This is a genomic window from Acinetobacter sp. RW6 (genome assembly GCF_041956835.1).
In the GTDB taxonomy this organism is placed as follows: domain Bacteria; phylum Pseudomonadota; class Gammaproteobacteria; order Pseudomonadales; family Moraxellaceae; genus Acinetobacter; species Acinetobacter calcoaceticus.
In genome coordinates, this window is the sequence record NZ_CP167121.1 from 865,071 (window position 1) to 922,741 (window position 57,671).

The following is a 57,671-nucleotide window of genomic DNA, read 5'->3' on the forward strand; positions in this document are numbered from 1 at the left end:
AAATCATTAATACTGCTAAAGCAGTTAATCTTGATGTATTTGAAGGTTTAATCAGTAAATTAGAACAAGAACTAGGTACGCCACCCACCACATTAGTTGGACAGACACATGCCGTGACTGATTCTGAGTCTTATAAAGCCCGTATTGATGCTGTTCATTTTGCGCTTGATAATGATGATGGAGCGCGTACTCGCCATTACGATAAAGCCGATTTAATCTTAATTGGAGTTTCTCGTTCGGGTAAAACGCCGACCTCTATTTACTTGTCTCTTCAATTCGGTATCCGTGTTGCAAACTATCCATTAACAGAAGAAGATTTGGATGATAACCGTTTACCAGCAGTACTAAGACCACATCGTAATAAATTGTTTGGTTTAATGATTGATGCTGAGCGATTAGTTGCGATTCGTAGTGAGCGTAAAGCTAATAGTCGTTATGCAAGTTTTAGTCAATGCCAAATGGAACTTAGAGCAATCGAAGGAATCTATATTTCAGAAGGGATTAAATATTTAAACGTGACTGAAATGTCGATTGAAGAAATTTCAACGCGTGTTTTGCAGATGACAGGATTAAAACGTCGTATTGGTTAATTTAATCAACTGCTTATTTTAACCATTCGATTTATGTATATTAATTTATAAATAAATTGAGTGGTTTTTAAAAATATAAATACAATAAAAATAAAAGTTTTAAATATAAAACTAAACATTATTAAATGTTTTTATTGGTTACAAACCTGTACTTCTTTTGCAACTCATTTGTAAATTTAAATAATACTATTGAAAAGAAGTGTATGTATTTTATTGTGCTGAAAAATAGTAATTATTTAATTTTACTAAATATTTTTAAAAAACAATCAAAAAAAATCCATAATTCAAAAATGTTAACTAAATCACACTATTTGGGTGTTGTGTGATTATTTATATATTTTTAATTATACTTCCCCACCTCGATATGGGACTATCCGATTATCAAAATGCTAAAAAAATGTGTTTTTTCATTGGTATACATCTTGCCTCTCAATTTATATGCTGCTCAAGTGGATGAATTGAGAGAGCAGGCTATTCACACTTATAAAACTGGACAAACTCACCAAGCAATATTTCAACTGGATCAATTGCTAAAAACCTATCCGCATGATCAAAAATTGCTAGCTGATTATTTAGTTGTAATGTCAAATGAAAAAAAAGATCTAGTAACTTTTTCTCAGCATTTAGCAAATATTAATCCGGTTATTTTTCCAGAATATGGACAGCTACCTTTAATACGTAATTTTCGTGATTTTAAACATTTTAAAAATGCGATTGATTGGTCGAATAAATTTAATATTCAAAAAACACTTGATGGGCAGATTTTGTTAGCGGTTTTATACGCTGAAGCTCAAGATGTTGTAAAAGCCAAAGCACAGTTAGCAAAAATTAATAGTAAAAATCTGAAGACTGATCAGCTTGTGCAAATAGCTTACGCCTATCGTCTTATCAATTTACCTGTAGATGCTTTATCTGCAATTGAACAAGCATATAAGCAGCAGCCCAAGTCTTTTACAGTTTTACAAGAATACAGTTATGACTTAGCGGCTGTGGGGGCTTATAACAAGGCTCAGCAGTTATTGCTTGCCAGCGATAAAAATGCTCAAACAGAATCGTTACAACACTGGCTACAAGTCAGTGAGTTTTCTCAACGTGTAAATAATGCAATTGCTCGTTATAAATATCTAAATCGAGAAGGCATGTCAGATAGCGAAGGCTTTGCTGAGCTTGATGCTGTGTTGAAGCAAGGCGAGCAAATGCAGCCTTTGATTCAACCGTCAGATCCTAATTATTTAAGATTCCATTATGACTATATATATGCGTTAGATTTCCGTGGGCGTACTCGTACAGTCCTGGATCAATTTACTAAATTAAATATACCTTTAGAAAAACTACCTGCCTATATTCGTCATGCAATAGCTGATAGTTATTTAGCTGAAAGACAGCCACAGCAAGCTGAATTTGCCTTTAAAACCTTGCTTACTGAAAAAAACTATCCAGATATGACGGTATATACTGGACTGTACTATTCATATATTGAACAAGAAAAATATAAACAAGCTGAACAATTTTTGAGTGAGGTTGATCGACTTGTTCCGATGTATAAATATAGTCAGGCAAAAGGGGTAGACAAAACAAGTCATCCCGACCGTGATGACTATATTACTTTACAGGGTATGCACTTAGCTTATGCAAACCATCTTAACCAAGCAGAAAAGCATTTTCAAAAACAAGTAGATCTTGCACCTGCCAATGAAGGTCTAATTAATAATCTGGCTCGTGTTGAGCGTTGGAGAGATAAACCTCTACAGTCCAAGCAAACTATTTCTCGTTTAAATGGTTTAACACCAATTTCCAAAGACACCCGAATTAACCAGATGCAAAATGCTCAGGCTTTAGGGGATATTCCGGAATGGGGTAAAAATACTGAAAGCCTTTTGGCATATTACCCTGAAGATGGTGGAGTAATTAAAAGTCGGAAAGAATTAGATGACCGCAATAGACCGACAATTTCTCACTCAACTACTTGGGGACAAAGTAAGGCAGATAGTAGTAGCGATTCTGTGAGTGGTCAGAATGGTTTAAAAGACCGTGAAATGGAAACTCGTCTTAATAGCCCATGGATCAAAGATAATTATCGCCTATTTGCGTGGCATCAAGATCGTTACGGAGAGTACCGTTTTGGTGATGTGCATGACCAACGTTATGGTGTCGGTGCTGAGTGGCAAGCAAACCGTAAGGCGTTGTCGGCGATTTTGTCGCAAAGTACAGATGGTGGGCAAGCAGGTGTTCGTCTTGATTGGTCGCAATGGTTAAATGACCACTGGCAGTATCAATTGCAATATGATAGCCAAGCTAATATTCCATTACAAGCAATTGATGCCGGTGAAGATGGTCAGGCTTACCGTGCTGCTTTGACATGGCAAAAAGATGAGTCACGTCAGATTGGGGCGAGTTATGGTCTAACTGATATTAGTGATGGTAATAAACAACAAGAATTTTCGACTTTTTGGCGCGAACGATTATTTGATGCGCCGCACCATATTACCTATGGGACCGTTCGTGGATTTTATGGCAGCAATAGCCAAGATCAGACTGCCTACTTTAGTCCCAGTAACCATTACAGTGCTGAGTTAAATTTAAGTCATGACTGGGTAACTTGGCGAGAATATGAGCGCTCATTTAAGCAGCATTTTGAAGCTGGAGTGGGACTCTATAAACAAGCAGATTACTCGGCTAGACCAACATACTCTCTGCAATATCAGCATCAATGGCAGCTCTCGCGGACTTGGCAACTTAATTATGGAATTGGTTGGCAATATCACCCATACGATGGTCATGATGAACAGCATACCTATGGTATTTTCGGATTTGAAGGGCGTTTTTAATGAATAATATGATGTCAAAAATGTTGAGCTGTGTGTTTGCTTCAACATTATTAACCGTACAATTTTCTCATGCGCGCATTGAAACTGAACTACCAAAAAATCATACGGTTTCTTTAACTTTTCATGATGTGCGAGATGATGTGTTAAAGGAAGGTGACAGAGATGTTTATGCAATTCAGACCAATAATCTGGCACAGTTTCTAGATTGGCTGAGTCAATCTGACTGGAAGCCGATTCGTTTAAAAGACATTGAGGAAGCTCGTAAGCAAGGTAAAGAATTACCCCATAACTCTATTCTACTTACTTTTGATGATGGAGCTTTGAGTAGTTATAGCCGAGTATTTCCATTACTTAAGCAATATCAGATTCCGGCAGTTTTTGCTCTTCCGACCAGTTGGATAAATGGCAATACACAGGCAGGTTATGAAGCTTATGGTCAGGGTAACTTGATGAACTGGGCTCAAGTGCGCGAAATGCAAGCGTCAGGTTTAGCTGAGTTTGCAAGTCATAGTGATGATTTACATCATGGCATATTGGCTAATCCTCAAGGCAATGAGCAACCTGCTGCGACTTCTTATGCATATTTAAAATCGCAGTCTCGTTATGAAACAGATGCAGAATATCAACAACGTATTTTGCAAGATTTGAAAAAATCCTACGCCGTTTTGAAAAAAGAAGTCGGTGTTAGTCCCAAAGCAATTATTTGGCCTTATGGTGCCGTGAATGAGCAATTGGAAAAACTAGCGCAGCAGGCAGGCTTTGAATTTTCTTTCAGTTTGGGGCGTGATGGTATGAATCGGGTGAGTGATTCAACGTTTAAACGAAGCTTGGTTATAAATAACCCTACAGCTGAGCAGCTCACTGAAGGCATGTTAAATATTCTGAACTTCGAAGAGTCAGATTTATTTAAACAGCCTCGTCACTTTGTGAGTATGGATTTAAAGCAGTTAGCAGCCCCACAAAACACCCAAACAGATGAAAAATTAGGGCAGCTATTATCAAAACTGTATAGCTTAAAAAACAATGCTTTAATCTTAAAACCTTTGCAAGACAAAGATGGAGATGGGCAATATGATGTTGCTTATTTCCCTACAGATAAAATGCCTGTTCAACAAGATATTTTAAACCGTAGTTTATGGCAGGCTCAAACTCGTGCGGGTCAAGCGGTAATATTAGAGTTACCTGCTTATCCTCAGAAAGATAAGCCATTTTTAGCAGTAGATTTGGCTAAAGATATTGCACGCTTAAATAGTAATTTAAGTGGTATTCAGCTTAATGCGGGCACATCTTTAAATTGCGAAATGCAAGCAGTAACCGCTCAAGAGAATAGCTGTATTGAACAATCAAAACATCTTGCTCAACTTAGCCAACTTACCAAAAAAGCTGTAAAGCCTTATTTAAATATGAGTAACCAAGGGCAGTTTATTTTATTGCTTACTCCTGATTTAGATCATGTAGAAAATCTACCAGCGCTTTTAAAAACACTTTTATCGCAACATGATTTAGTCAATTTAAAGTTCGATATGATTGGTAAGGAAAAGCAATTTAATCAGTTATTAGCACTTTTAAACACGCTTGATGAAAAAGATAAGCAAAGAATTATGCTGACTTTAGTGTTGCCAGAAAATGCTTCAAAGACGATTTGGGAAGAAGTACAGCAAGGGCTTTTTTCGATTCAGCGAACAGGGATTCAGAAATTCGGGATTGATGGCTATAGTTTTGAAAAATCAAAAGAAGTACATCAGTATTTATATAATCCACTTAGTTTGAATTATAGCCCTGTCATGTATCAGCCTTTTGCTGGATTAGTAGAGGGGAAAAAGTAATGAGAGTATTACTCGATATTCTATTTGCTTTTGCCTTTTTATACCCTTTACTCATGGCTTGGACATGGATGGTAGGAGGACTTTGGTTCTTTTTTAAAAGGGAATACCGCGAACAAACGCTTCCTGAACCAACCAGTGAAGGGTGCAGTATCATTATTCCGTGTTTTAACGAAGAAGCTCAGGTACGACAAACCATTCGTTATGCACTGCAAACTAAATATCCTAATTTTGAAGTGATTGCCGTCAATGATGGAAGTAGTGATAGAACAGCTGAAATCCTTGATGAATTGGCAGCACAAGATTCACGACTTCGTGTGGTGCACTTAGCAGAAAATCAGGGTAAAGCTGTAGCTTTAAGATCGGGAGTGCTGGTTAGTAAATACGAATATCTTGTTTGTATTGATGGCGATGCATTGTTACATCCGCATGCGGTACTTTGGTTAATGCAACCATTTATTAACTTTCCGAGAATTGGCGCTGTAACCGGTAATCCACGCATTTTAAACCGATCTAGTATTTTAGGAAAATTACAGGTTGGCGAGTTTTCTTCGATTATTGGTTTAATTAAACGTGCACAGCGTACATATGGTCGTATTTTTACAGTGTCTGGTGTGATTGCAGCATTCCGTAAAACAGCGCTCGTTCGCGTCGGGTTTTGGTCAGACGATAAAATTACTGAAGATATTGATATTTCATGGAAGTTACAGCTGGACCATTGGGATATTCAGTATATTCCACAAGCGCTTTGCTATATCTATATGCCTGAGACATTTAAAGGCCTATGGAAACAACGCCTTCGCTGGGCACAAGGTGGGGTAGAGGTTCTTTTAGAATATATTCCACAAATGTTCAAATTACGCGTACGTCGTATGTGGCCAGTGATGCTTGAAGCTCTTGTGAGTATTATCTGGTCTTATGTCATGATTCTGATATTCACTCTGTTTTTTGCGGGATTATTTATTGAATTACCTTTGCAATGGCAGATCAAAACACTGATGCCGCAGTGGTACGGTGTAATATTAGGCGGAACATGTCTGATACAGTTTTTGGTGAGTTTGTGGATTGATCAGCGTTATGATCGAGGTCGCTTCTTTAGAAACTATTTCTGGGTAATCTGGTACCCGTTGTTTTTCTGGCTACTTACTTTATTTACAAGTGTTGTTGCGGTACCAAAAACTTTATTTAACACTAAAAAACGTGCTCGCTGGGTGAGCCCAGACCGAGGCTTCCGTGGAGATAACCCATGAAACCTGAAGAAAACAAGGATATAGAGCCTTTAGATATCCCTGAATATATTGACCAGCCGGAATACGTCAAAAATAAAACAGCAAACTATACCTTACAAACCATTGGTTGGTTTTGTTTGATGTGGTTGCTATTTCCATTGGTTTCACTGTTCTTATGGGTTTTTGAAGGGCACCTAATTTATGATTATGTCTGGGTCGATCATTTATCAGAAGTTAAGACCTTACTTCATTTAGCATTACTCATCGGGATTAGCGCGCTCATTTTAATTTTGTGGGCGAGTTATAACTGGATTAGGTTCAGGGGTGAAGACCGACGCGCTAAAGCACCGAATAGTTCTGTTGAACTGCTAGCTGCCCAATTTTCGGTTAGTCCCGAGATCTTGAGTGAATTGCAAAAGAAACAACGCATTATTTTGCATTACGATGATCACGGCAATTTGCAAAAATATGAGTAAATGAGAAAAAGCATGGTTTAAAACCATGCTTTTTATTTTTATGCCGTTATTCTAATAATAATATCGACAGGTTGTTCTATACCATCCATGCTGTGAATTGATGTATTGGTAACTTTAACAATGGGCCAAGTTTGTAATTTACAGTTAGATTTTTGGAGTGCAGCATAATAACTATCAGATTTAAAAAATACTTTTTTAGTCGTTGCAGTATTGGGTGTTAAAAGGCGTTTAAGCCATGTTTCATTTACTTGAGTCTCAAGAAAACGTAAGGCCAAAAGACTTTTTACACGATTGTTAAATAATCTCCGGTTTTTAATAATGAGTGGATGCGTAATTAACTTGTGTGTGCCCATTTGACTATGGGGCAAAATAAAGTGAGGTGTAATTTGAAATACAGTCACAAATTTTGCTTGTTGGCAGATTTTTTCAAGATGGGTCACAGTATCTTGATTTGTACCAATAATCGCGACAGATGAATGTGAAAAATCAAACTCTTTAATTGAGGTTGACGGAATAACTTGACCAGCAAAGTCTTCAAAATCTTGAGCCGTATTTTGAAAAATTACTGATTTTGAAGTGTTATTTTTAATATTAATACTCATTTTCCAAAAGTCCTTTTGGTTTTTCAATCATGATGTTTTTATCGTTTTAATATAAATAACCAAGCAGGAAGTTGGGGTAAAGTCTTTTCAGATAGATGGTCATCCCATACTCGAAATCAATTCAAGTATGGGAAAACCAAGTCGAGTTTTAATGTTCTGTTTTTACATTCATGAGTTGCGTAAAACTATCTAGACGCTTCGTTGTGTCGTATATATCACATGTAAAAATAAACTCATCAACATCGTATGTCGTTAAAAGCTTTTGTAAACCAGTGCGAACATTCTCAACCGAGCCAATTTGTGCCATTGCATAGAAGTTTTCTACAGAAAGCTGTTCTGCTGTATTCCATAGTCCCTGCATTGATTCAACTGGTGGTTTCAGCTTTAAGCTTTCACCACGAATTAAGCCTAATACACGTTGGTATGCACTTGTTGCTAAAAACTGTGCTTCTTCATCAGTCTCTGCTACAACAACAGGTACACCCATTGAAACATACGGTTTATCTAAGTACTCAGAAGGCTCAAAGTTCTCACGATAGAGTTGGATGGCTTGGCCTAGCATACGTGGTGCAAAATGCGACGCAAATGAGTAGGGTAGACCAAGTTTTGCAGCCAATTGCGCACTAAAAAGGCTAGATCCAAGTAACCAAACAGGAACATGTGTATTTTGCCCTGGAGTTGCAATAATCTTTTGTCCTGCTTGAGGTACATCAAAATATCTTAGGATTTCGACAACATCTTTTGGAAATTGATCTTCTGTTTCTTGATGCCCACGACGTAAAGCTCGCATGGTGAGTTGATCTGTACCAGGAGCACGGCCTAAACCTAGTTCAATACGATTTGGATATAAAGTAGCAAGTGTTCCAAATTGTTCTGCGACAACTAAAGGAGCATGGTTAGGAAGCATAATCCCGCCTGAACCTAAGCGAATATGCTGTGTATGTGCTGCAATAAAACCGAGTAAGACAGCCGTAGCAGAGCTCGCGATTCCATCCATGTTGTGATGTTCTGCAAGCCAGAAACGTTCATAACCTAGTTTCTCTGCATGTTGTGCTAATTCTAATGCGTGACGTAACGAAAATTCGATGGTTTTATCATTACGAATAGGAGCAAGTTCCAAAATTGAAAACTTGGTATCTTGAAGTGATCGCATGCGATATTCTCGAATAAGGGTATATCGAAATACTACGATATATAGGGATTAATGTATATCGTTTTTTTTCGATATTAGGTTTTATCTCTCAATAAAAAAGCACCCGAAGGTGCTCTTTTGATTCATATATGAATTAGCGGTTTTTGTACCAGCCGCGATGTAAACCATTGTCATGACGGCGATGGCCACCTTTACTATAGTAACGACGGTCACCATCGTCATATCTACGATCATCTCGATCATAACGACTACCACGATCATAGCGATCATTGTAGTCACGATCTTCAGAAACTTTACGACCTAGCGCTGAACCACCCGCAGCACCTACCGCAGCACCGATGTAACCACCGTTGGTACCGCCCATGTTTTTACCGACTGTATAACCAGCGCCACCACCTAAAGCACCACCCAGGGCAGCTTCGGTACGATTGCGACGGTCACTCGCTGCGGCTGCACCACCAGCACCACCTAAAGCAGCACCAATTGTTGCGCCTGTTGTACCACCCATGCTTTTACCAATTGCAGTACCCACAACACTACCTAACGCAGAGGTTGCAGCAACACGGGTACCATTATCTGCATGTGCAACTGTCACCATAGACGATGTTGCAATTAATGCACTAGCTAACCAAATATTCATTTTCATCTTGCAGCTCCATGTCCTTTTTACTAAGAAGGACAGTATTTTTATCTTGAGATAAATGTAATCAAAAATTTCGTGATAATTATGGAGAACCCCAAAGGCGATACGCTAGTTTTGTGTCTGTTTGTATTGTTTCTATTAATTTGTGGATAAATCCTGAGCAAAAGAGAGGTGGTGAATATTTGTTGGTCCTAATAAAAAAGCACCCGAAGGTGCTTAGTGACGTTTCATCAAATTTGATTAGTGATGGCGACGGTGTTTTTTCTTCCAGTGTTTAGAAGATCGGTCATAATCGCGGTCTTTAGAAATTTTATTACCTAAAGCACCACCACCTGCCGCACCTAAAGCAGCACCGATGTATCCACCGTTTGTACCACCCATACTTTTACCAACAGTATAGCCAGCACCACCACCTAAACCACCACCAATTGCAGATTCTGTGCGGTGACGACGGTCACTTGCAACTGCTGCACCACCAGCACCACCTAAAGCAGCACCAATTGTTGCGCCAGATGTACCACCCATGCTTTTACCAATTGCAGTACCAGCGACACTACCTAAAGCAGAAGCGGCTGCTACATGTGTTGTATTGTCAGCATGAGCTACGGTAACCATAGAAGTTGCTAAAACAGCGCTACATAACCAAGCATTTAATTTCATTTTTTACTCCGTGTCCTTAGCAGCAGGACCCTAATCTTTTGTTACGGCAAATGTAACAAAACACGTTTCTTAAAATATGGAGAACCATCAATTCATTATTGTAGTTTAGTGTCAGGTTTGTATGTTTTCTATTAAAATAGAATGTTTAATACTCATATAGATAAACATGAGTCTCATTTAGTTTTAATGAGTTCATTACTCGTGATCTGAACATAGGAAATTGATCAAAGCTCTGGTGGCAGAAGACATATGTTTATGTTGTGCGTACAGTAAAGAGAACGGACGTGTGTGACCTGCATAATCCTCGAGTAAAGGTTGTAATTTTCGTTGTTGAATTTTTTCATTAACAATAAAGCTATAACTTTGGCATATCCCTAATCCACTTTCAGCAAGAGAAACTAAGCCTAAAATATCTTCTTTTACTAAAATCCGATTTGTTGGTGTCCACTGAATTTGGTGATCACCATTTTTAAAGAACCATGGGGTTATCTTGCCACTACTTGGTAATTCAAAGGCAATACATTGGTGATGATTTAAGTCTTCCAAAGTTTGGGGAATACCCATACGTTTTAAATAATTAGGTGAAGCAACAAGTTGAAGCGGGGCAAGTTCTAGCGGTCTTGCCACAAGAGAGCTATTAGGAAGATGGCCTTGGCGAATAGCTAAATCAAAACCTTCAGCAATTAAATCAACATTTCGGTTAGAGATGCTGATCTCAATTTGAATGTCTGGATATTGCAAAAGAAATTTTTCTAATAAGGGTGGTAAGCGATAGTGTCCATAAGTTGTAGGAACGCTTAATTTGATTTTTCCAGAAATTTGCAGTTGATCACCTTGAACCACACGTTCTGCATGGTCGATTAACTGAAAAGCATGCTGCATTTTTTCGTAATAAAGTTGGCCTGCTTCCGTCAAGCTCAAATGTCGAGTAGTTCTTCTAAAAAACTGGATACCCAACTTTTTCTCTAGCCGTGTAATTGTTCTACTAATGACTGAAGGCGTTGTGGACAACTAAATTGCAGCAGCACTAATAGAAAGCTTTTCAGCCACAATTAAAAACACTTCAACATCGGCAAGATGGTCAAATTGACGAGACATTTTGTCCTCAAACGCAAAAAAGATTTGTAAATGTGGTTATTTATCTACCTTATTGGCAAAAATAGAATATATCCATCCTAGTTATAAATCCAGCACAAGGCTGGAATGAAGGTTGAATGATGAAATCTCTAAATAAAATAATGCTTGCAGTAGTTACCGCTTCAGCAGCATTAAGTGCAAATGCCGCTCATGTATTAGTTGTATTGTCTGATGAAGGACAGCTAGAGCTAAAAAATGGTCATATTTTTAAAACTGGTTTTTATTTAAATGAGTTAATGCAACCTACAAAAATGCTTTTAGATGCGGGGCACACCGTAACTTTTGCTACGCCAAAAGGCAAAGCTCCAACACTAGATGAGTCATCAAATAGTGCGATGTACTTTAACCAAGATGAAAAAGCATTAAAGCAATATGCAGGTTTATTGCATGATCTAAAGTTAACATCGCCTCAAGCCTCTCCAGTTTTGAGTCTGTCTCGTATTGAGCAAATTGGGGTTGATCAATTCGATGCCATTTATATTCCAGGTGGGCATGCACCCATGCAAGATCTATTAAAAGATAAACAACTTGGGAAAGTTTTGACAGCTTTTCATAAAGCTAAAAAACCTACAGCTCTGGTTTGCCATGGCCCTATTGCGTTGATGTCAACGTTACCTAATGCTTCTGAAGTCGTTAAGCAACTTGAGCAAGGCAAAACTGTAAAAACTGGTGAGTGGATTTATAAAAATTATCGGATGACTGTGATTAGTAACCAAGAGGAAGAGCAAGCGAAGGCTTTATTAAAAGGTGGTGAAATGAAGTTCTATCCACAAACGGCATTACAGTTAATTGGGGGTGAATATCAAAGTAATACAAATGCTTGGACTCAAAATATTGTGGTGGATCGTGAACTTATTACAGGACAAAATCCGGCCTCGGCTGTTCTGGTGGGTAAAACATTATTAGAAAAATTAAAATAAATAGAGATGGTAAAGAGGTTTTATGAATAAAGCCTCTATTGCCTTATTGGGTAAAAAGGTGACGTATTAATTTCTATAAAAAAGCTAAATTATAGGCGAGTAAATAAATCTCATCTGAAATCATTATTTTTATAAGTTGCCACTTACTGTGAAAGTTGATGAATTGGCTGATTATATATGTCATTTGAGCGGCATAATCTGTAAACTATGCGCTATTTTTACGATTTTGCTTATCTTCTATATTTACATAGCGTTCGATAAGCTTTTTGGACTTTTGAGATATTTCCTCTTATGAAAGCGTCACTCCGTTTACGACTTGATCAACTCTGTGATCGACATGAAGAACTTACCGCGTTGCTTGCAGATGTGGAAGTGATTTCCGATAACAAACGTTTCCGTAAATTGTCTCGTGAACATAGTGATTTATCTGAAATTACCGAAGTTTGGGGCAAATACCGTCAAGCAGAAGAAGATATTGAAACTGCTGAATTGATGAAGTCTGACCCTGACTTTAAAGATATGGCAGAAGAAGAAATTCAAGCGAATAAAGCGTTGCTTGGAGAGTTAGAAAGCCAGCTCAATATTTTGATGATTCCAAAAGATCCAAATGATTCTAATGCAGCTTATTTAGAAATTCGCGCCGGAACGGGTGGCGATGAGGCTGCAATTTTCTCTGGTGACTTATTCCGCATGTATAGTAAATATGCCGAGACACAAAATTGGCGTATAGAAGTACTTTCTGAAAATGAAGGTGAGCATGGTGGCTTTAAAGAAGTCATTTGCCGTGTGGACGGTGATGGAGTATATGGTCGCTTAAAATTTGAAAGTGGTGCGCATCGTGTGCAACGTGTGCCTGCAACTGAGTCACAAGGTCGTGTACATACATCGGCTTGTACAGTTGCGATCTTGCCTGAAATTGATGTCGATACAAATGTCGAGATTAACCCAGCAGATTTGCGTATTGATACTTACCGTGCATCTGGTGCAGGTGGTCAGCACATTAACAAAACGGATTCGGCGGTACGTATTACCCACATTCCAACAGGTACAGTTGTTGAATGCCAAGAAGAACGTTCACAACATAAAAACAAAGCCAAAGCGATGGCATTATTAGTTTCACGTTTAGAAAATGCGAAACGTGCGGCGGCAGATGCAGCGACTTCTGAAATGCGTCGTGACTTAGTGGGTTCTGGTGACCGTTCTGAACGTATCCGTACTTATAACTACCCTCAAGGTCGTATGACTGATCACCGTATTAACCTAACTTTATATAAGTTAGATGCCATTATGGAAGGTGATTTAACTGAATTACTTGATAGCTTGCATCGTGAATATCAAGCAGATCAGCTTGCAATGCTTGCACAGGAAAATGGCGGCTAATGAACATTGCTCAAGCGCTTGCAATTCGTGGTGAGCCTGACAGTTATGAACGTCAGGAAAATGCTTGGTTACTTGAGCATTTTCTAAAAATCAATTCGCTTGAATTAAAGTTTAAACTTGAGCAAGAGTTAACAGTTCAACAAGAGCAAGACTACTTGGCTGGGCTTGAGCGTATTCAAAATGGTGAGCCTTTAGCTTATGTAACAGGTTCACAGCCATTTTGGACACTCGACTTAAAAGTGACTTCCGATACTTTAGTGCCACGACCTGATACTGAGGTTTTGGTTGAAACCGTTTTAAATCTAAATTTGCCAAAGAATGCGAATATTGTTGATTTGGGAACGGGCACAGGTGCGATTGCACTTGCATTAGCGAGTGAACGCCCAGATTGGCAAGTAACGGCAACTGATATTTATGCACCTACTTTAGACGTTGCAAAAGAAAATGCGCAAACCCATGGATTACAACAAGTGAAATTTGCTTGTGGTGCTTGGTTTGATGCTTTAGACAAACAGCAATTTGATTTAATTGTTTCTAATCCGCCATACATTGACCCTGAAGATGAACACATGCAGGCATTGGCAACAGAACCACGCCGTGCATTGGTCGCAGATCAGCAGGGTCTAGCTGATATTGAAATTATTATTGTCCAAGGAAAAAATTGGTTAAAACCACAAGGCTGGATTGTTCTTGAACATGGTTATGATCAGGGACAGGCTGTTCGAAATATATTTGCTGAGCATGGTTTTAGTGAAATTAAAACCATTCAAGATTACGGCCAAAATGATCGAGTCACTTTGGCATGCTGGATTTAAAGTTATTTTTGTAGCGTATCGCGCCAACGTAATAACCAGTTTTCTATAAGTTTCATTAAGCTATCGGTTACTTTACCCAATAGGGCCAATAAAATAATTGCAATAATGACAATATCAGGGCGGGATGTTTCTCGACCATCACTGAGTAAATAACCGATTCCTTGAGTGGCTGCAATCAGTTCAGCTGCAATCATAAACATCCACGATAAGCTTAAGCTGTTGCGTAAACCGGTTAAAATTCCTGGAGATGCTGCCGGCAAAATAATAGATACAATACGCTGAAAAGCATTAAGCCGATAAACTTTTCCAACTTCAATCAGTTTTTTATCGAGGTTATGAATCGCTGCAACTGTATTGGTATAGGTTGGAAAAAAAGCACCGATTGCAATCAGCGTAATTTTAGAACCTTCATCAATTCCTAACCAAAGTAATAACAAAGGAATCCATGCAAGACTGGGAATTGATTTAATTGCTGAAAAAGTTGGTTCCAAATACGCTTCGGCTTCTTTACTTAATCCAACCCAAATTGCAAAAATTAACCCTAAACCACTCCCTACAATGAAACCTACTAAAACACGCCATGTACTAATATAAATATGGGCAAAAAGATCACTGTGAGCTAAATCCAAAAAAGATTGCCACAAACTACTTGGCGCGGGTAGTAAATAAGAATCGATGTAGCCATTTCTGACTAAGAACTCACAACCCACTAAAAAGATTACGGGAATGAGCAGTGCTTTAAACCAACGTGTAAATTTATTGTTTAAATGCTTTTTTTGAGATTTTAAAGCTTGCTGAGCTAAGAAGTGATTTAGCTCAGCTTTGTTAAATGAATCACTCATATATTATTTCACGACTTTTTGAGCAAAACGTGGGTCTAACAACTGGTCAACCACTTGATTGACGTTGGTGCCTTTTCTGACCAAGTCTTCTTCTGTCAAAATTTTCCCCGAACGTTTCAGTGCTTGTGCTTGAGTTGCCGATGGAATGCTTTGATCAAAGTTGGTTCGGCTCAATTGTAGTTTAGCCACAGGTAGGGGAAGTTTTGATTCTTGAGCTAAAAGTGCTGCCACTTTATCAGGATTAGCTTTTGCCCATTTTCGGGCTTGTTCATAGGCTTTAATCACTGCTTCAACCGCTTCAGGACTTTGCTTTGCAAAATCTTCTTTAACACTCAGTACGCTATAGCTGTTAAATCCAACATTACGATAAAGTAATTTGGCGCCTGACTGAATTTGAGCCGCAGCCATTAACGGATCAAGCCCAGCCCAAGCATCTACTTGACCACGTTCTAAAGCAGTTTTTCCGTCAGGATGTTGTAAATGAACCAGTTGTACATCGCGTTTACTTAAGCCTACTGTGTCTAGTGCCTGTAAGGTAAATAAAAACGGATCTGTGCCTTTGGTTGCTGCAATTTTCTTACCTTTTAAGTCTTTTAGATTTTTAATTGGTGAGTCTTTTGCTACCACAAGAGCGGTCCATTCTGGCTGGCTTTGTACATAAACAGTTTTAATTGGGCTGCCATTCGCTCGACTTAATACAGCTGCTAACCCAGCGGTAGACGCAAAATCGATGCTATTGCTGTTGAGATATTCTAGCGAACGGTTACTGCCTTGGCTAAAAACCCATTTAATTTGAGTATTTGGAAGTGCTTTCTCAAGAAGTTTTTGATCTTTTACGACTAAACTGGTTGGTGCATAGTAAGCATAATCAAGTTTAAGTGTGGTTGGAACTGCTGCAAATGCAGATGAAACAAATACAGATGAAACAAATACAAGCCCCAATGTTGATGCCAACAAAGTCTTTGATAGAGATAATTTTGATTTTAAAGACATAATAAAAATAGAACCGGAATAAATAATAGATCATCCTTCCATGTGTTTGATGGCTTACGAACTTAGTTATTTTGATTTATAAATCAGATTGAGAGATAAAAGTTTAGATAAAATTATAACTCACTGTTTTTATATTGATTGTTGAATTTAAAGTAATGTGCTTATCTGAAATATTGAATTTAGAAGATATAAATATCATAAGCTTAAGCATTATTTTTTAAGCTTGTGATATTTATATTATTGCTTGTGTGAAGTTAAATTATTTCGATAAGCGCCTGGGCTGACGCCAGTCCATTTTTTAAAGGCACGGTGAAACGCGCTTGGATCTTGGAAGCTTAAGTCTTCACTAATATCTTGAATTGAATCGTTGGTTTTACTTAAACGTTCAACAGCAATATCACAGCGAATTTCATTTTTAATTTGCTGGTAGCTGACGCCTTCATGCTTCAGTCGGCGTTGAACTGTAGCTTCAGAAATATTGAGCTGTTGCGCAACATCTTTAAGTTCGGGCCATTGAGCAGGATGAAGTTTCAATAAATGACGACGAATAAGAAGGCTCAGTGCATTTTCATTTTTAAAGCGGACTAAAAGATTTTGCGGAGTTTGTTCTAAGAAATCATAAAGTGCCTTTTTATCTTTTTTAATTTTAATATCTAAATAGTGAGCATCGAATTCAACTTGATTTATCTCAGCATTAAATTTTATGTCTTCACCAAAACGTACTAAATAGTCCTGAATATCTTGGGGCTTAGGACAACGTAGCGATATATTATTCAAGCCAATTCTTTGATCCACCAACCAGCACATGAGCCCATGCACCAACATTAAAAAAGTCGCGTAGGTAAACATGCGTTTGGGTTGTTCACGATCACGAATGAGCAAATAGGCTTTTTGCTGGTCCCGAATTAATTCACCCTGTAGATCATCTAAAATAAAATTAAAAAATTTCAAAATATCGTAAAGCGCCTTTTCTAAAGTTTCCGCCGTACTGACGAGTTTAGCGAGTAATTTATAGCTACCACGACGCATAGGGTGGCTATCCATACCAAAAAACTCATCGTTCATGGCATTGGCAAGTTCTATCCACAGTTGCGCATATGTCGTAACAGGCACACGTGCCTTGGGAGACATCAGTAATTCGGCAGGAATTCCCGCTTTATTTAGAATTAGTTGAGTATTTAGCCCTTTGGCATAAGCAGCACCCAGTGCTTCATGTACCAGTGCAATCGAAATAGTTCCTTTACTTAAAGAAGATTGGACAACCATGTCAAAGACTCATATTTTCTTTATATATTTCAAGTGAAATATTTCATATTTAAAATTTGGATTGATCAAAAGCTGCAAACATTTTGAGGCTTTTTGAAATTGTATCGGAAAACAACAACTTTTACTCTCACTACTAAGTTTAAAGAACATTTCTATAGGACGTTACATAATGAAAATTCAAGGGAAACATTTCGTAATTACAGGTGGTGGCTCTGGTCTGGGTGCTGCAACAGCTGAATATTTGGTACAACAAGGTGCCTCTGTCACATTGGTAGACATGAATGTAGAAGCAGGTGAACAGCAAGCAAAACAATTAGGATCAAAAGCTGACTTTGTAAAGCTTGATGTAACCGATGAGCAAACTGCTGAACAGTTCTTTAAGGATGTATTGGCCAAGCATGGTCGTTTGCATGGCTTAGTTAACTGTGCTGGTATTGGTCCTTCTGCAAAAGTTGTGGGCCGTGAAGGTGTCCATGATTTGGGGCTATTTTCAAAGACTCTGCAAATTAATGTCACCGGTACATTTAACATGCTGCGCTTTGCAGCAGATGTGATGAGTAAAAACACAGTTGAAGCAGGGGACGAGGACCGAGGTGTAATTGTAAACACAGCCTCAGTTGCGGCATTTGATGGTCAAATTGGTCAGGCAGCTTATTCAGCATCTAAAGGCGCTATTGTTGCCATGACATTGCCAATTGCTCGTGAGCTTGCGCGACATGGCATTCGAATTATGACGATTGCACCGGGAATTATGGAAACTCCGATGCTTAAAGGTATGCCACAAAATGTTCAGGATGCTTTAGGACAAATGGTGCCGTATCCGTCTCGTTTAGGAAAGCCAGAAGAGTTTGCTCGTTTAGTTGGGCATATTGCTGAAAATTCATATTTAAATGGTGAAGTCATCCGTTTGGATGGTGCAATTCGTATGGCAGCAAAATAGTAAAAATAAGGACGTTGAAATGATTTTAAGTGCTGAACAAAGTATGGTTCAGGAGATGATGCGTGATTATTCGCAAAATCAGTTAAAACCTACAGCTGCTCATCGAGATAAAACCTATGAATTTCCTGCTCAGGAATTAAAAGATTCATGGTGGCTATGTGAGTGATTTTCAGGTAGAGCGAATTTATCGTGATGTTCGGGTGAGCCAGATTTATGAAGGTGCTTCCGATATTCAAAGTTTAGTGATTGCTCGTGAAGTTACCCAAATTTAAACAATAAAGATATTTAGTTTAAGTGTTAATGCTGCAAGAAACCGCAAATACCATGCGGTTTTTTGCAATCGAAATTTTCTCGTTTTAATTCGATTCAATACACTTTAGAAAGTTAAATAAGACTATATTTTGATGATTAAAGCTGAGCTATAACTTGCTCACCAATTAAATAAAACGTTCCGCCAGCAATATAGTGCAAGCTTCGAAGTTCTTTTGGTGCATCTTGAAAGTGCCAGTGCCCATCTTTAAAAACACGGCTATCTGCCCATGCACCTACAACAGAACCAATAAATAAGTCATGAGCAGATTGATTGTGAGGTTCGGGAATAAGTTTACACACGAGCCATGCGATGCAACCAGATACTAATGGGCTGGTAAGACTTTCTTGATAAAAAAGTTCAACACCACAATGTTCTAGTTTTTGCGGATCATCTAATTTGCTAATTGTACCAAGTTGATGGGTCATATCGAGCTGCGCATAGCAGGGAACTTGTAGGGTGAAATAACCATTTTGTTCAACAAGCTGACGGGTTTTAGTACTTTTGTCGAGAACAACGCTTACTTTGGCAGGGGTGAGTTCTAATGCACATGCCCAAGCGGCTGCCATTACATTTCGGTCATCTCCATGCTGAGCAGAGACAAGTACAGTTGGGCCATGATTTAACAAACGGTAAGCTTTTTCTAACTCTACAGGTGCAATATATGATTGGGACATATTTAGCCTAAGTAATAAAGAAAATAGATATTTCTATTGTTGCAGAAAGCTTGAGAGAAGTAATGTGGTGGATAAAAGTTTAAAGAATAAAATGCCGTTTTTATTTTATACCTTTCCTAATGCCTGACTTAGTCATAAAATCATTTGGCTTCTAAGTGAAAGGATTAACGCGTGACCGAGCTTCAAGATATCGATTTTGTAGAGTTAAGTGATGAAGAAATGCATCTCTATAGCCGTCAGATTTTACTTGATGGATGGGATATAGAAGCTCAGGAAAAACTCAAACTTGCCAATGTGCTGATTGTTGGGGCTGGTGGAATAGGTTGTAGTAGTGCAGAGCTACTAGCACGAGCAGGGGTTGGGAAAATTACACTCATTGATGCCGATACCATTGAGATAAGTAACTTACAACGTCAAATTGCATTTGGTCATGAAGATATTGGACGCTATAAAGCTGAAGTTCTAGCAAAGCGGTTACAGAAAATTAACCCTTATATCTGCGTTGAATACTATAACGAACGTTTAGATGAACATAACATTGATAGACTTGTTGAACACCAAGATGTGGTATTGGATGGGTGTGATAACTTTACAACACGTTATTTAGTAAATGCTGCTTGTAAAAAGCATCAGGTCGCATTAATTAGTGCTTCAGCAATTGGTTTTCAGGCACAAATGTTTATGGTTGAAGGTGATTCAGCTTGTTATGAATGTTTATTTCCTAAAGAACAGCATAGCAATGAAGGCCTACGCTGTGCGGAATCTGGGGTACTTGCGACTACTCCTATAATGATAGCGTCATTACAAGCACATCACACTTTGCTCTATCTAGGGCTCAATTCAACCCCTTTAAAACAGAAACTATTATTGTGGGATGGCTTAAACATGACACAACGCATTGTTAATTTTGATAAAGATATAAATTGCCCAGTTTGTCAGGCAACTTAATCAGTAAATGAAATAAAATTTGCTACACTCAACCTGAATGATTTGGTTTTGAAGAAATATGAAAAAAAATATTTTGTTTGATGGGCTACGTTCTGTCGCCCGTATTGGTGAAACAGCAGTGGTTGCCGCTAAAGCTGGGATTAAATACGCAACTGAAAAACCAAGTAATGCCAAACTCATGCGGGAAACTTTTGAATCTCTTGGCTCGACTTACATCAAACTTGGTCAGTTTATTGCGAGTACTCCATCGCTTTTCCCGCGAGAATATGTAGAAGAATTTCAAGGTTGTTTAGACCAGACACCAACACTGCCATTTAGTTATATTCAAGGTGTACTTGACTCTGAGTTTGAAGGGCGCGATTTAAGTCAGATTTTTAGCTATATTGATGAAAAACCATTAGCTTCTGCTTCAATTGCTCAGGTTCATGCAGCTAAACTGACTACAGGCGAAGATGTCGTTATTAAAGTACAAAAGCCGGGTGTAGAAACAATTTTATATACTGACTTAAGTGTCGTGCATTGGGCTGCTAAATTGCTTGAGCGTGCAGTACCTAAAATCAAATTTGCTGCACTTTCTGAAATTGTCGATGAAATCAAAAGTCGTATGGTGCGTGAAGTTGATTTTATTGAAGAAGCACAAAATCTAGATGACTTTATTGAATATTTGAATGTTTCTCAGAACCACGCTGCGACTGCACCTAAGGTTTATCATCAATTTTCTACACGCCGCGTTTTAACCATGCAACGTCTATATGGTGTGTCTTTGACAGATTTTAGTGTGGTGAAACAATACGCCAAAGATCCATCACAAGTGCTGATTACTGCAATGAATACATGGTTCGGCAGTTTGATGTTGTGTAAGAGTTTCCATGCAGACTTACATGCTGGAAATCTAATGCTGCTCGAAGATGGCCGAATTGGTTTTATTGATTTTGGTATTGTGGGACAGTTAAAGCCAGAAGTCTGGACAGCGTGTATGGCCTTTATGGATGCATTGCAAAAAACTGATTATAAAGCGATGGCGGAAAACATGCTGAAAATGGGCATGACGCATAACAAAGTTGATGTGGATGTATTGGCACAAGATTTGGAGCGTTTATTTAATGGCGTATTAATGGCTGATCCACAGCAAATTCTGTCTACCAATCCTGCCGATTTAAACGACATTATGATGGATATGGTGGGTGTTGGTGAGCGCCACGGTATTAAATTCCCTCGAGATTTTGCTTTATTATTTAAGCAAATGCTTTATTTCGATCGTTTTATGCGCGTACTCGCACCATATACCGATATTTATGCAGACCAACGTTTGAAAATGGTTCAAAATATGGAACCTGCTTCTTTGTTAAAGCACTAAGGTCAGTTTAAATTTATGGATGCCATTATTATTGAAGGCTTGAAAGTTGAAACGGTCATTGGCTGTTTTAACTGGGAAAGACAAATCATTCAACCTTTAATGTTGGATTTAACCATCCATAATGATTTGAGCCGAGCTGCACAGTCTGACAAACTTGAAGATACACTCAATTATGCACAGATTTGTGAGTTATCGGCTCAAACTATTCAACAAGCCAAGCCCGAATTAATCGAACATGCAGCACATCTAGTTTTGGAATGTTTGTTCGAAACTTTCCCAACGATTGAAAAAATTACCATTACCATCCGTAAGCCCGCCATCATTGCAGAAGCTAATGCTGTAGGAATTCGTCTTGAACGCACCAGAAATAATTTTTGCGCTCGCTCTAGCGAGTAATTTAGACGCAGAACAACACTTTACTTTTGCTTATATGCAATTGGCAACATTGGGGAAAGTGCAGTTTTCATCGGTTTATCAAATTCCATGCCGAGATGGCATTGGAGATGATTACTGGAATTCAGCATGTCTATTAAAAAGTTCTTTAAATCCTTCAGAAATCGAAGCTTTCTTAAAAAAACTTGAATCAGACACAGGGCGTATTCGTCCATCACATCATATTTCTTTAGATGTAGATTTGATTGCATGGGGAACTGATCTCGACCATATGCAATTTAATTCTAAAAAATTACCTTTGGCACTAGACGTAAAAATTCCTTTATATGAATTATGGAATTGTGAAACCCTAAAGTCTAAAGCAGTACTTTATCCGGTAGTCAATTTTAAAGTTTAACGTCTTTTACTCTATATTTTACGCAAATTTTACGCGGGCTTTGAGTTCCTCAATAGAGAATTTACGAGCATTTTACCGATACTGAAATTCACTAAATTAGTGTTATTTCAGGACAATAAAGATGCTTATAAATTCTCAAATGCGCATCTTGCATCAGTCTGGCATTGTCTTATGCGGACTTAAAAAAAATGATATTTCTTTATTTCTCCTTATTTCCAGTTTGGCAAGTCAAGCCATGGGATTTAGAGGAGAATAGCCATGTTAGAACTTATACTTGTTTTATTTATTGCTATTTTTCTAGCATGGTGTCTCAGTAAATATCTATCCAAAGTGATGGCAAATCAGCCGATGTGGGGTGATGGATTATTTCGTTGGATTGAAAATCCTGTTTACCGCTTGTTAGGTGTATCTCCACAACAACAAATGAACTGGAAACAATATTCTCTAGCATTTGTTGTTAGCTGTATTTTTCTTGCAGTGGCTATTCTTGCTATTTTTATGACGCAAGCATGGCTACCATTAAACCCAAATCATGCACCAAATATGAGTTGGGATTTAGCGCTACACACTGTTATTTCATTTTTAACAAACACCAACCAACAGCATTATTCTGGTCAGGCTCAGTTATCTTATTTGTCGCAAATGACAGGTATTGTGGGCCTGCAAGTCATTACACCCATGATGGGGTTGGCTTTGGTTGTCGCGACCTTAAGAGCTTTCTTTTATCAGCGCCCAAGCCATATTGCAGCCGATGTTGCCGAGCAACCAGATCAAATTTTAATTGGTAACTATTGGGCAGATGTAATTCGCCCTACAGTACGCTTTTTGCTTCCACTCTGTTTTGTCTGGTCATTATTGCTCAATAGCCAAGGTGTCCCAGCAACTTTTCAAGGCGGGCCAGAAGTACAGCTTATTGATAAAGCCAACACTGTAGAAACTCAAAAAATTCCTTTAGGGCCAGTCGCACCGATGGTGGCTATTAAGCAATTGGGTAGTAACGGTGGTGGATGGTACGGTCCAAATAGTTCTGTGCCTTTAGAAAACCCAACACCACTTTCTAATTTGCTAGAAATGATTGCGATTTTACTCATTCCACTTACCGTGATTTTTATGGTGGGGCATTTTACCCAGCGTAAAAAGTTTGCTTACTTTGTCTTTGGTAGCATGCTTTTTATGTCGGTTATTTCAGGTGCAGCTGCTGTCTGGTCTGAGAGTATGTCATCTACAGCATCTCAACTTGCCGTAATGGAAGGTAAAGAGCAACGATTTGGACCAGCCGCATCAGCGGTTTGGGCAGCTGTCACAACTCAAGTGAATAATGGTTCGGTCAATATGATGCATGATTCTTCTGCGCCGCTTACCGGTCTGGTTGAACTCATTAATATGCTGATTAATGCCATTTGGGGCGGCGTAGGCTGTGGTCTGCAACAGTTTATGATTTATCTATTACTTGCAGTATTTATTGCTGGTTTAATGACAGGTCGTACCCCTGAGTTGTTTGGGCGCAAGATTGAAGCCGCAGAAATTAAGTTACTCGCGATTATTATCTTGATTCAACCTCTCATTATTCTTGCCTTTACTGCATTAACCCTCAGCATTCCTAGTCTATCAGGCATCAGCAATCCGGGACCTCATGGCATTAGCCAAGTATTTTATGAATATGTCTCCGCATTTGCCAACAACGGCTCAGGTTTTGAAGGCCTTGGAGATAACACCGTATGGTGGAACGTCACTTGTAGTATCGCTCTTCTTTTAGGACGTTTCCCGACATTAATTTTACCATTAATGATTGCTACGCGATTAGCTGCAAAAAGGAAAGCGCCTGAAACAGCAGGTAGCCTCCAAGTTGAAACTCCAACTTTTGCCTTAACGCTGATCACGATTGTGGTGTTGCTTACCTTATTACAATTTATGCCAGTTCTTGTCCTTGGGCCAATTGCCGATCAACTTTTGTTGGTTAAAGGCTAAGGAGGCGAGTGAAAATGAATACACAAACTCATGTAAATAGCCATAAAAAAACCATGACGGTACCAAATTTTGAAGTTTGGAAAAATGCATTTGTGAAATTGCTACCACAACATGCAATTAAAAATCCTGTGATGGCAATTGTATGGCTTGGGACAGTGGTTACTGGAATCAGTACCATTTTGGGTTACACCACACTGTTATTTGGTTTGGCAGTAACAGCTATCCTGTTCATTACCATTTTATTTGCCAACTATGCCGAAGCTGTTGCAGAGGCTAGAGGTCGTGGTCAGGCATCTTCATTGCGTGCAGCAAGAGAAAACTTAACCGCTCGAAGACTCAATTCTTTGACCGATCGTCAAGCGACTCAAGTTGCAGCAACTGAACTTCACTTAAATGATTTTATTGAAGTCTATGCAGGTGAACTTGTTCCAGCCGATGGTGAAATTGTAGAAGGTTTTGCCACTATTAATGAATCAGCTGTTACAGGTGAATCGGCACCCGTATTACGTGAAGCTGGAACTGACCGTTCAGGTGTTATTGGCGGGACCAAAGTACTTACAGATCGTATTATCGTTCAGGTTACTGCTGAGTCTGGCCAAAGTTTCTTGGACCGTATGATTGCTTTGGTTGAAGGTTCAAATCGTCAAAAAACACCGAACGAGATTGCACTTGGCTTCTTGTTAATGGTGATGACACTCACGTTTTTAATTGTCGTGATTAGCCTACCATTTATTGCTAACTATTTGCATGTTGAACTTGATCCAGTGGTGCTCGTGGCGTTATTGGTCTGCCTAATTCCAACAACTATTGGTGGTTTATTACCTGCGATTGGGATTGCGGGTATGAACCGTGCACTTAAGGCTAATGTCTTAGCAAAATCAGGTAAAGCCGTAGAAGTTGCTGGTGATATTGATGTGCTTTTACTCGATAAAACAGGAACTATTACCTATGGCGATCGTCAAGCGACCTCTTTTTATCCTTTAACTTCGGTAACGGAGTCGGAATTGAGAGCTGCTGCTTGGGTAAGTTCGCTTGCAGACCCAACACCAGAAGGAAAATCGATTGTTAAATTAGCAAAAGAACAAGGGCTAAAACAGCAAGAACCTGAGCAGGCTGAATTTATCTCTTTTAGTGCCTCAACCCGAATTTCTGGTGTGAATTTCCCTAATGGTGATCAAATTCGTAAAGGTGCTTTAGATGCAATATTGAAGTTTGTCGATGAAGATTATTCTCAAGATTTAGAGTTAAAAGCGCGTGTTGAACAAGTTGCCAAAAAAGGTGCAACCCCATTGGTAGTGGCAAATCAGCACCATGTATTGGGTGTAATTGAACTCTCAGATGTGATTAAACACGGCATTAAAGAACGCTTTGCTCGTTTAAGAGAAATGGGCATCAAAACTGTAATGGTCACAGGTGATAACCCGTTAACTGCTGCTGCGATTGCTGCTGAAGCTGGGGTAGATGACTATATTGCCGAAGCAAAACCTGAAGACAAGTTGGCTTGTATTCGTACTGAACAACAACAAGGTCGTTTAGTTGCGATGGTCGGTGATGGAACCAACGATGCACCTGCATTAGCGCAAGCCGATATTGGTTTAGCCATGAATTCTGGTACGCAAGCTGCGAAAGAAGCAGGCAATATGGTCGATTTAGACTCAGACCCAACTAAACTACTGGCTGTGGTTGAAATTGGGAAACAGCAGTTGATTACTCGTGGTGCTTTAACAACGTTTTCTTTAGCAAATGATGTGTCGAAATACTTTGCAATTTTGCCTGCATTATTCGCTGCAGCGATTCCGCAAATGCAGGTTTTAAATGTTATGCATCTGGCGAGCCCAAGTAGTGCGATTTTATCAGCATTAATTTTTAACGCGATTATTATCCCGCTATTAATTCCAATTGCTCTTCGAGGTGTGAAATTTAAACCTTCAACTGCAACTCAATTATTACGTCGAAATATGTTGATTTATGGTGTGGGTGGTGTGGTTCTACCATTTATTGCCATTAAAGCGATCGATGTGGTTATTGTTCAATTATTTGGTTTGTAATCTGGAGTTTGAAATGAAAACTTATGTACAAAATTCAGAAGCAAATTTGGGTCAGACCTTAAGAGCATCTTTAGGATTATTAATTTTTACTCTAGTAGGGTGCGGTGCTGTTTACAGTGCTATAGCTACTGGTGCTGGGCAGGTTTTATTCAACGATCAGGCCAATGGTAGTTTGATCGAAATAGATCAGAAAGTTGTTGGGTCAACTTTAGTGGCTCAGCCATTTGTCGGGAATGAATATTTTCATCCACGCCCTTCGGCAGCAAATTATGACCCCATGGCAATGGCGGGTACAAACTTAGCTCGTACTAATCCTGAGTTACAAAAGCAAATCGACGCTCAGATACTCGCGGTGAAAAAGCAAGATCATACAGGCAATACACCTATTCCAAGTGATTTGGTGACTAAATCTGGTAGTGGTATCGATCCGCATATCAGTCCCGAAGCGGCTCAGTTACAAGTTGCCCGAGTGGCTCAAGCTCGTCATTTAGATACTAAAGTTGTGGAAGGGCTACTGCAAAAGCATATTGAACCGATGCAATTTGGTGTATTGGGGCAAGCTCGTGTTAATGTATTAGAGCTCAATATCGCTTTAGATCAATTACAATCTACACATTAACCTAAAAATAAAGTTGTTAGTTTACCGGATGATATCAAGTGCAAAGCAATCGCGAAAATCAGGCTGAGGCCTTATTAAATCATGTCAACAGATATCAAGCCGGTCGACTAACGGTCTTTCTCGGTGCGGCGCCTGGTGTTGGAAAAACCTATTCCATGCTTGCTCGTGCTAAAGAGTTATTTCAACAGGGTACAGATGTTGTTGTTGGTATTGTTGAAACCCATGGAAGAATAGAAACTCTAAAAATTTTGGAAGGCTTACCTCAGATTGCTAGAAAGGAAATGCAATATCAGGGGCATAGTTTAGAAGAAATGGACTTGGATGCTATTTTACTTAGGGATCCCGAAATCGTTTTAGTTGATGAGTTGGCTCATCGAAACATACCAAATAGTCGTCATGAACGACGTTGGCAAGATGTTAATGAGTTGCTAGATGCAGGTATTGACGTATTCACCACCATGAATATTCAGCATTTAGAAAGCCTAAATGATGTGGTGTACCAGATTACTGGCATTAGGGTAAGTGAAACTGTACCAGATAGAGTGTTTGATCGTATTCGAGACATTCGTTTAATTGATTTACCCGTCAGTGAACTCATTGAAAGGCTCCATCAAGGAAAAGTGTATGTGCCCGATCAAGCAAATCTGGCATTACAAGGCTTTTTTAGCATTTCAAATTTAACTGCACTACGTGAACTAGCAATGCAATGCGTTGCTGAGCATGTCGATTCAGATTTAAAAGAGAGTTATGCCTCTAAAGGTTTGAAATCTATATCGTTGCAAAACGAATTAATGATTGCGATAGATGGGCAAGGTTCTTCTGAATATTTAGTACGGGCAGGTTGTCGTTTAGCAGAACGTTATGGGGCTGCGTGGACTGTAGTGAATGTTGCTAAAAGTTTGGACTTTGGGCAGAGTTCAGAAAGTTCATATAAAAAACAATATATCGAGATCGACCGTGCATTTGAACTGGCTCGACAACTCGGTGGTCGCACAGAAGTAATATATGGCCATCAGGTTGCCTCAGTTTTAATGGATGCTGCGGTGGATCGGGGAATTTCAAATCTTGTTATCGGTAAAAGTATTTCGCCGTGGTGGTTAAAGCTATTTAAGAAAAATTTAGCTCAACAATTATTGAATCAAGAAAACTCAATTGCTTTAACCATTTTGCATCCAGAACAGGGCACCAAAAAGACAACTCAGCTTGAAAAGCCATCATTTTTATCACTAAAAGAAAGTATTTTTGTTTTAGTTGTTACGTGTGCCAGTATTTTTATAGCGCACTTTGCTGAAGTATTATTTGGTATTGAAGACTTTTCTGTCATTTTTATTATTTCAGTTTTAATTGTTGCAACTAAAACCAGAATGCTCGTTGCTGTCGTGGCAGCTTTAATCTGTTTCTTGGCTTACAATTTTTTCTTTATTGCACCACGTTTTACCTTGCAGATTTCAGCACATCAAGGTGTGGTTACCGTCGTTGCTTTTTTTGCAGCAGCTTTAATCGCTGGACGCTTGGCTTCTCAATTACGTCAGCAGGTTTTGTCTTTAAAAGCTGCGAATGCCTACACTACGGTGATGCAAGACTTGGCACGTAAGCTCTCTCGTGCAGTGAACCTTGAAGAAGTCATGCAAACAGGACGTATGACCTTAGAAACACAACTTCAAACTAAAGTATGGATTTCTATTCAAGATAGAGTGATTTCATCTGACATAGAGCTAAATGACAAAGAAAAAGTGGCAGCAGATTGGTGTTTGAAGCATCAACAACCATGTGGGCGTTTTACCGATACGCTTAGTCAGTCAAACTGGTGGTTTTTACCACTTTTAGAACAAAAAAATAGCCTAGGGATTGTAGGAATTTACTTTAAAGATGAAGTTGTTTCTTTAAATTTTGAGCAAAAAAAACTGACTGAAAGTGTAATTGAATATATTGCGCAGGCAGCACTTCGAACCCAACTGGTCAATGAACTTGAACAAGCAAAAGTAACCAGTGAAACAGAGCGCTTACGTTCTGCTTTATTATCGTCGGTATCGCATGATTTACGTTCACCACTTGCTTCTATTATTGGAGCGGCAGACACGCTTGCTCATTTTAAAGCAGATATGTCAGAGCAAGACCAGCAAGATTTACTCGAAACCATTCATTTAGAAGGTGAGCGCTTAGATCGTTATATTCAAAATTTGCTTGATATGACACGTTTGGGGCATGAAGGCTTATCTTTAAAAAGAGACTGGATTGGTGTAGATGAATTAATTGGTTCGGCAACCCGCCGTTTGAAGCGTTATAAACCAGATACTCAAGTGTTGGTCGAATTACCTGAACAAACCATTAGTTTATATGTTCATCCAGCACTGGTAGAGCAAGCTATTTTTAATGTTTTAGAAAATGCTGCAAACTTTTCACCTCCAGATGAACCAGTCATGATTCGGGCTTCTCTTTTGTTTGAAGATGAAGTGAAAATAGAAATTGAAGATAGAGGAGCGGGAATTCCTGAAGATGAAAGAAACCGCATTTTCGATATGTTTTATACTATGGAACGTGGAGACCGTGGAAAATTCGGTACAGGTTTAGGACTGACAATTGTGAAAGCGATTATTGGTGCTCATATGGGTACAATAGAAGCATTTTCAGGTCGCCAAAATAAAGGTACTTTAATTCAAATCAAACTACCCATTCATCCAGTAAAAGAATAAGTTGTAAAGTCATGATAAGTTCAGAAACATCACCTGTAGAAACACGTATTGTGATTATTGATGATGAGCCGCAAATCCGTAAATTTTTAGACATTGCTTTAAGAACACAAAAATACAAAACCACTCTTTGTGAGACTGGTTACAAAGGTTTGGAAACTTTGGCAACACAAGGTGCTGATTTAGTTATTTTAGATTTGGGTTTGCCAGATTTAGACGGAAAGGAAGTGCTTCAAGAGTTACGTAGTTGGTCGAATGTTCCTGTGATTGTGTTATCTGTACGCGCAGATGAATATGAAAAAGTTGCCTTGCTAGATGCGGGTGCAAATGACTACATGACCAAGCCTTTTAGTGTGCAAGAGTTATTAGCGCGCATACGAGTCATTTTAAGAAACCAACCCATTCAGCAAGAAGCTCATGTTTATGATGATGGCTACCTTAAAGTTGATGTCATGCAACGTTTAGTATGGATCGAGCAACAGCCAATTACTTTAACTCGAAAAGAGTTTCAACTGTTGACGCTGTTAATGCGCTATCAAGGGCAGCTTTTAACACAACCTCAACTGTTAAAAGAACTATGGGGGCCAACCCATCAGGAAGATACTCATTATTTACGTATTTTAGTGGGCAAGTTGCGCGGTAAACTTGGAGATAATGCAATTCATCCACGTTATATTGCAACTGAACCAGGTGTTGGATTGCGTTTTTTAGCTAAACAAAATAATTATTAGGTTTATATTAATTAAATATAAAAAAAACCTTAGGGAATTTCTCCCTAAGGGTTCGCTAAATACAGTGTTTCTTTATTTTTATGTCATAGTATTTTTTTAGTTATATATCCCAATGTCGTTCTGCTTCGGTCATTTGACTATAAATATTTTGATATTCAGCCTGTTTAACTGTGTACCAATGCTCTACAAAGTCAGCTCCCAAATATCCTTTTAAAATAAGACTCCCTTTAAATATTTTTAATGCTTCTGGCTGATTGTTGGCTAATAAAATGTGCTCATTAGGAAATTTTAAAAGATGTGCAGGTTTTGGTAGCGGTAACTTATGAGATAAGCCGTAAGACACACCGGCTAAAATCGTAGCTGTAACCAGATAGGGGTTACAGTCGGCTCCAGCAACCCGATATTCTAAGCGTTGATTTTTTAAATCTGAACATGGAATACGGATTGCGACATTACGATTATTGGTACCCCAATTTGCTTCTAATGGCACATGGTGACCAATTTTAAAACGTCTATAAGAATTAATATTGGGCGCTAAAATCGCCATAGATGCAGGCATTAATTCAATTAGGCCACTAATCGCGCTGAGTAATTTGGCCGAAAGCTCATCTTCTTCTACTTCTGAACTAAATACATTTTCATGGTATTGATTGAGGATGCTCATATGAAAATGCATGCCACTACCAGCCTTTGCCAAGTTCGGTTTCGCCATGAAACAGGCAGTTAAGTCATGTTTTCTTGCGACTTGTTTTACAATTCTTTTTAAAGCATTAATTTGATCGCACAGCTTTAAAATATCATGAGTGTGTTGAAGGTTTAGTTCGTACTGTCCAGGTGATGACTCTGCAACAATAGCGGTAATTTCAATAGACTGTAGTAGGGCAGCTTTTTCAACTTCTTCTAAGACTTGTTGATAGTTATTTGGTGCATCTATGTCAAAACATTGGTTTTCCAAACATGTTTCAGTGTGATGGTTGGGTGAGAAAAGATAAAACTCCAACTCAGCAGCCATAATTGGAAAATAATTGTCGGCGTGTAACTGATTTAATAATTTTTTTAATATATTGCGTGGTTCATATCGACAATCTGAGCCATGTTCTTCTTGCATGGATAGGTAAAGCTGAGCATTCAATTCAGGGGATAAGGCACTTGGTTGCAAGCTGCCTAAAATGGGCAGGCAAAGTCTGTCTGGTTCACCAATATATTTTCCTAGGCCTGTCTCTTCAATCACTTTTCCATCAAGACTCATTGCATAAACAGAAAGTGGAAAATAACATCCGTTGGAGAGATTTCTCAAACTTTTAACATCAATTCGTTTGCCACGAATATGTCCGTTTAAATCATGTAGGCAAATATCAATATGCTGAGTATGAGGATATGAGTTTAAATATTCATCGACTTCTTTCAAAAATAAATCTGGTTGGAAAGTATCGGCTTGTGTTGGTGGAGTAAAATCGTCTGATATTTTAAAAGCCTTAAGCTGAGAGTCTTGTAAGTTTAAGTTTGGATAAATATGCGTACTCATTATAAAAACCTTGGTGGTTATTTAGCTAAAATCCTACCGCAAGCTGTGAGGTTAATAGCATAAAAAAAGAGTAAAATGATTAAAGAATGATTTTTGGAATATTTAGATTTTTTGTATGAATAATCAATTATTTGAGTCTCATTTTTATAATTAAAAATTTAAGTAAAATTAGCGTATAAGGGAGGCTAAGAGTTAGCAAATTTCTTCGAATTTTATTTTTAAATTAAACAATGTTAGGAATTATGACCTTTCAATTTGGTGAGATGGTCAAACTGATTTAAACTTAAAAGCTTATCCAGTGAGTCGCTTATTTTTGAAGTCTTGAATAGAGCAAGGCCTTTTAGGGTATTTACTGGAATTTTATTTTTGCGTTTTTTTAAATTTATTTTTTGAGTTCTCTTAATATGAAAAATATCGGTTTAGCCATTCTAGCCATCAGCCTTTCAGGTTGTGCTGCAATGAGCGTAGAAGAATGTAAGACTGCGAATTGGTCATTAGTGGGTGAGAAAGATGGTTCAAAAGGTTCGTCGCCACGTTTAGATCAATATTACAAAGCATGTGGAAAAGCCAATATTGTTCCAGATCAAAAGTCATATGAACGTGGGTATAAAGAAGGCCTAGGGTATTATTGCCAGCCAACAAATATTTTTTATAACGCTTTAGAGGGTAGTGGCAATATCAATGTATGCCCAGTTGAGCAGCGTAATCGTTTAAGACCTTATTATCAGGCAGCTTCCGATTACTACAATGCAAAAAATGAATATGACCGTTATGATGAAAAGTTTAAGCAATATTCTGATAATGCTTACAACGAAAAATTAAAGCCAGAAGAGCGTGAACGTTATCGTAAGCTTTTAAAAGAATTACAAATTGATCGTGACCGTATTAATCGAAACTATTGGAACTCAATTCGCGATATCGAACGTTTCAAATATGATCATGGCTTAAAATAATATTTGAAAAGGATTGATCTGATAGAGATCAATCCTTTGTTTTTTTTAAAGGTAATAACTGGTTTTTGTCATGAGCTTTGAAATAGCAGTCATCGTAATTTTTACCGCATAAGGTAATTCAACACCACCTGCTTCAAGTGCAGTGTGACGGTGATGTAATTCATCTTCATTCATTTGCTCTAAAATTTTGCGAGAGCGATCATCTTGAGCTGGTAGCTGTTGTAAATGATCTTGTAAATGAAGGCTGACTTGACGCTCCGTTTCAGCCACAAAACCTAAGCTATATTTGTCACCCGCAATACCTGCAAGAGCACCCATGCCATATGAAAGCCCATACCATATTGGGTTTAATAAACTGGTATGACTATTTAACTCTTTTAAGCGAACTTCACACCAAGCTAAATGATCTTGTTCTTCAATTGCTGCTTGTTGCATTTCTTGACGTACATTGGGTAATTTTGCAGTTAATGCTTGTCCATGATAAAGAGCTTGTGCGCAGACTTCACCACTATGGTTGACTCGCATTAAACCCGCTACATGGCGAGCATCTTCTACACCTAGTTTTGCTTCAACTGTTTCAGCTGGATTTTGGCGCTGCGCTGCTGTTGCACCCGGAACAAGACTACGTAATGCTTGATCAAAAGAGTTAATAAGTTGATCAATTCCAGTATAGTGGCGCATAAATTAGTCCTCCAAAGAAAGATGTGCTGTGGCAAGCATTGGTTTTAGTCGTGCTAGAAGCCAAATACTAAAGATTGCACTAAGTACAGCTGTAATAATAAAAAGTATTTTAATATCAATTTTTAAAACACTTAAGATTAAGATTGAAAAAATTGCAGAAGAAACCATAAAAATGGCATTTAAAATGTTATTAGCCGCAACAACACGGGCACGATGTGAGCGCGGAGAATAAGCCTGCATCATGGCATAAAGGGGAACAATATAAAAACCGCCGCTAATCCCCAGTAAAGTCACTGCCAACATTACATGATAGTAAACCCAGCCTTGAGTAAATATATCTTTTAGCGTAAGTAATGCACCAGTTCTTTCGGGTACAAAAGCTAAACTGGCAGCAAGATATAATGCAAAAACAGTTAGGCCAATAGCACCAATCGGCACCATTTTTATATTAATTTCTGAACCACCAATTTTACGGCAAAGAAGTGACCCGACACCAATACCGACTGAAAAGAAAGTAAGCAAAAGGCTGACGACATTTTCGGAAGCATGGAGATTTTGTTGGGTGAGCTGTGGAATTTGCGTTAAATAAGTAGCGCCATAAAACCAGTACCATGAGTTACCTAACAAAATAGTGAATACTAAAGGTAAGCTTTTGGCATATTTAATGGTTTGAAAACTCGTACGAATGAAATTCCAGTCAATCTTTAAATCGGGAGCAGCAACTTTTTGAGGTAAAATGAAGCGACTACATAAATAGCCAATGCAAGCAATAATCACAACAGTAAGACTAATCCACAATAAGTTCCCATGTGATGATGCAATTACAGCACCACCTAAAATCATCCCAAATAAAATTGCCATTGAAGTGCCCGATTGAAACAGAGCATTGCCAGACATTAACTCGTGCGGCTTTAAAATTTCAGGCAAAATTGCGTACTTGATGGGTCCAAAGAATGTGGAATGTGTACCCATTAAGAATAAAGCAAGAAGAAGCAACCATAAGTGCCCCAATAAAAAACCAGCAGAACCAATGAGCATAATAATAATTTCTAAAATTTTTATGCCACGAACAAGTTGTGAACGCTCATATTTATCTGCAATTTGTCCAGCAGTGGCCGAAAAAAAGAAATAGGGCAAAATAAACAAGAGAGCCGCTAAATTATTGAGGGTACTTACTGGGGCAGATTGTTGCTGAATCAAACCATAGGTAATCACTAATAATAAAGCTTGCTTAAAAATGTTATCATTTAATGCGCCAAAAAACTGGGTAAAAAACATCGGTACGAACCGACGTGATGTCATCAGGTGCTCATCTTGTTTCATCATGTGCAAACTTCATTGTGTTTTATAAAAAAATGTGACCGAGTGTTAATTTGCATCGAAAACCATGTATGATATTTTTAACGCTTGATTAAATGAAAAATCAATGGTTTTGAGTGAGTTTTACACTTACCTTGGTGCGTTTTATTAAAAAATAAGTCTAGAGTTTTCTATGCCTTCTAAAATTAAGTTTAAACAGTCAACTCTCACTCATTCTATGCATTTAATTTTAAAAATGCAGGGGATTCCTAAACTTATTTGTAGCAGCTTGTTGTTAACAGTTTGTGTAACGCCAAGCTTTGCTCAAACTTCTGTCGCAGCTAGTTCGTCAACTGCAAGTGCAACTGTGTCTGATACTTCAGCAGAACAATTAGCATCAGTGGATCAGCAAAATACTGCTCCAATTATAGATATTGCTACACTTGTTACCCAAGCTCAGCAACAACAAGATAGCTTGGCTATATTGCAACAACAAGAACAATTTCCAAATCAAATTGACGAATTTAAGCCAATTACACTGGATAATCTCGAAGATTTACCAGATATGCCTGTTGACCAAAACATGGCAAATGAAATTTATAGGGTAGCGGAAGAAGCTAAAAATGAAGCGCAGAGTTTTCAAAATGGCACTAAGAAGCTACCTGAAGTAACGGTAAGTGATGCAACGCAGTCTGAAGTACAGGAAATTAAACAAGCACCTGTAAATATTGACCAGCTTATGCAAGAGATTCAATCTGATAGCAAGATTGTAGTCGAAGCCAATGAAACTGGAAAAACCTTACCAGAGTTAACGCCAGAGACCGATGAACCACCTGAACAAGCTGGTTTCTTTAAGCGTATTTTAAATAAAGTGCGTCCGCCACGTGTAATTCCAATGGAACAAGTACCACGTATTAGTGCAGAAGTAAGTGGTGCTTCAGATGTGCTGGCTAAAAACATTAAAGGTAAGTTATCGACATTTACTCAAGAGTCATTTGAGGATTTCAATGCTGCTTTACCTCAACTTAGAACATTAAGTAATCAAGCAGCACAGGCAGTTGGTTATTATAATGCTGAGTTCCGCTTTGAAAAATTAAGTTCGAGTCGGGTTCGTGTAAATGTTACGCCTAATGAACCAGTACGAATTAATGAGCAAAATATTGAATTTACTGGTGCGGGTGAAAAGCAACCACAGTTTCAGGTTATTCGTTTAGTTCCTGATCAGGATGTGGGTGACATTTTTAACCATGGTTTATATGAAACCACTAAAAGTCGTATTGTTGATGCCGCATCTAATAATGGTTATTTTGATGCTTACTGGCGTTTGCATGATGTGAAAGTGAGTCAGCCAGAAAATAAAGCTGATATTAACTTAAGCTATGAAACAGGTGAGCGTTACAAATTAGATAAGGTTGAGTTTCGTATGAGTGATCCATCGAAACCTTTGCCATTAAATTTGAATATTTTAGAAAGTATGGCGCCGTGGAAAGACGGTGACGATTATGCATTCTGGCGGGTAAATGTGTTAGCAAACAACCTAACAAACTCTCGTTATTTTAATTACACTTTGGTTGACTCTATTAAACCAGATCCAATTGAAAAACCACTTGAGCTACCACCAGATTTACAAGCTTTAGTCGATGAACAAAAGATCGATATTGATGAGTCCAATTTACTTTCCCCTGAAGAAAGACAACTTGCCAAAGCACGTCAATTAGCGACATCTAATAAAGAAGTTACACAAAATGTAGTCGATGAAAAACAGTTTGCTGGAACCCAAAATAACCAAGAGGCTACAGCTAAAACAGCGATGTTGCAAAGTGCTCCGGTTCAGCAAAATAAAAAAGAGACTGAACAAAATCGCCTACAAGCTCAAGCACGTGAAACTAAAAGAATTCCAGTCATTGTGACTTTAAATGCAGATAAGCTGAATAGTTTAGAAACAGGTGTTGGTTACGGCACCGATACAGGGGCACGTTTACGTAGTCAGTATCGCCGTTCTATTGTCAATAAATATGGTCATTCTTTTGATGCCAACTTAGAAGTTTCTGAAATTCGTCAATCTATTGATGGCCGATATAGTATTCCCTATAAACATCCGTTAAATGATTACTTTAACATTGTGGGCGGATATGAGCGTGAAACCCGTGATGATATTGGTCCAGATGTAAGTTTACTTACTGAATCCGCTGTTGTTGGTGGAGAGCGTATCATTAAACGTCCGTTAGGGAACTGGCAACATACTTTTGGTGTCCGCTACCGTTTAGACCGTTTAACCCAACAGGGTAATGTTGATATTTCTGAATTACCAGATGCTTTTAAAACTGCCGCATCAGAGCAAGAAGCATTATTATTTAGTTATGAAACTTCTAAAACTTCTAGTAATACACGTTTGAACCCAACTAAGGCTTTTAAACAAACCTATAAAGTAGAATTAGGTAGCGAGAGTTTACTGTCCGATGCCAATATGGCAATTGCAAGTGCGGGTTGGAGATTTATTTACTCTCTTGGCGAAAATGATGATCATCAATTTGTTGGAAGATCTGACTTAAGCTACATTTTTACCGATGATTTTGACAAAGTTCCGTACAATCTTAGATTCTTTACAGGTGGTGACCAAACCATTCGTGGCTTTGACTATAAGAGTCTTTCCCCAGAAGTAGATGGATATAAAATTGGGGGACAAGCTTTGGCTGTCGGTTCTTTAGAATATAACTATCAGTTTAAGGACGGTTGGCGAGCAGCTGTTTTCTCTGACTTTGGTAATGCCTATGATAAAGACTTTAATAATCCAGCAGCTTATAGCGTTGGGGTTGGAATTCGCTGGAAGTCTCCAATTGGACCAATCCGTTTAGACGTCGCTTCGGGTATTTCAGATGAAAACCATCCGATTCGTTTACATTTCTTTATAGGCCCACAACTTTAAAAATAAAATTTTATTAGGTTTATTTTATGGCGGACGTAGAACAGCAGCCAACTTCGGCACCTAGCTCTCCTAAGAAGCGGCGTATTTTGCGTAGTTTCGTGCTGACGATATTGATCATATTTTTATTATTAGCGTCTTCGTTAGTGATCATGATGTCAACAGATCGCGGAAGTCGTTTTTTATTAGATCGGGTTTTAGACGCTCAGAAAATAATTAAATATGAATACGAAGGCGGGAACTTACTGCGTGGAATTATTCTTAAGAATGTTTTGGTGCAATTAAAGGACGTTGATGTTTCATTAGATAGAGCTGACGTAGGCTTAGGCTGGCGCTCTTTATTATTAGAAAAAGAAGTGCATTTGAGCCATGCAGATGTGCGTAACTTACGTATTATTAATAAAACTCCGCCTTCTGGTAAGGCATTTGAATTTAAGCCTATTAAGTTGCCATTTGTTCTACGTGTTGATGAAGCCGATGTCGATCATTTAGAAATTAAGCTAGCAACCTCAGATGTAAGTTTTCATGATGTTCATCTACAAGATGCACTTTGGTCTGAGACAAAACTGGAATTTGAAAAATCTAGCATGGATATGGGCTATCTTTCAGTCCACAATGCCACAGGAAAAATGGATTTCAGTGGTAAATATCCATTAAATGCGACAGCAGATTTAAGAATCCCATCTTTAAAAAGTTTAAATATTCAAAATATTAAAGTCGTAGCTCGCGGAAGTTTAGATACTTTAAAAGCTGGTGTTGCAACAACAACTCCTGATTTGTTAACAGGTTGGGTGGTATTGCATCCTGTTCGTGATGAAGTTCCAATGCAAGGTCAGTTATTACTCAAAAATTATCATTTACCTTTATTGGTTGAACAAAAATTATTTGCAAAAAATGGTGTGATCAAGTTTCAAGGCGATATTAAACAACTTAATTTAGCAGTTGATACAGATTTAAAGGGTGAGAATTTACCTGAAGGTCAATACAACGCTTTAATGAATACTGACTTAGTTCATCAACTTAATATTACCGATTTTAATGGCCAAGTCATGAAAGGTGTTGTTAACCTTAAAGGTTTGGTGAACTGGAAAGATCATGTTACTTGGGATATCAAAGGCCGTTTAGACCATATTAATCCTAAAGACAAAGCAATTCCTCAGGTCGTTCAAGACTTTTTACCGCCAAGTTTAGATGCTGCTGTTGCTTCAACCGGTTCTTTGGAAAAAGGTACTGAAGTATTTGCTAATGTTGATTTTGACCGTTACGAGTCTTGGAAGCTTAAGTTTAATCAGGCCCCAGAAAAAAATAATAAACCTCAACCGATGCTCATGAATGTAGCTTGGACGAAAATAGACCGTGCAATGCCTTATATCGGATGGTTAAGCAGTGACAGTGGTCAGGTTGATTTAACATTACGTGATGGTCAGCAAGACATTAAAGTTGCTACAAAAGTATATCAGCATGAAAAAACTTTATTGCCAGCAGGGCAATATCTAGCCAATCTAAATGTTAAAGATAATGTTTTAAATGTTCCCAATTTTAGTTTTACTGCTGAAAAAGGTAGTTTAACTGGTCAGGCTAAAGTGTTGCTTCCTACCGAAAAACGTCAGTTGGTTTGGAACGCATTGTTAAATGCAAAAGATTTTAATCCACAAAGTATCCATGCAGCAGCGCCTGTTAATCTTTTAAATGGTTCGATTAAAGCAAATGGTTTTGCTAAACCAAACCAGCAAATCATTCAATTTGAAAAAATTGATTTAACGGGTCGACTGGCTCAAGCAGGTCAAGAAACTGTAAGTTTAGGTGGTAAAAGTACAGCAGCATTATTATTCAATGATGTGAAAGCTGGTGGTGGCTTTAAAGGTTTTGCAGTTAATTATGATGGATCTTTAAAAGCCTTAAAACAGGCAAATGGTTTATTGAAGTTTTCTATAGCCGGTACACCAGATTTTATTCGAATTAACCAGTTACAGCACGATGGCGTCGCTGGAAAAATCTATGCAACAGGTTCTGTAAATTTAAAAGATGGCATTGCATGGGATATTAATAGTTCATTGGTACGCTTTAAACCCCAATATTTTACCTCAACTGTAAAAGGTGAAATTTCAGGGAATCTGAAAACCCAAGGGGTTTGGTCAGACCATTTGAAACGAATTAATATTCAGCAATTGAATCTTGCAGGCTTTATAAATAATAAACCTGTTCGAGGTAAGGGTAATTTATCTTTATTGATGGACTCTAATAAAAAGGGCTTTTTTCCTCAGCAGTTTGAAGCCAATAATTTATTTTTAGTGTATGGGCAGAATCAGCTACAGGCGACAGGTAATGCACAAAATCTAAAAATCAAGCTCAATGCACCTGCACTCTACGAGTTATATCCGGGATTGCGTGGTCGAGCTTATGGCGACCTAAATGTACAATCGCAGCCACGTTTAAAAGCAACAGCAAATATCGCAGTAGATAACTTTGCATTTAATACTTTAGTAAGTGTGAAGAGGTTGAGTATTCAAGGGGAGCTTCCAACATCGGAAACAACACCGACTCAATTAACCGCAAAATTAGATAATTTGCGGAGTGGAAATAGACAAATTCAGTCTGCCGAATTGAATTTAACTGGAACAAGAAAAGCACATCTATTGAAAGTACTCGGCAATAATAGTATTTCCAAGTTCTATGTTCAGTTGGCAGGTGGGTTTAACCAAAATAATGATTGGTTAGGTCAAATTCAAAAAGGAAGTTTTGATTCAAGACGAATCCGTCTGGCACAAAATCAAAATGCTCCAGTGATTTTTTCTTCGGCACGGTCTGAGTTATATGTAGGTCAACACTGCTGGCAAAGTGCTAATAGCCAGCTCTGCTTTGACCAACCGGTACGGGTAAGTAAAGCACGCGGTAATATTTCGTTTGTAACTCAAAACATGGATTTAAGTGACTTCGCGGCATTTATGCCAGAAGGCTTAGCGATGACTGGACAATTAAATGGTTATGCCAAGGCAGCGTGGGTAAATGGAGGAAATCCAAAACTTGATGCCCGTTTAATTACGCGCAAAGGTGAAATTGGTTTAGCTGCGGAAGATCCTCAAGATCCTGCAACCACTCTGGCTTATGATGAACTAAGTGTTATTGCAAAAAGTGTATCAGAAGGTCTATTGTTCCGTGTTGATGTTAAAACACCTGATATTGGTACAGGATATGCGAATGTTATTATCAATCCATTCCAACCATCAATGCCAATGCATGGTGAGGTCGCTTTTAATGATGTTCAATTAAAAGTCTTGAAACCATTTATCCAAGATGTGCGCACACTAAGTGGAACTTTAGCCTTGGCTGGTAAAGTCAACGGTACATTAACTCAACCACAGTTTACTGGTGAAATGCGTCTGAAAAATGGTGCAATCAGTATGATTTCGCTACCAGTTAATTTAACTAATGTTCAGGTTTACTCATCAATTCGTCAGAACATGGCAACAATTGATGGAGCGTTTAATAGTGGTCAAGGTGTGGGGCTTTTAAAAGGTAGTTTTGAATGGAAAGATGCACCGCGTCTTCAATTAAATCTCAAAGGTGATAATTTACTTGTACGTCAGGCGCCACTAATTACTGCAATTGCCAACCCAAACCTTACACTTGATATGTATCCTTTCGATAAGCGTTTAAGCTTAAAAGGGTCAGTAGATGTTCCTCGTGCACGAATTTCAATGCCAGAAACAACAGCACCAGTCATTAATACTTCATCAGATGTCCGCATAGTTCGACAAGGCCAAGACCCGCTTGCAATTTTACGTGCTGCTAAACCTTGGGATATCCGAGCTGATATTACTGTTAATATTGGAAAGCAAGTAATATTCCAAGGCTTTAACAGTAATATTCCGTTAGTTGGTCGTCTAAACTTAAGTCAACGTGGCTACGAGACTGCGATGAGAGCTAACGGGGCAATTGGTGTCAGTCAAAAAGTAAAAATTGAAGCCTATGGACAAAGTCTAGATTTGAACCGAGCGATTGCACGTTTCAATGGCCCATTGGCAAACCCAACATTAGATATAGATGCAAACAAAAATGTTCAGGGTAGTATGGTTGGGGTACGTGTTACAGGTACTGCGACATCGCCAAACATTCAAGTTTATAATGATGCAGGACTATCTGAGCAGGAAGCATTAAATGCGCTCGTCACGGGACGTATTAATGAAGGTTCTAGTGGCTTGAGTAATGCAGAGGGCTTTAAATCTGATGTAAACAACACCATTGCTGCTGCTGGTATCAGTATGGGCTTGGGTGGTACACGTGCTTTAACTAACCAGATTGGACGTACTTTCGGTCTAAGTGGATTAGCTTTAGATGCTCAAGGTACAGGTGATGATACTCAGGTGAGCTTAACTGGCTATATCACACCGGATCTGTTTATTCGTTATGGTGTGGGAGTATTCACTCCAGTCAACAAGCTGACTTTACGTTATCAAATGAACCGCCGTTTATATTTAGAAGCAAGTCAATCTTTAGAAAGAGCAATCGATTTATTCTACAATTGGCGCTTCTAGCAGATGGAAATTAAGCATTAGAAAAGTACGTTAGTACTGTGAATACCTTGATTGGTTTCGATCACTAATAAATAAATTAAAAGCTCACTTCAAGTGGGCTTTTAATTTAATAACACCTTCATAACATTTAAAAAAGTTGAATATTTACTATATAAACCATCGATTCTCTTAAAAGTAAGCCCACCTTGAGTAGATTTCTGATTAAAGAAAATTCACTTGAAAATTGCTGTTTTATAAATTAGTTTTCAGAAACATTAAATGAAATTAGATTGATAATACCTTGTTGATAAGTGCAAATAAGGTGAATTTTTCAAGGAAATAAACGTGAAAATAGATACTTATGTTGAAATAAAATATGGCAAGGACAACGATACAAATATTAAATATCGTGGGCTAATTCACAAGTTAACAGCAACATTGTCGTTGACGCTTTTGTCATTTGGATGGTGCTCCACTGTAAATGCTGCACAGCAACAAATCGCTTTAGTGGGGACATGGACATCTATCCCTGATGCACCGCTTGTGCAAAAACCAAAACAAGCCAGTGAAGGTTTGTACCAGCTTCAAGTGAATAGCAATGGAACTTTAACTCCTATTAATGTGTTGAAAATGAAAAGTCCTTCTTGGATTGTAAAATCGAAAGATGGTCGTTTTGCCTATACCACTAATGAAGAAAATGAAGGAGCGGTAACTGCTTTATCAGTTCAAAATGGTAAGGTAGAGGTGTTGAACACAGTGAATAGCCATGGTGGACATCCAACACATGCATCAATCAGTTTAGATGGTAAATTCTTATTTGTGTCGAACTATTCAGCATTCGATAAAGGTCGTGGTGGGGTGGCTGTTTTGCCAATTTTGCCAAACGGCCATTTAGGTGAAATGGTTCAAAATATTGTTTTCGCGGAAGGTTCTGGTCATGTTAAAGGGCGTCAGGAGAGTGGTCATGCACATTCGACAACTTTCAGCCCAGATGGTAAGTATTTATATGCGAGCGACCTAGGAAATGACAAAATCTATACTTTTCGTTATAACCCAAATAAGCCTCAACCACTCGAAGCGGATAGCAGTCGAGATGTGACCTTTACCCATGGTTCTGGTCCACGTCATATGGTCTTTTCACCAAATGGCAAATATGCGTACATTACCGCAGAAATGCGAAGTGAAATTGTGACATTTAACGTGCAAGATGGTCATTTGAAAAAAGTAGCTGAGCTAAAACTGATTCATGAGGATAAAACACCTGAATTTAAGAGTGCGAGTGGAGTTATCCTCAGTCCAAATGGCAAATATGTGATTGCTGCCAATCGTGGTGCAGACAACAAACTTTTGGTATTTAAAATTCAACAAAATGGATTGTTAGGTAAACCAACAGTTTATAAAGCGAATGGTATTGAACCACGGGCTTTCTCCTTCGATGCGTCTGGTAAATACCTATATGTGACAAACGTTTTTAGTAATAACATTAGTTTATTCCGCTTTGATGCAAAAAATGGCACCTTAAAACCTGCTGGTGATGCAGCAAAAATACCAACGCCTACGGATATCAAATTTTTTAATTAACCAGAATCATGAAACTGGCATTTCTAATGCTTGATATAAAAAGACCGAGGTTTTTATCTCGGTTTTTTTATGGCAATTTTTGCAAAAATGATGATTTTCCGTATGATATCAACAGCAATAATTAGTGTAGTGAAATGATGAAAAAGATTTTATTGATTGCAATGAGTTTGTTCTTTGTCGGTTGTTCAGAAAAGAAGCCTTTAACACCTGAAGAGCAGTGGCATGGCTTTTGTACTAGCGTAGGAAATGCAGCGAGAAGTATTGTTTTTGATCGTCAGCAAGCAATTGAAAAAGCTCAAGCAGTTGAGCATGCAAATAAGATTGAAGATGACATTACGAAAAAATTTATTCTTAATGTTATTGAAAAAGTTTATGCAATTCCAAAAGAAGAACTGACTAAAGATTCTCAAGCACTCCAAGAAAAAGTTAGAAAGCAAGCAATGGATGAATGTTTGGCAACGCCTCATGACAAAATGCCAAAATATAAATCGTTCTAATTGAGTACGGTTATTGAATTTCCTCTCATCTGAGGCTTTTTTGCTTAAAAATAGCCCAGATTTGGCTAGTTCGCTCATTATTTGCACACTGGTATTTAGATACAAAATAATGGGCATCACGGAGAAACACCCCGTTTTCATTAACTTTTACCTTGAACTCTAGTAAACTTTTATAGTCCATATTACTTGTGAAGCTTTTTAAGAAAGCTGGAATTTGCAAGTAATTTTTCAAAAAAAGAGGAATGAACACCGTGCTAGAAGCTTACCGCCAACACGTTGAAGAACGTGCCGCACTCGGAGTCCCACCGAAGCCACTTGATGATGCTCAAACAGCTCAGCTTGTTGAACTATTAAAAAATCCACCAGCAGGCGAAGAAGCGTTCTTGGTTGATTTGCTTGAAAACCGTGTTCCTGCAGGTGTTGACCAAGCAGCTTACGTAAAGGCAGCGTTCTTGGCAGCAATTGCAAAAGGCGAAGCAACTTCACCACTCGTTTCTAAAGAGCGTGCAGTTTACTTACTGGGCACGATGCTTGGTGGTTATAACGTAGCACCACTCGTTGAGCTTCTTGATAATACTGAACTTGCAAGCCTAGCTGCTGAAGCGTTAAAGAAAACACTTCTTGTATTTGATGCATTCCATGACGTAGCAGATAAAGCAAAAGCGGGTAATGCTAATGCTAAAGCTGTTTTACAATCTTGGGCAGACGCAGAATGGTTCACAAGCCGTCCTGACGTTCCAGAAGAAATTAAAATCACTGTGTTCAAAGTAACTGGTGAAACAAATACTGATGACTTGTCTCCAGCACAAGATGCTTGGAGCCGTCCAGATATCCCATTACACGCAAATGCAATGTTGAAAAACGAGCGTGATGGTATCAATCCTGAAAAACCAGGTGAAGTTGGTCCATTAAACCAAATCAAAGAACTTATTGCGAAAGGCAACCAAGTTGCTTATGTTGGTGACGTTGTTGGTACAGGTTCTTCACGTAAATCTGCAACTAACTCTGTACTTTGGTTCTTCGGTGACGAACTTCCACACATTCCAAACAAAAAAGATGGTGGTGTGTGCTTAGGTTCTAAAATCGCTCCAATTTTCTTTAATACAATGGAAGACGCAGGTGCATTACCTGTAGAAATCGACGTTGCTAACATGAACATGGGCGACGAAGTTGTATTGAAAATTGACCACGCTGCTGCAAAAGTTACTGCTTTTAAAGACGGCGTACAAATTTCAGAAGCAGAACTTAAAACTCCAGTACTTTTAGACGAAGTACGTGCTGGTGGTCGTATTAACTTGATCATTGGTCGTGGTTTGACAACTAAAGCACGTGAAGAATTAGGTCTTGCACCTTCTACATTGTTCCGTACACCTGTACAACCTGCTGACACTGGTAAAGGCTTCACGCAAGCTCAGAAGATGGTTGGCCGTGCATGTGGTTTAGCTGAAGGTCAAGGTATCCGTCCGGGTACTTACTGTGAACCTAAGATGACTACAGTTGGTTCTCAAGATACAACTGGTCCAATGACTCGTGACGAGTTAAAAGACTTAGCTTGCTTGGGCTTCTCAGCTGACTTGGTAATGCAGTCTTTCTGTCACACTGCTGCATATCCAAAACCAGTTGATGTAACAACTCACCATACATTACCTGACTTCATCATGAACCGTGGTGGTGTATCTTTACGTCCAGGTGACGGTATTATCCACTCTTGGTTAAACCGTATGTTACTTCCAGATACAGTTGGTACTGGTGGTGACTCACATACACGTTTCCCAATCGGTATTTCATTCCCAGCAGGTTCTGGTCTTGTTGCGTTCGCAGCTGCAACTGGTGTTATGCCACTTGATATGCCTGAATCTGTACTTGTTAAGTTCAAAGGTAAAATGCAGCCTGGTATCACTTTACGTGACCTTGTACATGCAATTCCTTACTACGCGATTCAAGCGGGTGACTTAACTGTAGAGAAGAAAGGTAAGAAAAACATCTTCTCTGGTCGTATCCTTGAGATCGATTTATCAGAAATGGAAAATGACTTAACTGTTGAGCAAGCATTCGAACTTTCTGATGCATCTGCTGAACGTTCTGCTGCTGGCTGTTCAATCACACTGTCTGAAGAGAAAGTTGCTGAATACTTACGTTCTAACATCACCATGTTGAAGTGGATGATCGCAGAAGGTTATGGCGATGCTCGTACAATGGCGCGCCGTGCTGAAAACATGCAGAAGTGGTTAGACAACCCAAGCTTATTAAAAGCTGATGCTGATGCAGAATACTTAAAAGTTTACGAAATCGATCTTGCTGACATCAAAGAACCAATTCTTTGCTGCCCGAACGATCCAGATGACGCGAAACTTCTTTCTGACGTTCAAGGCGACAAAATTGATGAAGTATTCATCGGTTCTTGTATGACTAACATCGGTCACTTCCGTGCAGCGGGTCAGTTACTTGATAAAGTACCTAGTGGCTCATTGTCTACTCGTTTATGGTTGGCTCCTCCAACACGTATGGACGAGCACCAGTTGATGGAAGAAGGCTTGTATAACATCTATGGTCGTGCTGGTGCGCGTACAGAGATGCCAGGCTGTTCATTGTGTATGGGTAACCAAGCGCGTGTAGCGCCGAACACAACATGTGTATCGACTTCTACTCGTAACTTCCCGAACCGTTTAGGTCAAGGTGCAAACGTTTACTTAGCATCTGCTGAGCTTGCATCTGTAGCTGCAGTTCTTGGTAAATTACCAAGCCCAGAAGAATATCAACAGTATGCGTCGCAAATCGACAGCGCATCTGCTGAGATCTACAAATACTTAAACTTCGACAAGATGAGCGAATATACTAAAGAAGCTGATCAAGTTGATACTAAGAAAATCTCTGCTGCTCAATTGACTTAATTTGTTGATTTAGATAAAAATAAGGGTTGATTATTCAGCCCTTATTTTTTGAGTAATTAGTTAGAATGAATAAACCAAATATTTTTAAATATGCAACAAAAGAATTATCACAAGATGCTTTTATCTTTTGGTTGTTAGATCATGCAAATCCTATTTATGAAAATGTTGATAAGGAAATAAAGACTTGTGCATTAAATTTAATTGAATTTTTTTTCAATTTAGAAAATAAAAAAATGCCAGAGACTATTAATAAATTTGAATTGAGGAAGCAGGAAAAAAGTATTGATATTGTTTTATATCTTAATGAATTCATGATTATTGTTGAGGATAAAGTAAATGCAAAACCACATAGTAATCAGCTGTTTAGATATAAATCTTATGCCGAAAACAAAATGGGTAAGGCAAATATATTAGCTATTTATTTTAAAACATATGATCAGTCGAATTACAAAAAGGAAGAGGAAGATGGATTCAAGATTTTTCATCGACAGGATCTACTTAAATTATTAAATAAAACTGTGACGGATAATGACATTTTTCTAGATTTTAAAAGTCATATATTCTCAATCGAAGAGGAGGTTAGCAACTTTTTGACTGAAGAGAAGTGGAATCATCACAATTGGACTGGATTTTTTAAGTATTTACAAAAAGAGTTAAATGCTGGCGACTGGGGGTATGTTCCTAATCAAAATGGTGGCTTTATGGGGTATTGGTGGGCATTTAACAAAAATGAGCTATGTACACAATACCTTCAATTACAAGAAGAAGACTTGGTTTTAAAAATAGCTAGTAAGTCTGAAAAGAATGATAAAAAATTCAGAAATATTTGTTATAAGCATTATTTGGAAAAAGCTAAACAAGCAGAAATAAGTTTTAATAAACCAGTTCGGTTTGGTGTTGGGGAAACTATGACAATTTTAACGACCAAATATATTGTTAGAAATGAAGATTCTCAATTAATTGATGTTGAAAAAACGAAAGAAAACATAAAGTTATATACAGACTTTATTAATAGTAACTTTTTGAAGCTAGATGATTTTATGTGAAAGTCGATATGTAATAAAAAGCAAAGCCATAAAATATGACTTTGCTTTTATTTTCAAATCACCAATAACCCAACACTTTCCACCAAAGTCCGCCAATCACCACAAAGATAATGATATTGACCACACTCATGACAAAACCAGCTTTCCACCATTCGCCCAGCGTCGTATAACCAGAACCAAACACCACAGGTGATGTACCTGTTGCATAATGGGTTAAGGTCATCATAATACTTGAAGCCGCTGCCATCATTAAAGCAAATAACATTGGCGGTGCACCGAGTGCAAGTCCAGCAGTATAGAAGGCTGCAAACATCGCGGTAATATGTGCCGTGGTGCTAGCAAACATATAATGTGCATACAAATAGGCAAGCATTAACAATAAACAAGCAGGCATCCAGCTTAGACCTAAATGACCAATACTGGTTTCTAAAACACCTGAGAACCATGTGATTAAACCCAGTTTATTTAAATAAGTCGCCATCATGACTAATGCTGCGAACCAAGTAATCGTATCCCACGCATTCTTTTGAGTCAGAATATCATCCCAACTTAAAACACCTGTAAGTAGTAATAATCCTAAACCAATAAAGGCAGTCGTAGTTGGGTCAACAGCCCAAGCAGAGCCAAAAATCATGGCAGGAATACCCGCCCATAGCATCAATAAAATACCGAATACACCAAGCATAATGATTTCATTTTTACTGACTGGACCCATTTCTTTTAATTTAGTTTTAGCAAACTGAGCTGCGTTAGGCGTTTCCTTGACTTCGGGTGGATACATTAAATACATAATCAAAGGCATGATGATTAAAGCAATTAATCCAGGCAGTAACATTGCCAGTGCCCATGTACTCCAACTTAAAGAAATTTCACTATTGGTAGCCTTTGCCACTAAATCAACCACTAATGGGTTAGGGGCAGTTGCTGTAATGAACATTGCAGAGGTAATCGGGTTGGCTTGGTAGTTAACCAATGACAGATATTTTCCCATCCGACCTTCAGTGCCTTTAGCAGGATCGGAGTCATAACTAGTAGAAATTGCCAATACAATCGGGTGAATAATTCCACCACCACGTGCCGTATTACTGGGTGTTACAGGGGCGAGAATGAGTTCGGAAAGCACCATGCTATAACCGATACCAATGGTTTTCTTGCCCCATACTGCGATAAATAAATAGCCTAACCGTGCACCTAATCCAGTTTTTTGCAAACCTTTAGAGATCATGATGGAAATACCAATCAACCAGATTAAGGGATTTGCAAAGCTACTAAGGGCATCTTGAATGGCTCCACTTGGGCTGTCATTGGTAACACCTGTCACAGCGACTAAGGTGATAGCAATAATCGCAATTGCACCAATTGGCATAGCTTTACCGATGATTGCGGCAATAACACCTACAAACATCGCTAATAAATGCCATGCATCAGGATCAACACCTGCGGGTACAGGAATCACGAACCAGATTAACAATGTAATAAATAAAGAAATAAGTGTAGGGAGGGCTTTAAATCCCATGTAATTTCCCCTTGTTTTCATATGTTTAAAAAAAATAAAGTTCTTTATGAGTGAATCGCTAAAGAAATAAGTATTAAAGTTCTATTATCGATTAAATGATACAAAAATTCAAAAAACTTAAAAATAACGAGTGGGAAGTACTAATTTTCATCTTAATAAAAGGGATGAAATTTTTGTGTTAAGAATTTCTTTGGTTTATTTGGTATTATTAAGTTTTTCTGAAATTTTGGCTCTGAAATTGATTCCAAAATTATAAATTCTCTGTATGGGTATCAGCCTAATAAATAGTACCTAGTATTGTTAGTTTTAGAAAAAGCTATAAAGATACCTAATTAAATTAATATATTCTAATACTAATTTTTAGAAAATATTAAAGATCAAAAAATAAATTATATATCTAGATTAAGATATAAAGAGTGAAAAAATTATTTAATAAAATAACTTATATATAATTTTGGGTAAAAAATAGACTTTATGAATTATTATTTTCATTAAAAGTGTGAATTGGTTCATATGTTTATTTAAAAATACTAAATATGACATTTTTTAATTTGATATATATAAAATTAAATATAGTACTAGAAATTAACTGGTTTTTTGTTTTAAAATAATTAAACGAACTTAAAAATAATTAAAAAAAACATGGGTATTTTATATAGGGAATTTAAGAATGCTAAAGACAATTGTTGAATTTAAATTTGATGATTATCAACGATATGATCAAAAATCATACTCCGATGAAGAAGGTATTTTAGTTCAAAAAACTGAAGATATTGCACAATATATTTTTAGTATATTGAAAAATAGATATCATTTAAATATAGAGCTATATAGTGAAAACTGGGGATGGCAAATTGAAATTCCTTTGCCCGAAATAACCATGTATCTTGGAATCAGTGTCTATGAAGAATATAGCAATGGATTCGCAATTTTTATTTCTCCAAATACACCTATTTTAAGAAAGTTTTTATTTAGAAAGCTTGATATTACTCATCACATTATGTTGCTGCAAAACTATATTAATCTTATTTTGAAATCACACCCAGGCATCTATGATGTGCAGTGGTGGGAAGAAAATGAATTCCGATGTGTAGCGATGACTTGACCTTAGAAAAAAAGTAGAAAATTTTAAATGCTGAAGTGAGTTAAGGAAAATTTATTAAAGACTATATTGGTGAATAGAGGGCGAGAGCTTACTATATCTTTAATATCAAGTGGTCAGATCAATATGCAAAATTCAGCTTGGAAGGGATTGCGTAAGTTTTTCTATAATAATCTTCATAATCATGACTATGAAACTACGGTAAGTAGATGTATTAATTATTTTTTAGTTGTTTTAATTGTTGGCAACGTTGCTGCCGTTTTGTTAGAAACAGTAAATGATTTGTACACAAGCTATCATGTTTGGTTCGACTATTTTGAAGTTATTTCAATTGCAATTTTTAGTATTGAATATCTATTAAGACTATGGAGTGTTGCAGATCGAGATACGACACAATCTGCATGGAAAATCCGCTTGAACTGGATGAAAAGCGGGGAAGCAATTATTGATTTGATGGCAATCTTACCCGCTTATCTCAATTTCTTCGTACGAATCGATCTTCGTATGCTCAGAATATTACGTTTACTTCGTTTATTAAAATTGACGCGGTATTTTATCTCACTACAGATATTGTTATGTGTGATTAAGCGTGAGAAGGGCTCTTTTCAGGCAGTTATCTTTATTTTAATTATTATGATTATTATGACTGCTTCTGGCATTTATGTGGTTGAAAATAAAGCTCAGCCAGAAGCTTTTAGTTCAATACCTAAATCTATGTGGTGGGCGGTGGTTACTTTAACCACAGTAGGTTATGGCGATGTCACCCCAGTGACTAGTTTAGGAAAGTTATTAGGCGCACTCATTACCATTTTAGGTGTTGGTATTGCAGCGTTACCAGCTGGTATTTTAGCATCTGGGCTGGCAAATGAGCTCAATCAAAGGAATCAAAGACTAGAGCAAGAATTTCGTGAGTTACTTCAGGTACGAGGGATTGATATTTTACATGACGAAGTTGAAATAGAGCGTATTCGTCAAAAAGTGGGATTGCCAAAAGAACAAGCGCATAATCTGATTATTCAAATTATGCGTGAAAAAGTATTAGAGGAAGAAGAGTCGGTTAGAGAGACAAAATGTTATTGTCCTCACTGTGGCGGTAAGCTAACTGATTAGAAAAAATTAGTTAGCTTCTTCTTTGATTAAATTTTCTTACTTGTTTTTTCTACTGCAAAGGCAATAAGTAAAATGATAAGGCCACCGAGGCTTAAGACAAAACCGACCCAGATTGGCGCGATCCAACCCATTTGGTGACTGAGTACCCATCCACCTAGAAATGCACCTAATGCATTGGCCATATTGAAGGCAGAGTGGTTGAGTGACGCTGCTAACGTTTGAGCATCGCCAGCGACATCCATTAGACGAGTCTGTAATGCTCCACCTAATCCCATTACGGTAAGACCAATCAAAAATAATGAGGCAATCGCAGTATAAATATTACTCATTAAGAAACTAGCCACAACAAAAGCGATCGCTGAGCCAATGAGTACGCCTACAATCGTTTTATTCAGATTTTTATCTGCAAGCCATCCTGCGGCTAAGCCACCAATAACCATACCAATACCCCAAATAGCCAAAGCTATAGGGATGATTTGGATATTCACTTGTGTATATTCAGTCAAAATTGGTGAGACATAGCTGTAAACAGAAAACATGCCTCCAAAACCGATTGCACCTACCGCTAGTGTTAACCACATGTTGATATTTTTAAGGCCAGCTAATTCTGTTTTTATGCTTGCTTTTGCTTGGACTGGAATATTGGGTACAAAGAAGCCAACAGCAATTAAGGTGAAGAAAGCGATAGTCGCTGAAAATTCAAAGCCTGCTCTCCAACCAAAATTTTGACCTAACCAAGTTGCCAAAGGTACACCAATCACAGTTGCAACTGTAAGACCCATCATCATTTGGGCAACAGCAGATGCTCTTCGTGAAGGACCTGCTAGTTCAGCTGCAACTAATGCACCAACACCAAAATATGCACCGTGCGGTAAACCTGCAATAAAACGTGAAACTAAAATAGTTTCAGGTGTATGGGCTAAAGCGGTACAGGCATTTGCGATACCATAAAAAAGCATTAAGCCGAGTAATAAAGTTTTTCTAGGAACTTTGGCACCAAGAATAGCAATGATGGGAGCACCAATAACCACACCTAATGCGTAAGCACTAATAAAGTGGCCAGCTTGTGGTACTGTAATATTTAAATTCTTTGCAATTTCCTGAATCAGTCCCATTGCGACGAATTCAGTGGTTCCAATACAAAAACCACCTACAGCGAGTGAGAAAATTGCTAAAAAGAGTGAATAGTGTTGAGGTGTTGATAGAGGAGATTGCGGGGACGCCATAATAGGTTAAGAAGAGACTCAAAAAGAGAAGTATAAGGGAAAAGAGTACAGAATAATAAAAAACTAAAATATTGAGAGAAGGATTACATATTTAAAGGAAAAAAATTTTATTTTTTCATGGGAAATAATTCATCGGAAAACTTTTGAAAATTATATATGATTGGCGCGTAATACTTTAAGCATTACAAGAAGTTGTATAAATATCTAAAAATAGAGATTTTAAGTCGTGAGAAAATTATTTATTACCTGCCTTATGGGTATGGCTATGTTATCTATGTCTGGTTGCTCAGTATTTATGGCGGGTAATCAACCAAGTAAAAAAAATGTAAATGTTCTAAATCCAGGTAGTTCTCGTAACTATGTGATTGCCGAGTTTGGAGCACCTGTACTTTCAGAATACCGTGATGGAACACGGGTTGAGATCTATACTTTTCAGCAAGGTTATTCAAAGTGGGTGAAAGTCGGCAGAGCTTTTGGTCATGGTGTAGCAGATGTTGCTTCAATCGGTCTTTGGGAAGTATTTGGGACGCCGACAGAAGCATATTTTAACGGTAAAGAAACATCTTACGAAGTATCTTACGGACCAGATGATTTAGTAAAAAGTTATAAGCTTATTGATTTTAATCAGGCATTTCCAAAAGTAAAAGAACAATGATGTAGATGAAAGAGGCCTGTGGGCCTCTTTCTTTTTGAATAAAAGATTAGAGAATTTTAAATTTGAATATTAAATGATAATAATAATGATTTTTATTTATGTATACTGTAGCTGCGTATGTTTTGTCTGATTTTTTTAACTTTGTGTACAACAGGATTTTGTAAGAATGAATAGATTTTTAATTGTGCCTCTTGCATTTATATGTACCACAGGCTTTGCTCATGAGCCCTATGTAGCGCCTTTAGCTTATAAAACAGAACAAACTCAAGTACCTGTAATTGCAGGTTATGCCGAAGAAGCATTAAATAGTGAGTATGCTTTAAAGGATGCCAAGCTTACTGTAATTACTCCTAAAAATGAGCTTAAGACGATTACAGCAGAAGCTTTGCATAAATCGGCCACGGTTTTTGATGTAGATTTGCCGGAAGAGGGAACTTATATCATTCAGACACAAGCAAGTTATCCTTTAAAATATGTATATGATCAAAAAACATGGCATTTATTTTTTGATATGCCAGTTGATAAGGCTCCACCGAAAGCAGAACGTGAATATTTAATTCCAGCTGACATTAAAGCGAAAAATATTAAAATAGAGGAGGTAACGAGAGAATGGGTATTACAAAGTTATCTTTCTAAAGGAAAAGTTTCAGATATTCAACTTCCAAACACACCGATTAAAGTTAACTTTTCTGTACATCCCAACACAATTAAAGTTGCTCAACCTGTTAAATTAACCATAAGTGAGAAAGGAACGAGTCTCGCGAATGCTGAAATTAATTTAAGAGAAAAAGGTGCGACTGATAAACAAGTGCAGCAGTTTAAAGCAGATAGCAGCGGTCAGGTTGAGCTTAAATTTCCAAAGGCTGGAGAGTATTTAGTAGAAGTAACAGCTCCACTAAATTTAAAGGTAAAACCTAACAATCAAAGTTATACGATTGTTAGCTTAAATGTGTGGGCGCAGTAATTATTACTTTTTATAAGAAATAGACCTAGAATGGGTCTATTTTTTGTTTTTATAAAATTCTTTTCGATTTCAATTAAGTAGTAATTGTAAGCTACACGGTTGTACCTTCACCTTTAAATTAAAAAAATTCATCTAATAGAATAATTATGAAAAATAATTCATGTTGAGACAAATTAATTAATTCCATGGTAAAATGAATAATATTCATTAGTGAAGATTTATCTACAGTTATCCTATTTGTTGAAAGGCAAAGATGAGATTAAGACATTCATAGATAAATCTCTTTTTTAGGCTTGGGCCCATGTTAGAAATACGCCACCTTAAAACCTTAGTTGCCTTACGTGAACATGGTTCATTAGTTTCAGCTGCGAATGATCTTTGTTTAACGCCCTCGGCTATCTCTCACCAATTAAAAGAATTAGATCATTGGTATGGGGTAGAGGTGGTGAATCGACGTAGCCGACCTGTTAGTTTTTCTAATGTTGGACAACGCTTACTCAAGTTAGCCGATGATGTTTTACCGCAAATACAGATTACACATAGTGATATTACTCGTATTGTGCATGGACAGACAGGCAGAATTATCTTTTCATCTGAATGCCATAGTTGCTTTGACTGGTTGATGCCGTTATTGAATCAATATCGACATCAATACCCAGACGTTGATTTAGACTTTGCTTCTGGATTTGAAGCTAATCCACATGAGCTTTTACAAAATGCTGAATTTGATTTGCTGATTACAGCCGATCCAATTGCATTAAAAGGAATTGAGTATTTCCCTATTTTTGAATATGAATCGCGTTTGGTTCTATCTAACACGCATCCATTAGTTCGTGCTGAAAATATTACGGTTCAAGAGTTAGCAGAAGAAGTTTTAATTACTTATCCGGTTGATAAGCATCGTTTAGATATCATGTCGAAACTTTTCATTCCGGCGAATATTCAGCCTAAACAAATACGAACAACAGATTTAACCCAAATGCTTATTCAGCTTGTTGCGAGTGGGCGGGGCATTGCGGCATTGCCTGATTGGGTAGTGAATGAATATGAACAAAAGGGATGGGTTACGAGTCGCCGTTTAGATTGCGTTTCACCTACAGGCTTACGACGGACGTTATATGCGGGCTATCGAACTGAAGAAAAAGAAAAAAGTTATTTTGAAGGGTTCTTAAAGCAGTTAGAAAAGTTCTCTTTAAAACGGACTTCGTATTATTCTGGCTAGAGCAATTCATTTAGCTTAAGCATAAAAAAAGGTGCCCAATGGCGCCTTTTTTAATATCGAAAAAATTTATTTACCGATAAATAGCGAGAGCAAGCCTGCTGCAATAAGAGGGCCGACAGGTACACCACGGAGCAAGGCGACGCCAGCAACTGTGCCAATTAATAGACCTGCAACAACATCAGGCTGACTCGACATAAGTTTTACACCGCGGCCACCTAACCATGCAACTAACAGACCGATTGCAATGGCAACCAGTGATTTAATACTAACAAAGGACTTTAAAATAGTCTCTCCACTCAGTTTTCCACTGGCAATGGGTGTGAGTACCCCAATGGTTAAAATAAGAATTCCTAAATTAAGACCATGTGCTTGAATAAAAGGGAAAAACTGATTTAAAGGCGTAATTTTAACGACAATTAACACACCTGCTGCAATGGTTACAGCTGCATTTTGACTTAGTAAACCACAGATAAGTAGAACTAGAAGGACAACTAAATTAACATCAAATTGGGCAAGCATGGGAGCGGGGTGGGCAAGTAAATAAAATGGAATTGTATAATATTTAAGAGTAGGAATGTGAAAGCTTTAAAAGATTCAGCAGATATTGGATTTTATTTTTAATAAAATTTTATTGTATATCGCTCATTGATAAAGAGTTTTAATTTTCGGTTACGCTTGGACACAATGTTATATAAATTAACAAGTTAAATCTTATAGTTTTTCGAAGTTGTGTTATAAAAATAGTCATTACTCATGAACATAGGATAATGACTATGGAAATTGTAGATATCAAAATTAAAGATCAGTTTGATCAGATTCATGATGCCAAGGCTCAACTAAAGCAAAATTTAGTTGAACACGAAAATGAAACTTTAAAGCTAAGCCAACGTATTGAACATATTATTGTTGATAATGAAATTATTTTACCTACAACCGAATTGTTATTTGAAAGTGAACAGAACGAAAATATTTATCGAGTAGTTGAAGAATAGAGTGCAGTTTAATGAACAAAATGCAAAGAGTAGTGAGTAGGGAGTTGAAACTGCGTTAAAATGAGTGTTTTGTTCTAAAGAGAAACCTCCATGCTGCTGGAAAAAATTTTACAATCACAAGGGTTTGGTTCACGTAAATATTGTCAGCAGTTAATAAAAAATGGTTCTGTAAGTGTTGATGGAGAAATTGCCGATGATCTTAAAAAGCAATTTTCTCCTGAAAATTTAGAATTTTCGCTTTTTGGAGAAACTTACCAGTATCGAGCACAAGTTTATATTGCATTAAAAAAACCAAAAGGTTTTGAATGTTCACATCAGCCTCAGCATCATCAAAGCGTTTTTAGTCTTTTACCTGAAATCCTGATTCATCGAGGCGTCCAAGCAATTGGGCGTTTAGATCAAGATACAACAGGCTTACTTTTATTGACTGATGATGGTAAATATCTTCAGGCTTTAACCCATCCTCGTAAACATGTTCCAAAGGTTTATCATGTTACGACTCTCGATCCAGTGACACCTGAGCAAATCGTAATGTTAAG

General features: G+C 37.9%; 45 protein-coding genes and 5 pseudogenes (2 of these 50 cut by a window edge). 35 read left to right on the forward strand and 15 right to left on the reverse strand.

From position 1 onward, the window contains the following. The 5 genes from ACB088_RS04020 to pgaD all read left to right on the forward strand — a co-directional run. A protein-coding gene (locus tag ACB088_RS04020) for a pyruvate, water dikinase regulatory protein (RefSeq protein WP_003652470.1) crosses the window boundary here: on the forward strand, window positions 1-590 show its 3' portion. The gene continues 247 nt to the left of window position 1, outside the view; only the last 590 of its 837 coding nucleotides appear in the window; its start codon lies off the left edge, out of view; it ends in the stop codon at window positions 588-590. Between the two features lie 386 nt (window positions 591-976). Next, the gene (pgaA, locus tag ACB088_RS04025; protein ID WP_375038073.1) at window positions 977-3,418 is read left to right on the forward strand and encodes a poly-beta-1,6 N-acetyl-D-glucosamine export porin PgaA; all 2,442 of its coding nucleotides are present in this window, start codon (window positions 977-979) and stop codon (window positions 3,416-3,418) included. After that, window positions 3,418-5,244, forward strand: a complete 1,827-nt coding sequence (gene pgaB / locus ACB088_RS04030) for a poly-beta-1,6-N-acetyl-D-glucosamine N-deacetylase PgaB (RefSeq protein ID WP_375038074.1) — start codon at window positions 3,418-3,420, stop codon at window positions 5,242-5,244. Before pgaA ends, pgaB begins: the two co-directional genes overlap by 1 nt. Continuing rightward, on the forward strand, window positions 5,244-6,491 hold the full coding sequence (gene pgaC / locus ACB088_RS04035) for a poly-beta-1,6-N-acetyl-D-glucosamine synthase (protein WP_375038075.1): 1,248 nt from the start codon (window positions 5,244-5,246) through the stop codon (window positions 6,489-6,491). The genes pgaB and pgaC overlap by 1 nt, the downstream gene beginning before the upstream one ends. Then, the gene (gene pgaD, locus ACB088_RS04040) at window positions 6,488-6,946 is read left to right on the forward strand and encodes a poly-beta-1,6-N-acetyl-D-glucosamine biosynthesis protein PgaD (protein WP_375038076.1); all 459 of its coding nucleotides are present in this window, start codon (window positions 6,488-6,490) and stop codon (window positions 6,944-6,946) included. Before pgaC ends, pgaD begins: the two co-directional genes overlap by 4 nt. A 38-nt stretch (window positions 6,947-6,984) precedes the next feature. Here pgaD and ACB088_RS04045 read toward each other — a convergent pair whose 3' ends face one another. The 5 genes and pseudogenes from ACB088_RS04045 to ACB088_RS04065 all read right to left on the reverse strand — a co-directional run bounded on the left by ACB088_RS04045 (window position 6,985) and on the right by ACB088_RS04065 (window position 11,102). Beyond that, entirely contained in the window at window positions 6,985-7,548 is a 564-nt protein-coding gene (locus tag ACB088_RS04045) for a flavoprotein (RefSeq protein ID WP_375038077.1), read from the reverse strand. 148 nt (window positions 7,549-7,696) lie between these two features. Continuing rightward, on the reverse strand, window positions 7,697-8,701 hold the full coding sequence (locus ACB088_RS04050) for an LLM class flavin-dependent oxidoreductase (protein WP_375038078.1): 1,005 nt from the start codon (window positions 8,699-8,701) through the stop codon (window positions 7,697-7,699). Window positions 8,702-8,834: 133 nt separating this feature from the next. Beyond that, window positions 8,835-9,347, reverse strand: coding sequence for a hypothetical protein (locus ACB088_RS04055; protein ID WP_092706769.1), 513 nt, complete (start codon window positions 9,345-9,347; stop codon window positions 8,835-8,837). 237 nt (window positions 9,348-9,584) lie between these two features. Then, window positions 9,585-10,004 (reverse strand): glycine zipper domain-containing protein, encoded by a 420-nt coding sequence (locus ACB088_RS04060; RefSeq protein WP_004791486.1) that lies wholly within the window; start codon window positions 10,002-10,004, stop codon window positions 9,585-9,587. A 195-nt stretch (window positions 10,005-10,199) separates the two neighbouring features. Then, a pseudogene (locus ACB088_RS04065) lies at window positions 10,200-11,102 on the reverse strand (LysR family transcriptional regulator). Window positions 11,103-11,221: 119 nt separating this feature from the next. Between ACB088_RS04065 and ACB088_RS04070 the strand changes: the two are divergent. From ACB088_RS04070 to prmC, 3 genes are all read left to right on the forward strand, one after another. Continuing rightward, a complete protein-coding gene (locus ACB088_RS04070) occupies window positions 11,222-12,061 on the forward strand; it encodes a type 1 glutamine amidotransferase domain-containing protein (RefSeq protein ID WP_375038770.1) in 840 nt (279 codons plus the stop codon). A 291-nt stretch (window positions 12,062-12,352) separates the two neighbouring features. Continuing rightward, window positions 12,353-13,441 carry a peptide chain release factor 1 gene (gene prfA, locus ACB088_RS04075; RefSeq protein WP_003652455.1) on the forward strand — a complete coding sequence of 363 codons (1,089 nt, stop codon included), beginning with the start codon at window positions 12,353-12,355 and terminating at the stop codon, window positions 13,439-13,441. Next, the gene (gene prmC, locus ACB088_RS04080) at window positions 13,441-14,256 is read left to right on the forward strand and encodes a peptide chain release factor N(5)-glutamine methyltransferase (protein ID WP_375038079.1); all 816 of its coding nucleotides are present in this window, start codon (window positions 13,441-13,443) and stop codon (window positions 14,254-14,256) included. The genes prfA and prmC overlap by 1 nt, the downstream gene beginning before the upstream one ends. A gap of 2 nt (window positions 14,257-14,258) precedes the next feature. Here the strand turns inward: prmC and ACB088_RS04085 are convergent, their stop codons facing one another. The 3 genes from ACB088_RS04085 to ACB088_RS04095 all read right to left on the reverse strand — a co-directional run bounded on the left by ACB088_RS04085 (window position 14,259) and on the right by ACB088_RS04095 (window position 17,357). Beyond that, window positions 14,259-15,098 carry an ABC transporter permease gene (locus ACB088_RS04085; protein WP_375038080.1) on the reverse strand — a complete coding sequence of 280 codons (840 nt, stop codon included), beginning with the start codon at window positions 15,096-15,098 and terminating at the stop codon, window positions 14,259-14,261. A gap of 3 nt (window positions 15,099-15,101) precedes the next feature. Beyond that, window positions 15,102-16,091, reverse strand: a complete 990-nt coding sequence (locus ACB088_RS04090) for an aliphatic sulfonate ABC transporter substrate-binding protein (RefSeq protein ID WP_375038081.1) — start codon at window positions 16,089-16,091, stop codon at window positions 15,102-15,104. Window positions 16,092-16,328: 237 nt separating this feature from the next. Further along, a complete protein-coding gene (locus ACB088_RS04095; protein WP_375038082.1) occupies window positions 16,329-17,357 on the reverse strand; it encodes an AraC family transcriptional regulator in 1,029 nt (342 codons plus the stop codon). Window positions 17,358-17,526: 169 nt separating this feature from the next. On the opposite strand from ACB088_RS04095, the gene ACB088_RS04100 reads away from it, so the two are divergent. The 3 genes and pseudogenes from ACB088_RS04100 to ACB088_RS04110 form a co-directional block, all read left to right on the forward strand. Next, window positions 17,527-18,297 (forward strand): 3-hydroxyacyl-CoA dehydrogenase, encoded by a 771-nt coding sequence (locus tag ACB088_RS04100; protein WP_375038083.1) that lies wholly within the window; start codon window positions 17,527-17,529, stop codon window positions 18,295-18,297. Window positions 18,298-18,316: 19 nt separating this feature from the next. Next, window positions 18,317-18,442: pseudogene (locus ACB088_RS04105) on the forward strand (acyl-CoA dehydrogenase family protein); the annotation flags it as partial. Further along, a pseudogene (locus ACB088_RS04110) lies at window positions 18,438-18,569 on the forward strand (acyl-CoA dehydrogenase family protein); the annotation flags it as partial. The pseudogenes ACB088_RS04105 and ACB088_RS04110, both read left to right, overlap by 5 nt. Window positions 18,570-18,705: 136 nt before the next feature. Here ACB088_RS04110 and ACB088_RS04115 read toward each other — a convergent pair. Further along, a complete protein-coding gene (locus ACB088_RS04115; RefSeq protein ID WP_375038084.1) occupies window positions 18,706-19,284 on the reverse strand; it encodes a flavin reductase family protein in 579 nt (192 codons plus the stop codon). A gap of 171 nt (window positions 19,285-19,455) precedes the next feature. Here ACB088_RS04115 and ACB088_RS04120 point away from each other — a divergent pair, with 171 nt between their 5' ends. The 9 genes from ACB088_RS04120 to ACB088_RS04160 all read left to right on the forward strand — a co-directional run bounded on the left by ACB088_RS04120 (window position 19,456) and on the right by ACB088_RS04160 (window position 30,435). Continuing rightward, window positions 19,456-20,232: a ThiF family adenylyltransferase gene (locus ACB088_RS04120; RefSeq protein WP_375038085.1), complete on the forward strand. Its 777-nt coding sequence runs from the start codon at window positions 19,456-19,458 to the stop codon at window positions 20,230-20,232. Window positions 20,233-20,290: 58 nt separating this feature from the next. After that, on the forward strand, window positions 20,291-21,589 hold the full coding sequence (locus ACB088_RS04125; RefSeq protein ID WP_017388091.1) for an AarF/ABC1/UbiB kinase family protein: 1,299 nt from the start codon (window positions 20,291-20,293) through the stop codon (window positions 21,587-21,589). A 15-nt stretch (window positions 21,590-21,604) separates the two neighbouring features. Then, window positions 21,605-21,985 carry a dihydroneopterin aldolase gene (gene folB / locus ACB088_RS04130; RefSeq protein WP_004643300.1) on the forward strand — a complete coding sequence of 127 codons (381 nt, stop codon included), beginning with the start codon at window positions 21,605-21,607 and terminating at the stop codon, window positions 21,983-21,985. Next, the gene (locus ACB088_RS04135) at window positions 21,942-22,379 is read left to right on the forward strand and encodes a 2-amino-4-hydroxy-6-hydroxymethyldihydropteridine diphosphokinase (protein WP_375038086.1); all 438 of its coding nucleotides are present in this window, start codon (window positions 21,942-21,944) and stop codon (window positions 22,377-22,379) included. Before folB ends, ACB088_RS04135 begins: the two co-directional genes overlap by 44 nt. 258 nt (window positions 22,380-22,637) lie before the next feature. Further along, the gene (gene kdpA / locus ACB088_RS04140) at window positions 22,638-24,347 is read left to right on the forward strand and encodes a potassium-transporting ATPase subunit KdpA (RefSeq protein WP_375038087.1); all 1,710 of its coding nucleotides are present in this window, start codon (window positions 22,638-22,640) and stop codon (window positions 24,345-24,347) included. An 8-nt stretch (window positions 24,348-24,355) separates the two neighbouring features. After that, complete coding sequence (gene kdpB, locus ACB088_RS04145) at window positions 24,356-26,395, forward strand: potassium-transporting ATPase subunit KdpB (protein WP_375038088.1); 2,040 nt, start codon at window positions 24,356-24,358, stop codon at window positions 26,393-26,395. Between the two features lie 13 nt (window positions 26,396-26,408). After that, window positions 26,409-27,014, forward strand: a complete 606-nt coding sequence (kdpC, locus tag ACB088_RS04150; protein WP_375038089.1) for a potassium-transporting ATPase subunit KdpC — start codon at window positions 26,409-26,411, stop codon at window positions 27,012-27,014. 38 nt (window positions 27,015-27,052) lie between these two features. Beyond that, window positions 27,053-29,707 carry an ATP-binding protein gene (locus tag ACB088_RS04155; protein WP_375038090.1) on the forward strand — a complete coding sequence of 885 codons (2,655 nt, stop codon included), beginning with the start codon at window positions 27,053-27,055 and terminating at the stop codon, window positions 29,705-29,707. A gap of 11 nt (window positions 29,708-29,718) precedes the next feature. Further along, window positions 29,719-30,435 carry a response regulator gene (locus ACB088_RS04160; RefSeq protein ID WP_375038091.1) on the forward strand — a complete coding sequence of 239 codons (717 nt, stop codon included), beginning with the start codon at window positions 29,719-29,721 and terminating at the stop codon, window positions 30,433-30,435. A gap of 100 nt (window positions 30,436-30,535) precedes the next feature. Here the strand turns inward: ACB088_RS04160 and ACB088_RS04165 are convergent, their stop codons facing one another. Further along, window positions 30,536-31,960, reverse strand: a complete 1,425-nt coding sequence (locus ACB088_RS04165; protein ID WP_375038092.1) for a glutamine synthetase family protein — start codon at window positions 31,958-31,960, stop codon at window positions 30,536-30,538. A 404-nt stretch (window positions 31,961-32,364) separates the two neighbouring features. Here ACB088_RS04165 and ACB088_RS04170 point away from each other — a divergent pair, with 404 nt between their 5' ends. Then, the gene (locus ACB088_RS04170; protein WP_080027388.1) at window positions 32,365-32,913 is read left to right on the forward strand and encodes a DUF2799 domain-containing protein; all 549 of its coding nucleotides are present in this window, start codon (window positions 32,365-32,367) and stop codon (window positions 32,911-32,913) included. Between the two features lie 45 nt (window positions 32,914-32,958). On the opposite strand, the gene coq7 is transcribed toward ACB088_RS04170, so the two are convergent. Beyond that, on the reverse strand, window positions 32,959-33,594 hold the full coding sequence (gene coq7, locus ACB088_RS04175) for a 2-polyprenyl-3-methyl-6-methoxy-1,4-benzoquinone monooxygenase (RefSeq protein WP_133746892.1): 636 nt from the start codon (window positions 33,592-33,594) through the stop codon (window positions 32,959-32,961). A 3-nt stretch (window positions 33,595-33,597) separates the two neighbouring features. After that, window positions 33,598-34,920 carry an MFS transporter gene (locus ACB088_RS04180; RefSeq protein WP_375038093.1) on the reverse strand — a complete coding sequence of 441 codons (1,323 nt, stop codon included), beginning with the start codon at window positions 34,918-34,920 and terminating at the stop codon, window positions 33,598-33,600. 166 nt (window positions 34,921-35,086) lie between these two features. Here ACB088_RS04180 and ACB088_RS04185 point away from each other — a divergent pair. From ACB088_RS04185 to ACB088_RS04215, 7 genes and pseudogenes are all read left to right on the forward strand, one after another. Further along, window positions 35,087-36,668 (forward strand): annotated as a pseudogene (locus ACB088_RS04185) (POTRA domain-containing protein); the annotation flags it as partial. Window positions 36,669-36,757: 89 nt separating this feature from the next. Continuing rightward, window positions 36,758-37,819: pseudogene (locus tag ACB088_RS04190) on the forward strand (autotransporter assembly complex family protein); the annotation flags it as partial. Between the two features lie 26 nt (window positions 37,820-37,845). After that, entirely contained in the window at window positions 37,846-42,351 is a 4,506-nt protein-coding gene (locus ACB088_RS04195; protein ID WP_375038094.1) for a translocation/assembly module TamB domain-containing protein, read from the forward strand. A 324-nt stretch (window positions 42,352-42,675) separates the two neighbouring features. Next, window positions 42,676-43,911, forward strand: a complete 1,236-nt coding sequence (locus ACB088_RS04200; protein WP_375038095.1) for a lactonase family protein — start codon at window positions 42,676-42,678, stop codon at window positions 43,909-43,911. Window positions 43,912-44,045: 134 nt separating this feature from the next. Further along, window positions 44,046-44,408, forward strand: coding sequence for a hypothetical protein (locus ACB088_RS04205; protein ID WP_003652424.1), 363 nt, complete (start codon window positions 44,046-44,048; stop codon window positions 44,406-44,408). A 251-nt stretch (window positions 44,409-44,659) separates the two neighbouring features. Continuing rightward, the gene (locus ACB088_RS04210) at window positions 44,660-47,299 is read left to right on the forward strand and encodes a bifunctional aconitate hydratase 2/2-methylisocitrate dehydratase (protein WP_375038096.1); all 2,640 of its coding nucleotides are present in this window, start codon (window positions 44,660-44,662) and stop codon (window positions 47,297-47,299) included. 65 nt (window positions 47,300-47,364) lie between these two features. Next, window positions 47,365-48,345, forward strand: coding sequence for a PD-(D/E)XK nuclease family protein (locus ACB088_RS04215; protein WP_375038097.1), 981 nt, complete (start codon window positions 47,365-47,367; stop codon window positions 48,343-48,345). 58 nt (window positions 48,346-48,403) lie between these two features. Here the strand turns inward: ACB088_RS04215 and ACB088_RS04220 are convergent, their stop codons facing one another. After that, window positions 48,404-49,861 (reverse strand): DASS family sodium-coupled anion symporter, encoded by a 1,458-nt coding sequence (locus tag ACB088_RS04220; protein ID WP_375038098.1) that lies wholly within the window; start codon window positions 49,859-49,861, stop codon window positions 48,404-48,406. A gap of 670 nt (window positions 49,862-50,531) precedes the next feature. Here ACB088_RS04220 and ACB088_RS04225 point away from each other — a divergent pair. After that, window positions 50,532-50,966 carry a hypothetical protein gene (locus ACB088_RS04225; protein WP_375038099.1) on the forward strand — a complete coding sequence of 145 codons (435 nt, stop codon included), beginning with the start codon at window positions 50,532-50,534 and terminating at the stop codon, window positions 50,964-50,966. A 123-nt stretch (window positions 50,967-51,089) separates the two neighbouring features. After that, window positions 51,090-52,073, forward strand: coding sequence for an ion transporter (locus tag ACB088_RS04230; RefSeq protein ID WP_270902662.1), 984 nt, complete (start codon window positions 51,090-51,092; stop codon window positions 52,071-52,073). 26 nt (window positions 52,074-52,099) lie between these two features. Here ACB088_RS04230 and ACB088_RS04235 read toward each other — a convergent pair whose 3' ends face one another. After that, window positions 52,100-53,299, reverse strand: a complete 1,200-nt coding sequence (locus tag ACB088_RS04235; RefSeq protein ID WP_375038100.1) for an MFS transporter — start codon at window positions 53,297-53,299, stop codon at window positions 52,100-52,102. 226 nt (window positions 53,300-53,525) lie between these two features. Between ACB088_RS04235 and ACB088_RS04240 the strand changes: the two genes are divergently transcribed. From ACB088_RS04240 to ACB088_RS04250, 3 genes are all read left to right on the forward strand, one after another. After that, a complete protein-coding gene (locus tag ACB088_RS04240; protein ID WP_199989838.1) occupies window positions 53,526-53,954 on the forward strand; it encodes a hypothetical protein in 429 nt (142 codons plus the stop codon). Between the two features lie 166 nt (window positions 53,955-54,120). After that, window positions 54,121-54,918, forward strand: a complete 798-nt coding sequence (locus ACB088_RS04245; protein ID WP_375038101.1) for a DUF4198 domain-containing protein — start codon at window positions 54,121-54,123, stop codon at window positions 54,916-54,918. 301 nt (window positions 54,919-55,219) lie between these two features. Next, on the forward strand, window positions 55,220-56,140 hold the full coding sequence (locus ACB088_RS04250; protein WP_003652415.1) for a LysR family transcriptional regulator: 921 nt from the start codon (window positions 55,220-55,222) through the stop codon (window positions 56,138-56,140). 66 nt (window positions 56,141-56,206) lie between these two features. Here ACB088_RS04250 and ACB088_RS04255 read toward each other — a convergent pair whose 3' ends face one another. Then, window positions 56,207-56,659, reverse strand: coding sequence for a DUF441 domain-containing protein (locus ACB088_RS04255; RefSeq protein ID WP_375038102.1), 453 nt, complete (start codon window positions 56,657-56,659; stop codon window positions 56,207-56,209). A 254-nt stretch (window positions 56,660-56,913) separates the two neighbouring features. Between ACB088_RS04255 and ACB088_RS04260 the strand changes: the two genes are divergently transcribed. Together ACB088_RS04260 and ACB088_RS04265 are read left to right on the forward strand one after the other, a co-directional pair. Continuing rightward, window positions 56,914-57,132 carry a hypothetical protein gene (locus ACB088_RS04260; protein WP_017388115.1) on the forward strand — a complete coding sequence of 73 codons (219 nt, stop codon included), beginning with the start codon at window positions 56,914-56,916 and terminating at the stop codon, window positions 57,130-57,132. A gap of 90 nt (window positions 57,133-57,222) precedes the next feature. After that, window positions 57,223-57,671, forward strand: the 5' portion of a protein-coding gene (locus ACB088_RS04265; protein WP_375038103.1) for a pseudouridine synthase. Its footprint extends 256 nt past the window's final position; 449 of the gene's 705 nt are visible here — the first part of the coding sequence; its start codon is at window positions 57,223-57,225; the stop codon falls past the right edge of the window.

Coding starts and splice junctions, on each gene's coding strand:
- ACB088_RS04250 (WP_003652415.1), top strand. CDS start 55,220: ATGTTAGAAATACGCCACCTTAAAACCTTAGTTGCCTTACGTGAACAT.
- prfA (WP_003652455.1), top strand. CDS start 12,353: ATGAAAGCGTCACTCCGTTTACGACTTGATCAACTCTGTGATCGACAT.
- ACB088_RS04070 (WP_375038770.1), top strand. CDS start 11,222: ATGAAATCTCTAAATAAAATAATGCTTGCAGTAGTTACCGCTTCAGCA.
- kdpA (WP_375038087.1), top strand. CDS start 22,638: ATGTTAGAACTTATACTTGTTTTATTTATTGCTATTTTTCTAGCATGG.
- pgaB (WP_375038074.1), top strand. CDS start 3,418: ATGAATAATATGATGTCAAAAATGTTGAGCTGTGTGTTTGCTTCAACA.
- ACB088_RS04220 (WP_375038098.1), bottom strand. CDS start 49,861: ATGGGATTTAAAGCCCTCCCTACACTTATTTCTTTATTTATTACATTG.
- ACB088_RS04165 (WP_375038092.1), bottom strand. CDS start 31,960: ATGAGTACGCATATTTATCCAAACTTAAACTTACAAGACTCTCAGCTT.
- ACB088_RS04100 (WP_375038083.1), top strand. CDS start 17,527: ATGAAAATTCAAGGGAAACATTTCGTAATTACAGGTGGTGGCTCTGGT.
- ACB088_RS04215 (WP_375038097.1), top strand. CDS start 47,365: ATGAATAAACCAAATATTTTTAAATATGCAACAAAAGAATTATCACAA.
- ACB088_RS04090 (WP_375038081.1), bottom strand. CDS start 16,091: ATGTCTTTAAAATCAAAATTATCTCTATCAAAGACTTTGTTGGCATCA.
- ACB088_RS04245 (WP_375038101.1), top strand. CDS start 54,121: ATGAATAGATTTTTAATTGTGCCTCTTGCATTTATATGTACCACAGGC.
- ACB088_RS04235 (WP_375038100.1), bottom strand. CDS start 53,299: ATGGCGTCCCCGCAATCTCCTCTATCAACACCTCAACACTATTCACTC.
- ACB088_RS04050 (WP_375038078.1), bottom strand. CDS start 8,701: ATGCGATCACTTCAAGATACCAAGTTTTCAATTTTGGAACTTGCTCCT.
- ACB088_RS04085 (WP_375038080.1), bottom strand. CDS start 15,098: ATGAGTGATTCATTTAACAAAGCTGAGCTAAATCACTTCTTAGCTCAG.
- ACB088_RS04170 (WP_080027388.1), top strand. CDS start 32,365: ATGAAAAATATCGGTTTAGCCATTCTAGCCATCAGCCTTTCAGGTTGT.
- folB (WP_004643300.1), top strand. CDS start 21,605: ATGGATGCCATTATTATTGAAGGCTTGAAAGTTGAAACGGTCATTGGC.
- ACB088_RS04230 (WP_270902662.1), top strand. CDS start 51,090: ATGCAAAATTCAGCTTGGAAGGGATTGCGTAAGTTTTTCTATAATAAT.
- ACB088_RS04225 (WP_375038099.1), top strand. CDS start 50,532: ATGCTAAAGACAATTGTTGAATTTAAATTTGATGATTATCAACGATAT.
- pgaC (WP_375038075.1), top strand. CDS start 5,244: ATGAGAGTATTACTCGATATTCTATTTGCTTTTGCCTTTTTATACCCT.
- kdpC (WP_375038089.1), top strand. CDS start 26,409: ATGAAAACTTATGTACAAAATTCAGAAGCAAATTTGGGTCAGACCTTA.
- ACB088_RS04180 (WP_375038093.1), bottom strand. CDS start 34,920: ATGATGAAACAAGATGAGCACCTGATGACATCACGTCGGTTCGTACCG.
- ACB088_RS04205 (WP_003652424.1), top strand. CDS start 44,046: ATGATGAAAAAGATTTTATTGATTGCAATGAGTTTGTTCTTTGTCGGT.
- ACB088_RS04060 (WP_004791486.1), bottom strand. CDS start 10,004: ATGAAATTAAATGCTTGGTTATGTAGCGCTGTTTTAGCAACTTCTATG.
- ACB088_RS04115 (WP_375038084.1), bottom strand. CDS start 19,284: ATGTCCCAATCATATATTGCACCTGTAGAGTTAGAAAAAGCTTACCGT.
- pgaD (WP_375038076.1), top strand. CDS start 6,488: ATGAAACCTGAAGAAAACAAGGATATAGAGCCTTTAGATATCCCTGAA.
- ACB088_RS04125 (WP_017388091.1), top strand. CDS start 20,291: ATGAAAAAAAATATTTTGTTTGATGGGCTACGTTCTGTCGCCCGTATT.
- ACB088_RS04160 (WP_375038091.1), top strand. CDS start 29,719: ATGATAAGTTCAGAAACATCACCTGTAGAAACACGTATTGTGATTATT.
- ACB088_RS04055 (WP_092706769.1), bottom strand. CDS start 9,347: ATGAAAATGAATATTTGGTTAGCTAGTGCATTAATTGCAACATCGTCT.
- prmC (WP_375038079.1), top strand. CDS start 13,441: ATGAACATTGCTCAAGCGCTTGCAATTCGTGGTGAGCCTGACAGTTAT.
- pgaA (WP_375038073.1), top strand. CDS start 977: ATGCTAAAAAAATGTGTTTTTTCATTGGTATACATCTTGCCTCTCAAT.
- ACB088_RS04095 (WP_375038082.1), bottom strand. CDS start 17,357: ATGGTTGTCCAATCTTCTTTAAGTAAAGGAACTATTTCGATTGCACTG.
- ACB088_RS04260 (WP_017388115.1), top strand. CDS start 56,914: ATGGAAATTGTAGATATCAAAATTAAAGATCAGTTTGATCAGATTCAT.
- ACB088_RS04255 (WP_375038102.1), bottom strand. CDS start 56,659: ATGCTTGCCCAATTTGATGTTAATTTAGTTGTCCTTCTAGTTCTACTT.
- ACB088_RS04195 (WP_375038094.1), top strand. CDS start 37,846: ATGGCGGACGTAGAACAGCAGCCAACTTCGGCACCTAGCTCTCCTAAG.
- ACB088_RS04045 (WP_375038077.1), bottom strand. CDS start 7,548: ATGAGTATTAATATTAAAAATAACACTTCAAAATCAGTAATTTTTCAA.
- coq7 (WP_133746892.1), bottom strand. CDS start 33,594: ATGCGCCACTATACTGGAATTGATCAACTTATTAACTCTTTTGATCAA.